The following is a 57,671-nucleotide window of genomic DNA, read 5'->3' on the forward strand; positions in this document are numbered from 1 at the left end:
TAGTTTTACAATCAGAAAAGGTGAAACTTTAGGATTGGTTGGAGAATCTGGATGTGGTAAAACAACCTGTGGAAGAACAGTTATGGGATTGTATGGTGCAACAGATGGAGAAGTTTTATTTGATGGATTTAATGTTCATAGTTTAAATAAAAAAGAAAAAAAAGAGTTTACAAGAAAAGCTCAAATAATATTTCAAGATCCATATGCATCATTAAATCCTAGAATGACAGTAGGAGATATTATAGGTGAAGGAATAGATATTCATAATCTATATTCAGGACAAGAAAGAACAAATAAAATTTATGAACTTCTAAGTCTTGTAGGATTAAATAAGGAACATGCTTCAAGATTCCCACATGAATTCTCAGGTGGACAAAGACAAAGAATAGGAATAGCAAGGGCTTTAGCTATAGAGCCAGAATTTATAGTTTGTGATGAACCAATATCAGCATTAGATGTTTCTATTCAAGCTCAAGTAGTTAACTTACTAATTAAATTGCAACAGGATTTTGGACTAACATATTTATTTATAGCCCATGACTTATCAATGGTTAAACATATTTCAGACAGAGTAGGGGTTATGTATGTTGGAAAAATGGTAGAACTTGCAGCTAGCAGTACATTGTATGAAGACCCATTACATCCATATACAAAAGCATTGTTATCAGCAATACCAGTTCCAGACCCTGATACAGAAAAGAAAAAGAATAGAATCAAATTAGAAGGTGAAGTTCCAAGTCCAATAAATCCTAAACCGGGATGTAGATTTGCAGGAAGATGTAAGTATGCAATGAAAGAATGTTTCGAGGTAACTCCAGAATTTAAGGAAGTTAAAAAAGATCATTTTGTAGCTTGTCATTTATATTAATTATAAATTAAGCACATTTAATGAATTGTTAAGGAATTATTTATTTAATACTTAACAATTCATTATTTATTTATGGCGAATAAAAAGTTAGTTCACAAAAGGTTATTAAGTATAAAAAGCTCCTTTCTAGTTAAAAATATAAATAAACACGAAACTAGGAGGGAGCAAAATGGGAAAAACACCACTTAAAAAAGTAATTAAAGCAAAACTAAAAGCACAGAAAGAATTAAGTGGAATGGAATTACTAAGAGAAAAAATGAAGTATGAAATAGCAGAAGAATTAGGGTTGAAAGATAAAGTTGATAAAGAGGGTTGGGCATCATTAACAGCTGAAGAAACAGGACGTATAGGAGGAATAATGACGAAAAAGAAAAGGAAATTAAAGTTACCTAAAAATGAGGATATACTTTAGGCTATTTACTTATAGTAAATAGCCTTTTAAATTTATATTAAAGTTAGAGGATAAGTTAAATAAATTATTTTATAATTTTAAGACTTGATATTTATAGTATAATTTATATAGAATATATTTATATAAAAATTTAAGGGAGTAGTTTATAATGGATAGTTATAGAGATTTATCATCTGTTTATGATGAACTTATAAATGAAGATGTAAATTATGAAGAATGGGCTAAATTTATTTTAGATAAATGTGATAAATATGAAGTATATAAAGATACATATTTAGATTTAGCTTGTGGGACTGGTAATTTGACTCAATTTGTAAGTCAAGATTTTAAAAAAACTTGGGCTGTGGATCTTTCGCCATATATGTTAAGTAAAGCTGAAGAAAAGTTAAGAGGAAAAAGAATTAAGTTTATTTGTCAAGATATTACACAATTGAATTTAAAGGATAAGTTTAATTTAGTAACTTGCTGTCTTGATGGTACAAACTATATTTTAGATTCAAAAGATATTTTAAAATTCTTTAAAAATGTGTATAATCATTTAAATGAAGATGGAATTTTTATATTTGATATAAATTCATATTATAAGCTTAAAGAAATATTAGGAAATAATATATTTAACTATGATGATGGTGAAATTGTTTACATATGGGAAAATGTTTATGAAGATAATATTGTAAATATGTATTTAACCTTTTTTATTAAAGATGGTGAAATGTATAATAGATTTGATGAAAGTCATAGAGAAAAAGCTTATACAAATGAAGAAATAGAAGGATTACTTTTAGAAGCTGGTTTTAAATTAAAAGAAAAGCTAGATAGTTATTCAAACTTAAAGGCTAGTGAAACTAGTGAAAGAATTGTGTTTATTGCACAAAAATAATTTGAAATTTTATAGGAGGTAAATATAAATGAGTGATAAATTAGTTAGAGGTACTGCGCATAATGGGGATATTAGAGTAATAGGGGCTATAACTACAGAACTTGTTAATGAGGCAGTGAAAATACATGGTACAACACCTACAGCTTCTGCGGCTTTAGGAAGACTTCTTACTGCAGGGTCTTTAATGGGGGCTATGTTAAAATCTGATAAAGATAAGTTAACATTAAAAATTGATGGTGGCGGAGAAGCTATGGGAGTAGTAGTAAATTCTTATGCAGATGCATCAGTTAAAGGATACATAGGTAATCCATTAGTGGATTTATCACCAAATGCTAAGGGAAAATTAGATGTTGGTGGTGCAATAGGCAAAGAAGGTGAATTATTAGTTATAAGGGATATGGGATTAAAAGAACCTTATGTTGGAAGAGTGCCTATTTACACAGGAGAGATTGGTGATGATATTGCATATTACTATACGGTATCAGAACAAGTACCTTCAGCAGTAGCAGTAGGCGTATTGGTAGATAAGGATTTAACAATTAAGGCAGCTGGTGGATTTATTATTCAAATGATGCCAGGAGCTGATGATATGTTAGCAGATATATTAACATATAGATTAGAGGAAATAGCACCTATAACAACACTTATAGCATCAGGAAAAGGGATAGATGAAATTCTACAGTACATATTTGAAGATATGGATCTTAAATTACTTCAATCAACTACACCTAAATATAATTGCGATTGTTCAAGAGAGAGAGTAGAAAGAGCATTGATTAGCATTGGAAAAGATGAATTATCTAAAATAGCAGAAGATAATAAAACAGAAGAAATAAGATGTCAATTCTGTGGAAAGAAATATTCTTTTACTCCAGAAGATGTTAATAAAATCTTAAAAGAAATTTAAATTAAAAATATATAAAAAACATGAACAAATTTAAGGGGTTTTTAATATATTATTATTAAGATATTGAAAACCCCTTAGTAATACTTATTAAAGTTAACACATAAAAGAAAAGTTAAGATATTGACACTTAAAAATACATTATGTATTATGTAAATATAAAAAATGCATGGCGCTATAGCCAAGTGGTAAGGCAGAGGTCTGCAAAACCTTTATCCCCAGTTCAAATCTGGGTGGCGCCTCCAAAGAACTTGTGAAAAAATTACAAGTTCTTTTATTTATGTTGTGAGACTTAAAATATAAATTTTATATAAAATTACATAAAATACTTCCTCTGTCTATAAGTTTTCCATTTCTTAAATATAAAGGTTCAACTTTATTTTCTTTTAAAAAGTTTAAAACTTCTTTTCCATATTTATAATAAGATAAATCACCATAAAAGGCTAAAACATTCTTTTCAATAAGTCCTGAACATCCTCCTATAAATCCATAGTCTAATCCTTCTAAAATAATATCACCTGGTGGTAATAATAGTACATTAAAGTTATTTGCTGTTAGATGTTTTGCTATATTAGTATCACTTGTTATAATTGAATTTTCATTTACTATACAAGTAGAACATTTAGTATATCCCTGTTTTACATTAATTAGTTTTTTATAATTATTTAACTTTAAAAGTATAGGATCAGTATAGATTAGGTTATGAATGAAATAATTTTTAAATGAAACAGCATTTAGAAAAATGTCATTAGGATATTTAGAGTCTAGTGAATAAGAACTTAAAGTTACATTAAAACTATTATTTTTAAGCAAAGTTATAAAATCTTTAGGTATATCTTTATGGACAATTATAGAATTCTTATCTTGTATATGTAAGAGTATATCAGGATGACCTTTAATTGCATTGTACAATTTATTACAAGAAGGAACCTTTATAATTTTATAATTTAAATTTTTTAAAATATTAAATTCTTCAATAGCTATTCTATTGTCTACAAACAAAGTTTTCATTTTCTTTCTCCTATTGATATTACTTACTTTAGATTATATTACGGAGTATTTACAAGTACAAGTATATATAGAAGTTGTCGATATTTGATGAACAAAAATTGAATACTGTTTTTGTTAAAACACATACTATGATTAAAGGAGTGAGAGCTATGTTATTACTGACAATAATATATGATAATAGTATGGAAGATTTTATTGATGAAATAAACGAAATAAAAAACTTATTTAAAGTAAAAGATATTCAATTGGGAATAAGTGAAGATTTAGAAAATGATACCCATATAATTAAAGTTTATTCTGCAGAGGAAAAGTGTGATAGCTCATTACAAAACACCTTTAATCTTTATATGAGTATGAGTTTATATAATATTATGGTTAAGAAATTTTATAATGAAAAATTAAAAAATTTTATAATAGATAAATATTTTTTCTTTAAAGATTCCGAAGTGAATTATTTAGTAAAAAAAGTCTATGAAACTCTAAATTCAGATAAAATAATTATGGAAAAAAATGGACTATATTTTATAAATAAAAAAAATGATATATTACAAGAGATAATAAATTGTATTAAAGAAGTTAATGAATTTAATGTAAATGGATTTATTAGATTTAGAACTACAAATATGGAAAAAAGTTTTTTTGAAATAACTGAAGAAGTTGTACAAAATTATATTAGTGAAAAGGAATATAAGGAGTTTATAAAATTATTAAAATATTTTGTTCAACTACAAGAAAGTAAAATAGATGAAGTTAATATTATTATAGGGGATAAAGGAAAATATTATATAAAAAATAAACAAGGAAAAGATATATTTAATGAACTTGTCAATGATTTAGAGGAAACTTCTTTTAGCGGAACAGTAAGTATAGAGGATATAATTATAAGCGGTTTAATAACAAATGTTCCTAAAAGAATAGTTATTCATAATTATGATAAATGTTCATATAATGAATTTATAAACACAATTAAAGATGTTTTCCTAGAAAGAGTAGCTTTTTGTACAGGATGTCCTTTTTGTAAAAAAAATAAAGATAGCATAAAACTATAAAACACTCTTGATATAAAAATATTTTTATGATAAACTAATTTTTATAAAATAAATATGTTAAATACAATGAAAAGGAAGAGTAAATAAATTACTATTCTCAGAGAGGAAGAATCTTTGGCTGAAAATTCTTCTGGATAAGTTTTATTGAAAACCACCTTGGAGTATGATATTGAAATTAAAGTAGATATTTACGTTTTTCAGCGTTAATGATAAATGAGATAATAGAAAAGTATAATAAAAGTAATTTTATATACTTTTATTAAAGTGTTTTTCTATTAAATTGGGTGGAATCACGACAACTCGTCCCATGTGTTTGGGATGAGTTTTTTTATATTCAAAATTAAATAAGGAGGATAAAAAAATGATTAAAGTAACTTTAAAAGATGGAAAAATAATTGAGGTTGAAAAAGGAACAAAAATTAGTGATGTAGCAATGAAAATAAGTCCAGCTTTGTATAAAAAAGCATTAGGTGCTTATTTAAATGGAGAAAAAGCAGATTTAATGCATGAAATAAATGAAGATAGTCAGTTAGAAATTTTAACTTTTGCTGATGAGGATGGACAAAAGACATTAAGACACACAGCTTCTCATATTTTAGCTCAAGCTGTAAAGAGATTATACCCAGAAGTTAAGCTTGCAATAGGACCAGCAATTGATAATGGATTCTATTATGATTTTGATGCTGATTTTTCATTTACTCCAGAAATATTAGAAAAAATAGAAAAAGAAATGGAGAAAATAGTTAAGGAAGATATAAAAATTGAAAGATTTGAACTTCCAAGAGAAGAAGCTATTGCATTAATGAAAGAAAAGAATGAAGATTATAAAGTTGAATTAATAGAAGACTTACCAGAAGATGAAGTTATTTCTTTTTATAAACAAGATGAATTTACTGATTTATGTGCAGGTCCTCATGTACCAAGTACAAAAATCGTTAAAGCTGTTAAACTTCTTTCAATAGCTGGTGCTTATTGGAGAGGCGATGAGAAGAATAAGATGCTTCAAAGAATATATGGTACAGCTTTTACTAAAAAAAGTGAGTTAGAAGCATACCTAAACTTATTAGAAGAAGCTAAAAAAAGAGATCATAGAAAATTAGGTAAAGAATTAGAGTTATTTGGAATGCTTGAAGAAGGTCCAGGATTCCCATTTTTCTATCCAAAGGGAATGGTTGTTAGAAATACTTTAGAAGAATTTTGGAGAGAAATGCATACTAAAGCTGGATATCAAGAAATAAAAACTCCAATAATATTAAATGAAGCTTTATGGCATAGATCAGGTCACTGGGATCACTATCAAGATAATATGTATTTTACAAAAATAGATAATGAAGATTATGCTATAAAACCGATGAATTGTCCAGGTGGAATTTTAGTTTATAAGAGTGGACTACACTCATATAAAGAGTTCCCATTAAGACTTGCAGAACTTGGTTTAGTTCATAGACATGAATTATCTGGTGCATTACATGGATTAATGAGAGTTAGATGTTTTACACAAGATGACGCACATATATTTATGACAAGAGATCAAATAAGAGAAGAAATTATAGGAGTTATGCAACTTGTAGATAAGTTCTATAATGTATTTGGATTTGAATATTTTGTTGAAGTATCAACAAGACCAGAAGATTCTATGGGAAGCGATGAAGATTGGGAAATAGCTACTCAAAGTTTAAGAGATGCTTTAGAAAGTATAGGAAAAGAATATAAGATCAATGAAGGTGATGGAGCATTCTATGGTCCTAAGATCGATATTCATCTTAAAGATTGCTTAGGAAGAACATGGCAATGTGCTACAATTCAGCTTGATTTCCAAATGCCAGAAAGATTTGATTTAACTTATATCGGAGCTGATGGTGAAAAACATAGACCAGTTATGGTTCATAGAGTTATATTTGGAAGTATTGAAAGATTTATAGGAATTTTAATAGAACACTATGCAGGAGCATTCCCAACATGGCTTGCACCAGTACAAGTTAAGATAATGAATATAACAGATGCTCAAAGTGATTATGCTAAAGAAATATACGATAGATTAAAATCTGAAGATATAAGAGTTGAACTAGATCTAAGAAATGAAAAAATTGGTTATAAAATTAGAGAAGCTCAATTAGCTAAAGTTCCTTATATGATTGTTTTAGGTAACAAAGAGATGGAAGAAAATAAAGTTGCTATAAGAAGTAGAAAAGAAGGCGATTTAGGAACTTTTGAAATAGAAGAATTTATTGCAAAGATTAAAGAAGAAATAAAAATAAAAGCAAAATAAATTTCTTGACAAAACAGATTCTTAGATATATAATATTTTTGTTGTTAAAATTAAATATAAATGAGGGTTAAAGAAGAAATTGTCGTTTCTCACCTAACAGCAATGCTAGTTAGGTTATAGTTTAAAAGAAATTTATTGTATAGGTTACTTGTATATAAAGAGACGGCATTTTACCGTCTCTTATTTTTATATAGAATTAATTTTTTTAGTGCCGTAGGAGGTGTCTAATATCAGTAAAAAAGAAGTGCTTTTAAACGAAGAAATAAAAGAAAAAGAAGTTAGAGTTGTTGCTGATGGTGGAGAGCAATTAGGAATAATGTCTTCACAGGAAGCTCTAAAAATTGCAGAAGAAAGAGAAGTAGATTTAGTTCTAATGTCTCCTGGTGCAAATCCACCAGTATGCAAAATAATGGATTATGGAAAGTTTGTTTACGAACAGGCTAAAAAAAATAAAGAAGCTAAGAAAAAACAAAAGGTTATTAATATTAAAGAGGTTAGACTTAGCCCAACAATAGAAGAACATGATATTTCAATAAAAGCTAACAATGCTAGAAAATTTTTACTAGATGGAAATAAAGTAAAAGTAACTGTTAGATTTAGGGGCAGAGAAGCAGACTATTCCCATATAGGACAAAAGATTCTTGATAAGTTCTATGAAAAGGTTGAAGAAGTTTGTGTAATTGAAAAACATGCTAAATTAGAAGGAAGAAACATGATTTTAATTATAGCTCCTAAAAAATAAAAAATGATAAGGAGGAACTTATTATGCCAAAAATGAAAACTCATAGAGGTGCTGCAAAGAGATTTAAGAAAACTGGAACTGGAAAGCTTAAGAGAGCTAAAGCTTACAAGGGACATTTATTAACATCTAAATCATCAAAAACTAAGAGAAACTTAAGAAAATCAACTTTAGTTTCTGATAGTCAAGAAAAAGTAATGAAGAAATTATTACCATATCTATAATTCGAATACTTAAGGAGGTAGTGAAATGGCAAGAGTTAAAAAGGCTGTAAATGCTCGTAAAAAACATAAAAAAGTATTAAAACTTGCAAAAGGTTATTATGGTTCAAGAAGTAAATTATTCAGAACAGCTAATGCTACAGTAATAAGAGCTTTAAATAATGCATTCATAGGAAGAAAGTTAAAGAAGAGAGATTTTAGAAAACTTTGGATAGCTAGAATAAATGCTGCTACAAGAATAAATGGTATGTCTTATTCTAGATTTATGAATGGAATAAAATTAGCTGGTATAGATATAAACAGAAAAATGCTTTCTGAAATAGCTATAAATGATCCAAAAGCTTTTGCTGAATTAGTAGAAGTTGCAAAAAAACAATTAGAATCTAAATAATAAATGCTTTAATGCAGCTGCGGCTGCATTTTTTTATTTCAATAAAATTATTTCAATATTTTTTAATCACATAATTGAAAATTAACATTGAAGTGATATACTATATTTATATTTTAATTAAATAAATTTTTCTAAGTAACAAATAATATAACTAAAGGAGTTGTAAAGGAAATAAACTGTTGGAGGTTTTAAGGAAATATGACTTTAAAGGGGAACGATATCAAATCAAGCAGTCCTAGCAGAAAACTAAGGCCAGCACAAATACTTGCTTTGGGATTTGCATGTGTTATATTAATAGGAGCAATTTTATTATCATTACCTATTTCATCAGCTAAAGGTGAAAGTACTAGTTTTATAGATTGTATTTTCACATCTACATCTGCAGTGTGTGTTACAGGATTAGTAACTAAGGATACTGGAACTTATTGGAGCACTTTTGGAAAAACGGTTATAATAACTTTAATTCAAATAGGTGGATTAGGATTTATGTCTTTTACCACTTTAGTATTTTTATTGTTAGGAAAAAAGATAACTTTAAAAGAGAGAATGGTTATGCAAGAGGCGATGAATTTTTTCTCTCTACAAGGATTGGTTAAGTTATCAAAATATGTACTATTATTTACCTTTTCTATTGAAGGAATAGGTGCACTTATATTATCTACTCAATTTATTCCACAGTTTGGAGTATTAAAAGGTATTTGTTATAGTTTATTTCATTCAATTTCAGGGTTTTGTAATGCTGGATTTGATCTCATAGGTAATTTTAGTAGTTTAACTTCGTATTCTAGTAATTCAGTAGTTATATTAACTATTTCTTTTTTAATAGTTACTGGAGGATTAGGATTCTTTGTTTGGAGTGAATTATATAATACTCATAAGAAAAGGAAATTTTCACTTCATACAAAGATTGCTATAGCAACCACAGCTATATTACTTATCGGAGGAACAATATTATTTTTTATATTTGAAATGAATAATCCTAATACCATGCAAAATATGAGTTTTAAAGATAAACTTTTAAATTCATTCTTTGCATCTGTATCACCTAGAACGGCGGGATTTAATTCTGTATCTACATCTGGAATGACTTTATCTAGTAAAATTTTGACTATAGTACTTATGTTTATAGGTGGTTCTCCAGGATCTACTGCTGGGGGAATTAAAACTACAACTATGGCTGTATTAATTTTTACTATATTATCACTTATTAAAGGAAGAGAAGATACAGAAATATGTAATAAGAGACTTTGTAAAGAAATAGTATATAAAGCTATAGTTATATTTATAATTAGTCTTATGTTAATAACAATAGTGACATTAGTATTATCATTTACTGATCCAGGATTTACATTAGAACAAATTTTATATGAAGTAGTATCAGCTTTTGGTACAGTTGGGGTAACTTTAGGAATTACTACTAAATTAAGTGCTTTGGGTAAAATAATAATTGCTATTTCTATGTATTTTGGTAGAGTTGGTCCACTTACTATAGTTCTTGCTTTAACAAATAAAGGTGGAAATAGAGTAAATATAAAATATCCAGAAGAGAAAATATTAGTAGGATAAAAGAGGTGTGATTATGAGTAAAAAACAATATGTTGTAATAGGACTTGGGAGATTTGGAACTTCTATAGCAGAAACATTATATAGTTTAGGAAATGATGTTTTAGTTATAGATATTGATGAAGAGAGAATACAAAATATAGCTAATAATGTAACTCATGCAATTCAGGCGGATGCTACAGATGAATTGTCATTAAGAGAAGTTGGTGTTAGAAATTTTGATGTAGCAATAGTTAGTATTGGGGCAGATATTCAAGCTAGTATTATGGCTACAATTTTATTAAAGGAATTAGGAATAAAACTTGTTGTTACAAAAGCTAATAATGCTATGCATGCTAAAGTTTTGAAAAAGTTAGGTGCGGATAAGGTTGTTTTCCCAGAAAAAGATATGGGAATAAGAGTAGCACATGGATTAGTATTTTCTAATATACTTGAGTATATTGAATTATCTCCAGACTATAGTTTAGCAGAATTTTTAACTCCAAGCGGATGGCATGGAAAAACTCTTAAAGAATTGAATGTAAGAAGTAATTATGGCATAAATGTAATGGCAATTAAGAGAGAGGATGGAGTAGATGTTTCTCCTCTAGCTAATGAAGTTATTAGAGAAGGAGATATTATAGTAGCTATTGGAAGCATAGAGGAATTAAATAAACTTGAAAATAATATAAAGTAATTAAGGAGTTATTTTAAGTGAATTTAGAATATATTCAAAGTAAAAACAATCCTTTAATAAAAGAATTAAAAAAATTAAAAGAAAAAAAATACAGAGAAGAAAAAAATCAATTTATTGTAGAAGGTCTTAGATTTACTGAGGAGGCGCTTAAATCATCATTTTCTATAGAATGTGTAGTTATAAATGAAGAATTCCTTCAAAGAGAGGAAAACGTTCTTTTTATAAATCAAATATCAAGCGATATAAGAGTATGTTCATTAAGTAAGGAAAGTTTTAAAGTTGTATGTGGAACAGAAAATTCTCAAGGAATTTTAGCCGTAGTAAATAATAAAATACTTAATACAGAAAAGAAAAATGGATTTTATATATTTGTTGACAGGGTACAAGATCCAGGAAACTTAGGAACTATAATTAGAACAGCACATGCATCAGGTGCTTTAGGAGTTATTTTAAGAAAAGGTACAGTTGATCTATATAATGAAAAAACTTTAAGATCTACCATGGGATCTATTTTTAAGGTACCCGTTGTTATGGATAAAGATTTAAGTTGTATATTAAGTCTTAAGGAAAAAGGTTTTAAGGTTATAAGTTCTTTTCTTCATACGGATAAAGATTTTTACGATTTAGATTTAAAAGAAAATGTTATAATAGTTGTAGGAAATGAAGGAAATGGTATTAGTGATGAGATCATAGAACTTAGTGATACATTAGTTAAATTACCTATGCCTGGGGATGCGGAATCTTTAAATGCATCTATAGCAGCTGCAATTATGATGTATGAAATTGTTCGACAGAATAGATTTAAATAATACTTGAAAACTTACTTTAAAACATTTATAATAAGTAGTAAAAGTTAAAAAATAAAAAAAGCAATGAAAGAGAGAGTAAACTATAGATACTTAAAGGGAGAGTATATCATAGACTGAAAGTATACTTAAGATAATCTTATGTTGAAGTTCACTCTGGAGCTCCAATGATGAAGTAACAGTAGTTATTGGCGGGATATTTCCGTTAGATATGTTAAGATAGTTTTATAAAATTTGTATTAATTTTATACTAATTTATAAAATTAATTAGGGTGGTACCGCGAGAAAGTTCGTCCCTTTGTGGATGGGCTTTATTTTTTTATAATTTTTTAAAAGGAGGATTAAGATGAAGGAAAAATTAGAATTAATAAAAAAGAGTGCTTTAGAGGAAATTGAAAAGGTTTCATCTAAAGAGAATTTAGAGAATATAAGAGTTAAGTTCTTAGGAAAAAAAGGAGAACTTACTCAAATATTAAGAGGAATGGGTGCATTATCTGCTGAAGAAAGACCAATAGTAGGTAAAGTTGCAAATGAAATAAGACAGGATATAGAAGGTAAAATAGAAATAGCTGTAAAAGCAATTAAAGAAAAAGAAAAGGAAGCTAAATTAAAAAATGAGGTTATAGATATTTCTATGCCAGGAGTTAAATGTAGCGTAGGAAAGAGACATCCACTAGAATTAACTTTAGAAAAAATTAAAAATATATTTATTTCTATGGGATTTTCAATAGAAGAAGGCCCAGAAGTTGAATATGATCACTATAATTTTGAGGCATTAAATATTCCTAAAGATCACCCAGCAAGAGGAGAACAAGATACTTTTTATATTAATGATAATATGGTATTAAGAACTCAAACATCTCCAGTACAAGTAAGAACAATGGAAAAACAAAAACCACCAATTAAAATGATATCTCCAGGTAAAGTTTATCGTTCTGACTCTGTAGATGCTACACATTCACCTATTTTCTACCAAGTAGAAGGATTGGTTGTAGATAAAAATATCACTTTTGCAGATTTAAAAGGAACATTAGAGTTATTTACTAAAAAGATGTTTGGTGACAAAATGGAAACTAAATTTAGACCACATCATTTCCCATTTACAGAGCCATCAGCAGAAATGGATGCTACATGTTTTGTATGTAAAGGAGAAGGATGTAGAGTATGTAAAGGTAGTGGATGGATAGAGTTATTAGGTTGTGGTATGGTTCATCCAGATGTTTTAAGAAATTGTGGTATAGATCCAGAAGTATATAGTGGATTTGCATTTGGTTTTGGACTTGATAGAATGGTTATGCTTGATTATGGCATAGATGATATTAGATTATTATATGAAAGTGATATGAGATTCTTAAATCAATTCTAATCTAAGTTAAAATTAAAATTTTTAGGAGGTTTAGTAATGAAAGTACCTTATAATTGGTTAAAAGATTATGTTAATATAGATATTTCACCAAAGGAGCTAGGTGATAGATTAACGCTAAGTGGTTCTAAAGTGGAAGAGGTTATTATTACAGGAGCAGAAATAGAAAATATAGTTACTTGTAAAATAGAACAAATAGAAAAACATCCAGAGGCAGATAGATTATCTATTTGTTCAGTTAATATAGGAAAAGAAGAAAATATTCAAATAGTAACTGCAGCTACAAATATGAAAGAAAATGATATAGTACCTGTAGCACTACATGGTGCAACTCTTTTTGATGGAACAAAAATTAAAAAGGGGAAATTAAGAGGTATCGTATCTAACGGAATGTTCTGTTCAGAGGAAGAAATAGGAGTGGCAGACGGAAAAGTTATAGAAGGCTTAATGATAATGCCAGAAGATACTCCAATAGGAAAAGATATTAAAGAGGTACTAGGTCTTGAAAGTGCTGTAATTGATTTCGAAATAACTTCTAATAGACCAGATTGTATGAGTGTACTTGGTATAGCTAGAGAAACAGCTGCCACTTTAGGCACAAGCTATAAAATGCCAGAGTTAACTTATACAGAAGATTCATCTTCAAATATACATAATGAGTTAAAAGTAGAAGTTAAAGATTCATTATGCAAAAGATATATGACAAAAGCTATTAAAAATGTAAAAATTGAACCATCGCCAAAATGGTTGCAAGATAGATTAATTGAATATGGAATAAAGCCAAAGAATAACATAGTAGATATAACGAACTTTGTTATGGTTGAATTAGGTCAACCAATGCATGCTTTTGATAGAAGAGAAATTAAAAATAATTTACTATGTATTGAAAGAGCATCAGAAGGAGAGAAGTTCACAACATTAGATGAGGTTGAAAGAACATTAGATGAAAATACTCTTTGCATAAAAGATGGAGATAGAACTGTTGCAATAGCAGGGGTTATGGGTGGACTAAATTCTGAAGTTAAAGATGATACAACAGAAATAATTTTAGAATGTGCAAGTTTTAATCCAGTTTCTATTAGAAAAACATCTGCAAAATTAGGATTAAGAACAGAGGCTTCTACAAAATTTGAAAAAGAATTAGATCCTAATAATGTGGAAACTGCAATGAATAGAGCTTGCAATTTAATAGAATCATTGGGTATTGGAAAAGTAGTAGAAGGAACAATTGATATATATAATGAAAAGAGAGAACCTCATACTTTAACAGTAGATTCTAAGTGGATAAATAAATTCTTAGGTATAGATATATCTAAAGAAGAAATGAAAAAAGTATTAGATAGTCTAGATTTAAATACTGAAGTAAAAGAAGATGATTTAGTTATATCGGTACCTACATTTAGATGTGATATGAACATAAAAGAAGATGTTGCAGAAGAAGTTGCAAGAATTTATGGATATAATAAGATACCAACTACAATTCCACATTGTGAAACACTTAAAGGTGGAAAATCAGAAAAACAATTATTAGAAGAAAAAGTAGTAGATACGTTAATTTCTTGTGGATTAAATCAATCTATTAGCTATTCATTTATAAGTCCTAAGGTTTTCGATAAATTACTTATAGCGGAAGATAGTTCATTAAGAAATGTTGTTAAAATAAAAAATCCTTTAGGAGAAGATTTCAGTGTAATGAGAACTACTTCTGTTGGATCTATGATGGATTCATTAGGAAGAAACTATGTAAGAAGTAATAGCTTTGCTAGATTATTTGAAATGGGTAAAGTTTACATTAAAAATGAAGATGAAAATAAAATACCAACTGAAAAAAATGTAGTTACTATTGGGATGTATGGTAATGTAGATTATTTAAACCTAAAAGGAATAGTAGAAGAATTATTAGAAACTTTAGGTGTTAAAAAAGTAAGTTTCAGAAGGGAAACAGAAAACAAATCTTTCCATCCTGGAAAAACTGCAGCATTATATATTAAAAATCAATATGTTGGTGTAGTAGGAGAGATTCATCCAGATGTTTGTGATAATTATGAAGTAGAAGATAGATGTTATATTGCAGAATTAGACTTAGATGTAATATTTAAAAATGCTAATATAGAAAAGAAATATATGCCACTTCCTAAGTATCCTGCAGTTACTAGAGATATAGCTATTTTAGTTGATGATGAAATTTTAGTACAAGAAATAGAAGAAACTATAGTTAAAGCTGGTGGAAATATTTTAGAAAGTATAGAGTTATTTGATGTGTATAAGGGTAAACAAATACCAGATGGTAAAAAGAGTGTAGCATATGCATTAATTTATAGAGTACCTGAAAAAACTTTAAAAGATGAAGAAGTTAATAAAGTTCACAATAAAATTTTAAGAGCTTTGGAACATAAGTTAGGTGCTGAATTAAGATAGTATAACTAAATAATAATTTTTAAGATGTAAGTTAAGGAGGAAAATCTCTAGGTTTATATATAAATTATAAGCTTAACTTACATCTTTGCTTTATAATTAAGGTTAATTTTAGATTAAATAGAATAAAACTCTTAAAGGGAGTTTAATAAGTGGAAATTTTATGTTAAAATATATCATAATAAGTGATATATGAGGTGTTTCTATGAACATTGTAATGGTAAAAATTAATGACTTAGAATACTCTTTAAAAGGTGTAGAGGAACCTGAATATATATCTAGTTTAGCTCAATATGTAAATGAAAAGGTTAAAAGTATAAAAAACAACAATCCTAAATTAGGAACTAGTGAGTTAGCTATTTTGTCTGCAGTAAATATAGTGGACGAACTTTTTAAACTTAACATAGACTATAAAAATCAGCAGCAACAACTAGAATCTATGGATGGTGAACTAAAAATAACCTTGGAAAAATACAATGAAGCTATAAAGAAAAATATGAAGGTTATTGAAGAGAGTACACAATTTAAAGAAGAATTAAAGAAATTAGAACAGGATTCGATAGAAGAAAATAAAAAATATAAAGAACAAATTGTTATATTAACAAATAAGTTGGAAGAAATAAATGATCAAGAAGAACAAAAAGTTAAAAAGTTAAAAAATGAACATCTAGAAGAAAAGAAAGCATTACAAAAGAAACTAGATGATTTACGTATTAATTTAGAAAATCAATGTAAAAATCTTCAGGCTAAGTTAAAAAATCAAGAAGATAAATATAGTAAGGAACAAATTGAGTTACAGGTTACAGTAAATTCTTTGAAACAGAATAATCATAAGGAATTATCAGAGCATAAGGAAATAATTAGACAACTTAAAGAACAGAATAGTAAAGATAAGATTCAATATACCAATGAAATTAATGAGTTAAAGGAAAAGCATAATAAAGAAATTACAAAATGCAAAGAAGAATTAACAGTATTACAACAACATTATAATAGTACAATTGAAAATAACAAAAAGAATATTAAAAATTTAGAAGAAAAATATAAAGAGATAATTTCTAAAAATGAAATTGAAATTAATATTTTAAAAGAAAATCGTAATAATCAGCTTGAAAACTATAAAAAAGAAATGAAAGTTCTTCAAGATAAAAATAATAATGAAGTTCAACAGTATTTAAATAAAATTTCACTTTTAGAACAAAAATATAGTACAGAAATAGAAGAGTATAAGAAGCAAATAGAGGAATTAGAGGACAAGTTAAATATTCAAGATACAGAGAATAATAAAAATATAGAGAAACATAAGGAAGAAATAAGTCTTTTAAAAGAAGGACATACTGAGGAAATGAAAGTATACAAAGATAAGCTTGATAATTTAGAACAGACGTATGAAAAAGAAAAAGATTCTTTTAAAGATGAAATACAATCCTTAAAGATTAAGAGTATAGAAGAAGAACAAAGTAAAGAAGAGATAAGAAAGTTAAAAGATAAACTTATAAAATTAAAAGAACAAAATAATTTCTTAGAGGAAAAAGGAAAACTATATATAAAGGAAATAAAAGCTCTTAGAAATCATAATAAAGAGACTAAATTTGATTTACAAACATATAAATATAAAGTTTTAGATTTAGAGAATAGGTTGCAAGAAAATCAAATTTTTCTTGCTAAAGAAAGATTAAAGAAAGAACCTTTAAGAAAAAAATAAAATATAAAAAATAAAAGTACAGCTTGGTCTGTACTTTTATTTTAGTACTTTGACATTTAGTGTATAATAAGAAGAGTTAATATTTTTATAAGTAGGAGAGAAATAAATATGAAGAAAATTGAATTATTAGCCCCGGCTGGAACTATGGAAAGTTTAAAGGCTGCAGTTCAAAGTGGTGCGGATGCCATATATTTAGGGGGTAGTAAGTTTTCTGCTAGAGCATATGCTACAAATTTTGATGATGATACCATGAAAGAGGCAATAGAATACTGTCATTTTTATGGGGTAAAGGTATATGTAACTATTAATACACTTTTAAAGGAAGAAGAACTTTTTGAAGCTTTAGAATATGCTAACCTTTTAAATAATATAGGAGTAGATGCTGTAATTATTCAAGATTTAGGATTAGCCAAATTGATAAAACAGCATATAAAAGATTTAGAAATTCATGCATCGACCCAAATGACTGTACATAATGGAGAGGGTGCATTATATTTAAAAAGTAAAGGTTTTGAAAGAATAGTTCTATCAAGAGAGCTTTCTTTAGAAGAAATAAAGTACATATCTAAAGATTTAAATATAGAAACTGAAATATTTATACATGGTGCATTGTGTATTTCTTATTCAGGACAATGTTTAATGAGTAGTATTATTGGTGGAAGAAGTGGAAATAGGGGAAGATGTGCACAACCTTGTAGATTACCATATAAGCTTATAAATAAGAAAAACAATGAAGAAAAACAAGGTTATATTATGAGCCCTAAGGATATATGTACTCTAGACAATATAGATAAAATTATAGAAAGTGGAACTTCTTCTTTGAAAATAGAGGGAAGAATGAAAAGACCGGAATATGTTGCAGGAGTAGTGAAGGCATATAGAAAAGCTATTGATAGTTATTATGAAAATAGAAAAATAGATTTAAAAGAAGATAAAAATATTGTAACTCAGTTATTTAATAGAGAAGGATTTTCAAAGGCATATTTTTTTGGAAATACGGGAAAAGATATGATGGCATATAATTTTCCTAAAAATACAGGGGTGTGTCTAGGTGAAGTTAATAAAGATAAAAGTATTACTTTAAAAGACAATCTTAGAATCAAAGATGGAGTTAGAATCAAAGATGAAGGGTTTATTGTAAATTCAATTTTAATTAATGGTAAAGAGGTACAAAATGCTTCAAAAGGAGATAAAGTTATAATTAAACCTTTAAAGTATAAAAAGGGTGATGTATTGTATAAAACATCGGACAATGATCTTCTAGAAAATCTAAGTTCGTATTATAAAGAAATTTATAGAAAATATGATCTAGATTTAAAGGTTAGATTTAAGGTTGGTGAGCCAATACAGATAAAGAGTTACTTCTATGATAAAGTTTTTGAAGTTGAAGGTGAAATAGTTCAAAAAGCTTTAAATAAACCTTTAGATAAAGAAAAAATTATTAAAAATCTTAGTAAATCAGGAAATACAAGATTCAATATAAATAAGGTCGAATTGCCATTTTTTGAGGAAGGATTTATGCCTGTATCTAGTTTGAATAATGTTAGAAGAGAATTACTAGATCAAATATTTTCTTATATAGAAGAAAGAAATAATGGAGTTAAAGATAATAAATTAAATTTAAAAGTAATTACAAATGAAAAAGTAGAGATAAACTCAATGCCTAAAACTTTAATATGTGTTAATACGGATGAGCAGTTAAAAGCTACTTTAGAAAGTGATATTGAATATATTGCTGTAAATCCATTTATAAAGAAAAATAATCTAGATATAAATAATATAAAAAATAAGAAAGTTTATTTGAAAGTACCTAATATAGTAAAAGATAAAGAGTGGAAATATGTATGTAATATAATAGATAAGTATATAGAGGATATTGAAGGAATTCTAACATCTAACTTAGGGATTATAGGAACATATAAAAATAGAACTAAAATATTAGTTGATTATAAGATTAATTTATTTAATTCTTATGCCTATGAATTTTTAAATGATGTCGAAGGAATATATATAAGTCCGGAACTAAATAAAAAGGATCTAAGAAAAACTTTAGATTCTATAGGTAAAAATAATAATTTAGGAATTTTAATTTATGGAAGATATGAACTTATGATAAGTGAATATTGTCCTATTGGGGCTTTTTATGGTAATAAAACAGAAAAAAAATCTTGTAACAATAGTTGTTTAAATGGAGAATACTATTTAAAGGATAGAATGGGAGAAGAATTTTTAATTATTACCGATAAATTCTGTAGAAGTTATGTTTTAAATAGTTCTATTACAAATTTAATATCTCAAAACGATGAACTTAAAAGTATGGGTATAAAGAATTATAGAATAGATTTTACAGATGAAAGTTATGAGATATGCAAGAGAGTTTTAGATGTTTTACAAGGTAATTCAAAAGAGATACCTGAACTTAAGTTTACTAAAGGTCACTATAAAAGAGGAGTGGAATAAACAATTATAAGAAGGTGAAAAGTTATGAATGAAAAAGGTTTAAGAGTTTTAGAATTTCTAAAGGTAAAAGAAGATATAAGAAAGTATATTCATACAGGGGCAGGAGCACAAATATTAGATGATTTAATTCCGTATGATAATATACACGAAGTTAGGGAACATTTAGAAGAAACAGATGAAGCTATAAGATTACTTATGAAAAAAGGTAATCCACCTATGGAAGGATTATTTGATATTAGAAGTGATATTGAAAGAGCAAGTAAAGGTGGAACACTAAGAACTGATGCATTGATTAAAATTGCTAATATGCTAAGAAGTTCAAGAAATTTTATGGAATATGTAAGCCATAAAGAAGAAGAAGAGGATTATAAGGTTTTAGAAGATATAGCATATTCTATAATACCTTTAAAAAGAATAGAAGATAAAATTTTTAATGCAATAGTTAATGAAGATGAACTAAGCGATAGAGCTAGTGAAAAATTATATAAGATTAGAAGAGCATTAAAAGAGAAAAATAATTCTGTAAAAGATAGAGTTAGTTCTATGGTTAGACAATATTCTAACTACCTGCAAGAGAGTCTTTATACTATAAGAGGAGATAGATATGTAATACCTGTTAAGTCTGAATATAAAGGTCAAGTTCAAGGATTAGTACATGACCAAAGTTCTACAGGAGCAACATTATTCATAGAACCTATGGGTCTTGTAAGTTTAAACAATGATATAAAAGAATTAAAGTTAAAAGAAAAAGCTGAGATAGATAGAATATTAGAAGAATTATCAAGAGAAATTTTTAATAATATAAAAGCAGTAAAAAACGATGCAAGTATTATGTGGGAATTAGATTTTATATTTGGTAAAGCTAAGTATGCATCTAGTATTAATGCTATTAAGCCAGTAGTAAATGAAGAAGGAATAATAGATATTATACAAGGAAGACATCCTTTAATTAATAAAGATGAAGTAGTGGCAAATGATATTTATTTAGGAAAAGATTTTACATCATTAATAATTACGGGACCTAACACAGGTGGTAAAACTGTTACTATTAAGACACTTGGTATCTTAGAAATTATGGCTTTAAGTGGACTTTTAATTCCTGCAAAGGAACAATCCATAGTAGGTTTCTTTAAAGAAATATACGCAGATATAGGAGATGAACAAAGTATAGAACAAAGTTTATCTACTTTCTCATCTCATATGACCAATATTGTAAAAATAATCGGAAGTGCGGATGAAAATTCTTTAGTTTTATTTGATGAGTTAGGTGCAGGAACAGATCCCACAGAGGGAGCGGCATTAGCGGTTTCTATTTTAGAAGAACTTAGAAAAAGAAAATGTAAGATTTTGGCTACAACCCACTATAGTGAAATTAAGGCATATGCATTAAAAACAGTTGGTGTTGAAAATGCCTCAGTTGAATTTGATGTGGAAACATTAAGGCCAACATATAAACTTTTAATTGGTGTGCCAGGTAAATCTAATGCATTTGAAATTTCTCATAGATTAGGGTTGCCAAAATATATTATAGATTTTGCTAGAAATAACATTTCAGAAGATAACTTGGAATTCGAAAGTTTAATTCAGAGTCTTCAAGAAAAAAATATTTTAGCAGAAAAATATGCTAGAGAAAGAGAAATCTTAAAAGAAGAAGTTAGACACTTAAAAGATAAGTATGAAGAAAAATTATTTAAACTTGAAAATACAAGGGAAAAAGTATTGCAGGAAGCTAAAGTAGAAGCTAAGAGGGTTGTAAAAGAAGCAAAATTAGAGGTTGATGGTGTATTAAAGGAAGTAAGAAAATTAGAGCAATCTGATAATTTTAAAGATGCTAGAAGAAAGTTAGAAGAGGAAAGAAATAAGGTTAAAAATAAATTACAGAATTTAGATGAATTAGTAAAAGAGGAAAAACAAGAAGGAGACTTGTCTGATGTAGAAATAGGGCAAGAGGTTATTCTTATAAGATTAAATCAAAAGGTAACTGTATTATCAAAGCCTGACAAAAAAGGAGAGGTACAAGTTCAAGCAGGTATAATGAAAATAAATGTTAAACTAAAGGAACTTAAATCTGTAGATGAAAGATTACTTAAAAAAGAGAAAAAACAGATAACAAAACGAGAAGTTAAGCTTAGAATGAGTACAGTTTCTAGTTCAGTAGATTTAAGAGGAATGGATTCTCAGGAGGCCATATATACCGTAGATAAGTATTTAGATGATGCTTATGTTGGTGGATTAGGTGAAGTTTCCATTATACATGGAAAAGGTACAGGAATTTTAAGAAAGTCCGTACAGGATTTATTAAAAAGACATCCACATGTAAAAAGTTATAGATTAGGTGAATATGGAGAAGGCGGAACAGGAGTTACTGTAGCAATTTTAAAATAAAGGGGAATTTTAATGATTTTAATAAGTGCTTGTTTATGCGGAATTAATTGTAAATATAATGGAGAAAATAATTTAAATGAGAATATCTTAGAACTTATAAAAAATGGGAAAGCAATTCCGGTTTGTCCAGAACAATTAGGAGGTTTATGTACTCCTAGAGTGGAAAGTGAAATTAAAAATGGAACAGGAAAAGAAGTTTTATATAGAACTGCTCAGGTAGTAGATAAAGATGGAAATGATGTAACAGAGAATTTTATAAGAGGTGCCAATGAAGCTTTAAAGATAGCCAAAAGTGTCAATGCAAAAATAGCTATTTTAAAATCAAATAGTCCTTCTTGTGGATTTGGAAAGATTTATGATGGAAGCTTTAAGGGTAATAAGATAGATGGAAATGGAGTTACTACGGCCTTACTACTTGAAAATGATATAAAAGTTTTTACAGAACATGATGTAGAAAAGTTTTTACTAGATATTAAAAGGTAACATTAACTAATAATGTTATAATAAAAGGAGATATTATGATACCATATTAAAATTATGGAGGGTTTTAAATGAATTATAAAGAAGTTTTAAGTAATGCAAGGGAAAATCTAAATGGAAGTTGCAAAGTTTGTAAAGTTTGTAATGGAGTAGCTTGTGAGGGTGAAGTTCCAGGAATGGGTGGACTTGGAACAGCAGCTTCGTTTAAAGAAAATGTTAAGAGTCTTGAAAATATAAAATTAAATATGAGAACTATACATGATGTCAAAGATCCTAATATGGAAGTTAAACTATTTGGAAGAAATATGAGTTTGCCTGTATTTGCAGCACCAGTATCAGGAACTACATTAAATATGGGTGGAAAGTTTAAAGAAGAGGAATATATTTCTTGGGTAATAGATGGCTGTCTACAATCTGGAATATATCCCATGGTTGGTGATACAGCGGTAGATTCATTTTTAATTACTAATTTAGAAGAATTGAAGAAACGAGAAGGAAGAGGTATTGCATTTATAAAACCTTGGGAAAATAGCAATGTCATAAAAAAAATAAAGATGGCTGAAGCTACAGGGATTTTTGCAGTAGGTATGGATATTGATGCTTGCGGACTTATTACTTTAGCATTGCATGGAAAACCTGTGATGCCTAAAACAGTGGAAGAAATAAGGGAAATTGTTAATAGCACTAAATTACCCTTCATTATTAAAGGAATAATGACACCAGATGAAGCAAAACTTGCTGTAAAAGCTGGGGCTAAGGCCATAGTGGTGTCAAATCATGGGGGAAGAGTTCTAGACCATACTCCTGGAGTGGCAGAGGTTCTTCCTGATATAGTCAAAGCCGTTAAAGGTAAGATTACAATATTAGCTGATGGGGGAATTAGAACTGGTGTTGATATATTAAAGATGATAGCACTAGGAGCTGATGCTGTATTAATAGGCAGACCTTTTGTAGGAGCATCTTTTGGAAATGAAGTAGAGGGAGTAAAAACTTATATAGAAAAATTAAAAAATGAGTTAAAATCTGCTATGATTCTTACTGGGTGTAAAAATATAGATGATATAGATGAAAGAATAATCTATAATAAAAAATAATTTATATAATAAATTGAGCGCTAACCTGGCGCTCAATTTTAATAATTAAGAAAATTTTAAAAATACTCTAAAATTCTTTAAAAATATTCTAAATTCTAGTATAATAAATTATAAAAAATAGGTAAAAGATCTTTATAGTAGGAGGAATGACATGGGATTTTATCAAGAGGTTTCTAAAGGGCTTCAAAAGGATTTAAAGCAATATATTAAATTTAATGAAAAAGCAAGAATGTCTTTTCCAATGGAAATTGAACAAACTGAATATAGAGAAATTGTTTTTAGTAAAAAGTTTTTATCTAGACTTTCAGGTGAAGTAATAGGTAATTTATTTTTAGATAAGCAATATAACCCCGTTACAGATAAAGAAATATTAAAAAGATTAGCTAGAATTTCATATTTTGGAGAAATACTATTTGATGAAGAAAGTAATATTTCCTTACATAGGGCATTTAAATTAGAAGGGGATTTAAAGAAAGAAGAAGAGCAATATACGGCTATAAAGAAAGGCTTATCAATTCTGCAAAAGGAAAAAGTTATTAAGGATGATGAAAAACTAAGAATACAAGAAATTATTGATAGGTTTTACAGTTTAAGAAAAAAAAATAATGAAACTATGAAAAGTGTAGTTGAAAAATCTAAAGAAATTATGAAAAACTATGAATTTCTAAGTGAAAGATTGATAGATGAGTTGTATTATGGATATGTACAAGTATTAAGTGAGAACTTTGATAAAATAAAATTCTTGAAGCAAGGTGAAGATGTATTCTATGATATTTTAGATAAGTTAAAGAAGGGTAAGAAAAAAATAAAAGTGAGATTAAGTGCAGAGAATAAGAATTATCTTAGCAAATTAGAGTATAGTTTAAATTATTATATAAAACTTTTAAGTACATATGAGTCAGTTATGCATATGAGTAGAACGCAATATGAAAAAGAATTAAAAAACATTGAGAAAAAAAATATAAATGAAAGATTTAAAACTATAAGAAATATTTAATGATTAAAAGGCTGTATTTGGATTTCCAAAACAGCCTTTGTTTTATTTGATAACTTTTATATTATTAACGTCAGGATCTTCAGTACCTTGTACATATAATCCTACTTTTTTTAATTCAAATACATAATCCACAATTTCCTTAGTTATGATTTCACCAGGACAAAGAATAGGAATTCCAGGTGGATATGCCATTAAAAATTCAGAACTTATCCTTCCTATGCTATCTTTAATTGAAACTGATTCAGATAAGTTATTAAAAGCTTCTCTTGGTTTTAGTATTTGTTTAGGTATAGAAGGAATATCTAAAAAGTCATGTTTTTTATTACCTTTACCATAGTATTCCACACTAATTTCTTTTAAAGCATTAATTAGTTTATCCATTCCTTCTCTAGTATCCCCAAATGAACCAACAGCAAGTGCATTATAAAGATCAGATAATTCCATCTGAATATGATATTTATCAGCTAAAATCATATCTAATTCATATCCTGTAATTCCAAGCTCTCTACAACTAATTGTAATTTTAGTAGGATCGAAACCATAAGCTCCCGGTTTATTTAATATTTCTTTACCAAAACAATAAAAACCAGGTATCTTGTTAATTTCTTCTCTAACATAATTACTTAATTCAATAGTTTTGTCTAAAAGTTCCTTGCCATGAAGAGCAATTTGTCTTCTAGAACAATCTAAAGAGGCCATTAATATATAAGAAGGTGATGTAGTCTGAAGTAAACTTAGAACCTGTTGTACTCTAGCTACATTAATCCTTTTAGATCTAACTTGTAGTAAAGATGCTTGAGTTAAGGCTCCAATTATTTTATGTGTAGATTGTGCACACATATCTGCACCAGCTTCCATGGCGCTAATTGGAAGTTTATCATTAAATTTTAAGTGGGGTCCATGTGCTTCATCAACAATAAGAGGAAGATCATAACTATGAACGATTTCAGCAATTTTTTCGATATCATTAGAAACTCCATAGTAGGTCGGATTTACAATTAAAACTGCTTTTGCATCAGAATGTTCTTCTAAGGTTTTCTTTACAGTTTCAGGTGTAATACCATGAGCTATTCCAAGAGTTTTATCTAATTCAGGTTGCATATAAACAGGAATAGCTCCACTTAAAATTATTCCTGCGGTTACTGATTTATGTATATTTCTAGGAATTATTATTTTATCGCCATCACTTACAACAGACATTACCATAGCTTGTATAGCACCTGATGTTCCATGAATAGAAAAAAATGCTGTATCTGCTCCATAAGCATCGGCAGCTAATTGTTGAGCTTTTTTTATTGGACCTGTAGGATGATGTAAGCTATCAACAAGTTTAAATACTGTAACATCAATTTTAAAAGGATTTTCACCCATAAAGTTTCTAAATTCTTCATCCATTCCTAACCCTTTTTTATGACCAGGTACATGGAAAGGAAGAGTATCTCTATTAACATATTCTTTTAAAGCATCAAATAATGGAGTTTCGTTTTGATCGAATTTATACAATAATAGCACCCACTTTCATTGAAATTTACCTTATATTGCTATAAATAACCAAAATAATTATAAAGTAATAATTTTGGAAAATCAATAATAATATAAAAAAGCATTTATAAAAAAGTACTTTTATATTTTATATTATTAAAGATGAAATTTTTTGTTAATATTTTTGAAAAACATATTTATTATACACTCTTTGGCGGTAAAATCAAGTTATTTTAAATTAAATTTCATTTCCTTTATATTTCTTTAAAATTCTTTGAATATAATCTAAATTTGAGATATTACGAAAAAATATTTAAATGAATTCAGTTAATAAATAATAAAAAATTAATAAAATTTAAATCAGTATAATTTGGATCTAATTAGTCAAAAAGGTATAAATTCTATTAATTAGGTAAAACTTTATATGACAATATAAATTTGTTTAGGAGGAATAGTTGTGAATAACTTGGTTATAAGTAAAAGAGAAAAAACATGTAATAAATTTGCTAAAAAAGAGAGAAAAAAAGGAATTATTCCTGGTATGTTATATGGAAAAAATAATAATAATTTCATGTTTGAAGTAGGAGAACTTGAATTAAATAAAAATTTAAAACTAAGTGGAGAACATGGAGTTTTAAATTTAGAATCAGGTGGAAAAACACAAAAAGCTCTTATAAAAGAAGTACAAAGAGAACCCGTAACCAATAAAATTTTACACGTAGATTTAGAGAGAGTTTCTAGTGATGATAAAATAGTTACAGAAGTACCACTTCAATTTACAGGTGAAGGTAAAATAAGTAGCAAAGGTGGAATTCTACAAAAAGAAAAAACTACAGTTAAAGTTCAATGTAAAGCAAATGAAATACCAAGTAATCTTCAAGTCGACTTAACAAAGTATGATGTTGGTGATATATTTAGATTACAAGATTTAGAAATAGGTGAAGACTTAACTTTTATAGAACCTTCAGATTCTATTATTGCACTAGTTACACATAATAATTCATCACCAGAAGAACAGGGCGAAGAAGAAATAGATGATTAAAAAATATATAACTATTTAGTCTAATAAGAATTCAGAGGTACATTTATTTTAAGTGATTTTAATAAATAGTACCTCAAAATTTTATATGTTTATGTAAAATATATGAATACAAGATAAAAATCATATGGTATTATATAGTATATAATACTCTTTAAAAAAAGTATTATATGTTTTATATTTTTAAAATTGTAATTATGCTTGTAAAATGTATTAAAAAGCAAATAAAATATAGAAATAATATGGAAAATTTAAACTGTTTAGCAAATACAATTTCATGATATGTATAGATATTATAAAAAAGATATGGTATCATATATTGTTGATTTAAGATAATAGAAATTATAATTTTAAAGGTATAAGATATTATATGTAAAAGTAAAGAACAATTAAAATAGGTATAGAAAGGGATAGCTATGGATATACAGAAAAAGTTTAACGAAAAACTTTCTAAATTGTTATTTTTAGAACTTAAAAAAGGACATAATTTAGGAGAATATGAAATAAAGGAAAATATTTATGTTCCAATAAAAGCAGAATCAATTGTGGACAGAGTTAATCATGGAGAAAAAGCTAAGGAAATTCCAATATCCTTTTTTATTGAGGGCATAATATTTGTATTAGGTGCGGATCCGCTTTTTAAGTATAAAAAAGAATATTTGAATATACTGAATAACATAAATAATAGTGTTGACTTTATAAAAAATAAAATTTTTAATGAAATAAAAGAGCATAGATATGAAGATGCATATATTTTTCTAAAAGGATTATTAAATTTAGAGTCTACAGAAGAAATTTTTGATAAATGTTTTTTATTGTTAGAAAATTTACGAAAATTAGATAAAGAATATTTAGATGAGGAATTAGAAATAATTGAAAAAGCTAAAAAATTACCTAATTTTGCTGAGCCTTATTTATACGATAGTATAGTTTCAAGAGATAAGGAAGAATTCTCAAAGGCGCTAGTAAGTATACATACTTATTTAGAGTTAGGTGGAAAAGAAACTAAGGAAATTTCAGAGTTTAAGGAAAATCTTATAAATATAAATCAATATAATAAAGGTAAAGAATTAGCTTTTTCAGAACCAGAAAATGCATTAAAACATTTACTACCCTTAATTGATTATTTCGGAGATAGTGCTAATATATATTATTATATAGCATTATGTTATAGGGTTTTAGGTAATTTCGAAAAAGCAATATATTATTTAAATGAGGCATCTGTTTTTGATGAAGCTTTATTGGAGGTAATGAATGAATATGGAATTAATTATGCCAGTTTAGGAGATTTCAAGAAAGCTACACTATATTTTGAAAAGGCTTTTGAAACATCTAAGTCAATAGAAATATGTACTAATATAGTTATGTGTTATTTAAATTTAAATGATTTAGAAAATGCTAAAAAATTTATGGAAGAAGCTATTAAAATAGATAAAGATGATGAAATAGTTAATGAATTAAAAGTTTATTTTAAAGATTTATAATGAGTAGACTAGAGAGTAGGGGGAAGTAAAAGAATGAAAGTTAAAAAAGCGATAATACCAGCAGCAGGTTTGGGAACTAGATTTTTACCAGCTACTAAAGCTCAACCAAAGGAAATGTTACCTATTGTAGATAAACCAACAATTCAATATATAATAGAGGAAGCAGTTAAATCAGGAATAGAACAAATACTTATAATTACAGGTAGAAATAAGAAATCTATAGAAGATCATTTTGATAAATCTTTTGAACTAGAAGCTCAACTAAAACAAAGCGGTAAAGATGAATTATTAGAGATGGTAAAAGAAATTTCTAATATGGTTGATATACATTACATAAGACAAAAGGAGCCTAAGGGGTTAGGGCATGCTATAAATTGTGCTAGAATATTTGTAGGAAATGAGCCTTTTGCAGTTCTTTTGGGTGATGATGTAGTAGATAGCAATAAGCCATGTTTAAAGCAATTGATGGAGTGTTATGAAGAATATAACACAAGCATATTGGGAGTACAAGAAGTACCAGAAAAAGATGTGTCTAAGTATGGAATAGTAAAAGGAATCCAATTAAAAGACAGGGTTTATAAAGTAGAAGACATGGTGGAAAAACCATCTATAGAAGAAGCGCCATCTAATGTGGCTATTTTAGGTAGATATATAATAACACCTCAAATATTTGATATCTTAGCAACTATTAAACCAGGTAAAAATAATGAAATTCAACTAACTGATGCCTTAAAGGTATTAATGAATAAAGAAGAGATGTATGCATATAATTTCGAAGGTAGAAGATATGATGTAGGAGATAAGTTAGGATTTTTACAGGCTACTGTAGAATTTGCATTAAAAAGAGATGGTTTAAAAGATGAGTTTATGAAATATTTGCAAACTCTAAAATACAGCCCAGACTTTATGGAACTTTATAATAAAATTAATAATAAATAAAAAAGTCCCTAAAAGGGACTTTTTTATATGAAATATAATAATATACAAGTATTTACACAAAATAAAGTCATAATATTAAATTTTTACAATTTTAAATAAATGTAGTATAATTTTTTTGATATATTACACATATACGAGTCATTTTATCTTTATTATATAATTAAAAGCTAAACTACGAGTTATAAGAGTAGACAATTAAATTATTATGTACAGTTTGAAAAATATAATAAAACATAAAAAAATGTTGAATATTTTTTTCATTTATGTAAAATAAGAAGGTAGAGGTTCTATACTAAAAGGAAGTGATTCTATGAAGAGAGATAAAAAACTTATTATTTTTGATATAATTTTAATAATTTTTTCATTGTATTTAGCTATACTATTGAGATTTGATTTTGGTGCTATATCAGATTTTAATAAATATATAGTGTTTTTTAAACTATCAATACTCCCAGTTATAGTTATTACAATATTTTTTAACAAGGTATTTAACTTATATAACAGTATATGGAAATATGCTTCTGTAGAGGAATTAATATCTATAATTTATTCCGTGTCTATTTCAAATATATTCTTTATAATTTATAGTTATTTTATTAATTATAAGTTATTTGAAAGCAATTATTATAGATTTCCGTTTACTGTACATATTATATTTTGGATACTATCAATTGTAAGTTTAGGTGGTACAAGATTCGTATATAGGATAATAGAAGATAAAAAAGCACAAAAGCTTAATAAAAAAGCGAGAAAAAATTTAATTATTATAGGGGCTGGTGATGCCGCTGCACTTATAATTAAAGAGATTGGAAGAAATACAGAATTAAACTATAAGATAATAGGATTAATTGATGATGATAGAGATAAAGTAGGTAAGCGTATAAACAGTATTCCTGTATTAGGAGGAAGAAACGATATATTATCTATAACACGTAAAAAGCATATAGATGAGATAATATTTGCAATTCCTTCTGTGGATGCATCAACTAAGAGTGAAATAATATCTATATGTAAAGAAACTAAGTGTAGATTAAGAACACTTCCAAGTATGGATGAAGTTATTGATGGTAAATTTAATATGAGTAAAATCAGAGATGTTAATATTGAGGACCTATTAGGTAGAGAAGAAATAAAGCTTGATAATAGTAATATTAGTAATTTTATAAAAGATAAAGTTGTTTTAGTTACAGGTGGTGGAGGATCTATAGGATCAGAATTATGTAGACAAATAGTTAAATTTTCGCCATCTAAGTTGTTGATTTTAGATATATACGAAAATAATGTTTACGATGTTCAAATGGAACTAAATTATACTTATCCTAATCTAAAAAAAGAAGTTATAATTGCATCTATAAGGGATAAAAAAAGATTAGAAGAAATTTTTGAAGAATACAAGCCAGCGGTAGTATTTCATGCTGCAGCTCATAAACATGTACCTTTAATGGAAGATAATCCAGCAGAGGCTATTAAAAATAATATTGTTGGTACACATAATCTAATAAAATGTGCAGATAAGTATAATGTAAAAAAATTTGTGCAAATAAGTACAGATAAAGCGGTAAATCCAACTAATGTTATGGGAGCTACAAAGAGATTTTGTGAAATAATGATACAGGCATATGACAAAGTAAGTAAAACTGAGTTTGTTGCAGTAAGGTTTGGAAATGTCCTTGGAAGTAATGGATCTGTAATTCCACTATTTAAAAAGCAAATAGCACATGGGGGGCCAGTTACAGTAACTCATCCAGAGATAAATAGATTTTTTATGACTATACCAGAAGCAGCTCAATTAGTAATACAGGCAGCAGCTATGGCTCAAGGTGGAGAAATCTTTGTTCTTGATATGGGAACACCAGTTAAAATAGCTGATCTAGCTAAAGATTTAATAGAGCTTTCTGGATTTAGACCAAATGAAGATATAAAAATTGAATATACTGGTTTAAGACCTGGTGAAAAACTTTATGAAGAATTATTGATGGATAAAAAGGCATTAAATTCAACTAAACATAGAAAAATATTTGTTGAAAAACCAATGGAACATGACTTGGAATTTGTAGAAAAATCTATAGAGGAATTTAGAAATGCATTTTATTATTCTGATGAAGAAATAATGAAATTAGTAGAAGAAAAAGTTCCTACGTACATGAGAAAAAAATAAAAAATATTTTAAATTGGAAATATATTAAAAGTTAAATTTTTAACTAAATTAATATAGAGTTTTATAGAAAATTAGTGATAAAATAGTTTTATTAATTAAATTATTGGTTAAATTATTAGGAGGTTTGACTATGTCAGAACTTAAAGAACAATTATTAAAAAAAATTGAGAACAAAACAGCGAAGTTAGGAGTAGTAGGATTAGGTTACGTAGGACTTCCTTTAGCAGTAGAAAAAGCTAAAGCTGGTTTTGAAGTAATTGGTTTTGATGTGCAAGAAGAAAAAGTAAATCTTGTTAATGAAGGCAAGAACTACATAGGAGATATAATTGATTCAGATTTAGCTAAATTAGTTAAAGAGGGAAAAATTAAAGCAACAACAGATTTTTCTTTCGTATCTGAAGTTGATGCTATAGCAATAGCTGTTCCAACACCATTAGATAAGTTTAAACAACCAGATGTATCTTATGTTAAAAAATCTACTGAAGATATTTCTAAATATCTACACAAAGGAATGTTAGTAGTTTTAGAAAGTACAACTTATCCAGGAACAACTGAAGAGATAGTAAAACCTATTCTTGAACAAAGTGGGTTAAAATGCGGAGAAGATTTCTTCCTAGCATTTTCACCAGAAAGAGTTGACCCAGGTAATAAACAATTTAAAACTAAAAATACTCCAAAGGTTGTTGGGGGATGTACTCCAGAATGTACAGAAATAGCTGCTACATTATATAGAAGCGTTTTAGAAGGGGATGTATTTACAGTATCATCACCAGCAGTAGCAGAAATGGAAAAAATTCTTGAAAACACATTTAGACATATAAATATTGGTCTTGTAAATGAAATGGCTGTTTTATGTGGAAAAATGGGTATAGATATTTGGGAAGTTATAGAAGCTGCTAAAACTAAACCTTATGGATTTATGCCATTCTATCCAGGTCCAGGCTTAGGAGGACACTGTATACCATTAGATCCATTCTATTTAACTTATAAGGCTAGAGAGTATGATTATCATACAAGATTAATCGAAACAGCTGGTGAAATTAATGATATGATGCCAGAATTCGTAGTTGATAACGCTATGAAACTTTTAAATACTCAAAAGAAATCATTAAACGGAGCAAAAGTTTTACTTTTAGGTGTAGCTTATAAAAAGGATATTGACGATATGAGAGAATCACCAGCACTAAAAGTAATAGAGCATTTAGAAAAAGCAGGTGCTGAAGTTTTAATTAATGATCCATATGTCCCAACTTTTAAACATTGTGGAAAAACATATACTTCTATTGATTACAAAGAAGGCATAAATGTTGCGGATATGGTAATAATAACTACAGATCATAGTGATTATGATTACGATTATGTTGTAGAAAAAGCAAACTTAGTATATGATACAAGAAATGCTACTAAGAATGTAAAAACTAATAGAGAAAAAATCAATAAGCTTTAATATAAAAGTAGTATAATCTTGAGCAAAGGATATCAATTTTAAATTGGTATTCTTTGCAATAATATTAAATGAGGATATTTAAGGTGAGTCAATATAAAAAAAATATATTAAATAATTTTATGGCAAACATATTTAATATGGTTTTAGCGTTTGTTATTAGTATTTTAATTGCTAGAAAATTAGGACCAACAGGTAGAGGTTATCTAGCTTTTTTTATGTTAATAGCGGATTTAGTAGCTAGTTATGGACATTTAGGAATAATAAATGCTACTAATTATTTTGAAACAAGAATGGGTTTTAAAAAAGAAAAGATATACAATATAAACTTAACGTATAATATATTGATATGCATAATAATGGCAGTAGTTTTTAGTGTACTTTATACAAATGGGATTGCATTTAAAAATTATGATGTTCCATTATTTAGTGCTTTTATAGCATATACGATTCTCATATTATTGAGATCTTTTTTAAATACTATATATATTGGTGATGAAAGAATCAAATCCATGAATATGTTTACTGTAGTAACTGCCACAATATCATCAGTTATAGTACTTTTAAACATTACACATTTAACACTTTTTATGTATGTGGGTATAAAAGTTATTGAGGTAGGGATAAATGTACTACTATTATTATTTAATTCAAAATATAAATATAAACCAGATTTAGATTTAAAAATAATAAAAGAAGAAATTAAATATGGAATTAATCCATTGCTTGCTAGTTTATCAATTTATTTGAATTATAAAATAGATAAATTTTTAATTAAATTTTTAAATGGTATTACTGAATTAGGATTATATTCAAATGCAGTAACTTTATCTGAATTGGTTTTAATAATACCTCAAGCTATAGCTAATCCTATAACAGCAAAATTATATAACCTTTCATTGGAGTCTGAGGAAAGAAAAGAAACAATTTTAAAGACTTTAAGGTATGGTTTTACAGCTTGTGTAATGTTGACAGTAATTGGAATGTGTTGTATTCCTTTAATTCCAGTGGTATATGGAACCAAATATATACCTTCTAAGCTTATGACTTTTATATTGTTTTTAAGTATACCTTTTGTTTCTATTGGTAAAATCACAACTCCATATTTTTATTCTAGTGGAAATGTAAAAATCATAACCAAGTTTTCCGTAATATCTTTAATAGTTAACACTGTACTAAACTTCATACTTATTCCTAGAATGGGTGGGAATGGGGCTGCTATAGCATCTACTATTTCTTATACTATATATGGAGTTCAGTATATTAGATATTTTAAAAAGGAATTCAATGTTAAAACAAAAGAACTATTATTTATTAATAAAAGTGAAATGTTGGTATTAATTGAACAAATTAAGAACAAAATAAAAAGATTTACTTAGGCTAGAAGAACTCACAATTAAAAAAATTGTATTTTAAAGTAAGACATAAAAATATTATTTTTATGTCTTATTAATAAGATACAATATATACACAAATATTTTATTTAATGTAGATGTTTACTATATAAAAAGGTAAAAATAATAAGAATAAACTTATAAAAATTTATAGAATTTTTATAATAAAATTTAACTTAAGGGCTATAATGTTAATATAAATTTATAAATTTGACATTAAATAGTATGATATAATATTAACTTAAGTTAAGAAAATTTAATAATATGGACAAGTGTTTTACATTATTTTATTTAAATAAAAAATCATAATAAAAAAGAGAAGGAAGTGTTCTTATGTTAAAACTTGCAATAATAGGATGCGGAAGAATATCATATAAACATGTAGAGGCTATAATTAGTAATAAAGATGAAGCTGTATTAGTAGCAGTGTGTGATGTTGTTAAAGAAAAGGCAGAAGAGAAAAAAAATGGCTATTTAGAAAAAATGGGCAATGAATATAAAGTAAATGTGTATACTGATTATAAAGAAATGTTAGAAAAAGAAGATATAGATGTAGTAACTATAGCTACAGAAAGTGGATATCATCCAGAAATTGCAATAAACTGTATGAATAAGAAAAAGCACGTTATTGTTGAAAAACCAATGGCATTATCTATAGAGGATGCAGATAAAATGATAGAGACTGCAAAAAATAATAATGTAAAATTATGTGTAAGCCATCAAAATAGATTTAATAAACCTATTCAACAATTAAGAAAAGCTATAGAATCAGATAGATTTGGTAGACTTGTAAATGGTACAGCTAGAATTCTTTGGAATAGAAATATGGGATACTACAATCAAGCTCCATGGAGAGGAACATGGGCACAAGATGGTGGTACATTAATGAATCAATGTATACATAATATAGATTTACTTCAATGGATGATGGGCGGAGAAATTGACACAGTTTATGCACAATGTGATACTTTCCTAAGAGATATTCAAGCAGAAGATTTTGGCGCTATAGTTATAAGATTTAAAAATGGATCAATAGGAATAATAGAAGGAAGCGCATGTGTATACCCTAAAAATTTAGAAGAAACTTTAAGTATATTCGGTGAAAAAGGAACAGTATGCATAGGTGGTCTTGCCGTTAATAAAATAGAAACTTGGAGATTTGAAGACGAAAAAGAAAATGAAGAAGCAGATATATTAGCAGCTCAAGCAGGGGATCCAGATACAGTATATGGTTTTGGTCATACTCCTTTATTTAAGGATATGATAGATGCTATAAATGAAGATAGACAGCCATTAGTAAGTGGAGAAGAAGGTAAAAAAGGTATGACTATAATTTTGGCTGCATATAAGTCAAGATTAACAGGAGAACCAGTTAAATTCCCATTAGAGCATTTCGCGTCAACAGATATGGCTAATGTAAAGAAGTTACATTAATAAAAATAGGAGAATTAGAGATGAAAATGAATTATATTTCAGAGAAAGCTACATTGGGCAAAGAAGTTAAGTTAGGAAGATTTTCTATAATAGAAGATGATGTAGTTATAGGAGAAAATTGCATTATAGGTAATAATGTTGTAATTCATAAAGGGAGTATCATAGGTAATAATGTTAGAATAGATGATAATGCTATAATAGGAAAAGAGCCTATGAGAGCCGTAAATAGTATTTTTAAAAATGATAAAAAATTCTCACCTTGTAAAATAAATGATGAATGTTTAATCGGTGCTAGTGTAATTATTTATGTAGGTTGTGAAATAGGTAAAAAAACTTTAGTTGCAGATTTAGCTGTAGTTAGAGAAGATGTAACTATTGGAGAAAAGAATATAATTGGTAAAGGTGCTACTATAGAGAACTTCTGTAAGGTAGGATCAAATTGTAAAATTCAAACTAATGTATATTTAACAGCTTATTCAGAAGTAGAAGATAATGTATTTATAGCACCATGTGTTGTTACTTCAAATGATAATTATGCTGCTAGATCAAAAGAGAGATTTGGAAAATTTAAAGGCGTAACTGTTAAAAAAGGTGGTAGAATAGGAGCTGGAGCCGTAATTTTACCAGGTAAGTTTATAAAAGAAGATGGATTAGTTGCTGCAGGATCTGTGGTGACTAAAGATGTTGAAAATGAGACAATAGTAGCAGGAAATCCAGCAAAATATTTTAGAAATGTTCCAGAGGATCAATTACTTAAGAACCAAGAATAGTGGTTGGTTGCATTTAGGAGTGAAATATTAATGAATAATAAGGGGAAAAGACTCTTAATAGATATGTTTTTATATGCTATAGGAGATTTTGGGTCTAAGATAATAAGCTTTTTATTGGTACCATTTTATACAAGGTATCTTAGTACTGGTGAGTATGGGTCACTAGACTTAGTAAACACTACACAATCACTAATAATTCCTATTATTTCACTTCAATTAACCAGTGGTATCTTTAGATATCTTTTAGATGATAAATATGATTCTAAAGATGTTGTTTCCACCGGGGTTAATTTCACGTTAATATCATCCTTTATTAGTGCTATAGTGTTTATGATCATATATAAGGTATTTGATTTACAAATACCTTATATTGGTGTTATAGTGGTTTTCTTTTTATTTAGTATGGTTAATAATATGTTCAGACAAATATTAAGAGGACTAGATAATATAAAAGTTTATTCTATAACAGGAATTTTATCTACATTGTTTTTTTGTTTGCTTAATATTTGGTTTATTGGCGGACTAGGCATGAGCTATGAGGGAATGATTTATGCAAATGTAATAACTCTATTTCTAGTAACAATAATAATAATATTTTGGGGAAAATTATTTAAGTATTATGATATCAAGATGTTTAATAAAGACTTATTTAAGGAACTTTTAACATATTCTATCCCGTTAATACCAAATACAATTAATTGGTGGATAATGAATGTTTCTGATAGATATTTATTAAATGTGTATATAGGGTTAAGTGCTGTAGGTATTTATTCTATAGCAAATAAATTTGCTTCTTTTTTATTTATGTTTAATAGTATTTTTGATAGAGCTTGGCAAACAAGTGCTATAGAAAATTATCATTCTGAAAATAGAGATGCTTTTTTTACAAGTGTTTTTAATAAATTATTAAAGTTTCAAGTTCTTATGGTGCTAGGATGTATTATTGCACTTAAGCCATGTATGACATTTTTAGTAGGACCTGAATATAGAGAGGCATGGAAATATGCAAACATATTATTTATAGCTAATATGTTTTTAAGTTTTGGATTGTTTTATGGTGTAGCGTATAATTGTGCTAAAAAAACTAAGGATGCTTTTACTACTACAGTATACAGTGCTATACTAAATTTCTTAATAAATTTTTTACTAATAAAGTATATAGGGATTTATGCAGCAGCTATATCAACGTTGTTAGCATATCTTGCATTATGGATAAGTAGGATATTTACTATAAAAAAATATTTTAAAGTAAAAATAGATTATAAGGAATTGGTAAAGGGATTAGCGTTAATTAGCATAGTTAATGCTATTAATTTTATGTTTAGTGGTGTAAAATTGATTTTAGTAGATGTAGTTTTAATAATCATTATTATGTTTGTATATAAAAAAACTATATTTATAATTTTCAATACATGTAAAACTTATATAAAATCAGCTAAAAATAAGGTGAAACAAATGAAAACAAATTAAAATACAAAATGGGGTGTGTTGTATATGATAGCTGTATTAGGTGCTGGAAATGGTGGAATTGCCTTATCTACTTACTTAGAAGAAAAAAATATAAAAACTGTTGTATGGAATAGAAGCGAAGAAAGAATTAAAAGTATTTTAAAATATAAAAATGTTATAGAAATTCATAACATGAAAAAAAATACAGTTAAAAATATACAAATAGAAGATGTAACATTAAATGTTGAACAAGCTCTATTAAATGCAAAGTATGTTTTTATAGTTACACCTGGAAATGCACATAAAGAAATAGCTAAAACCATAGCCCCATTTGTAAGAAAAGATCAAATAATTATTTTAATGCCGGGAAGAACTTATGGAAGTATAGTTTTTTCTGATGAAATTAAAAAGATAAGAGGTTTTTATCCTAAGTGTATAGAAACTCAAACTATTTTACATGCCTGTAGAATAAATGAAAACAAATTATATATACACGGATTAAAATCTAAAGTATTATATTCGTCTTTTGAAGAAATATCACAAGATGATATAAAATATATAAATAATATAATACCTGAATTTATATATGAAAAGGACTATTATAAGATAACATTAAATAATATAGGGGCTCTATTACATCCAATTCCAACTTTACTTAATGCTGCAAGAATAGAGAGTAATAGTAGATTTAAGTATTATACAGAGGGATTAACACCAACTGTGGTAAAGTATATTGAAAATGTAGATAAAGAACGTAAAATGGTTTGTGATGAAATAGGTTGCGAATATATTTCTCTTCTAGAATGGTTAAATAAAGAGTATGATTCTCATGGAAATAGTGTTTATGAAAGTATAAATAAAATTGAAGCTTATAAGAATATAGGGTGCCCTAATACTTTGAATCATAGATATATTTATGATGATATAAATACGGGACTTGTACCTATATATTATACAGGAAAAGCTTTTGGAATAGAATTGAAATATATAAAAACTTTTATAGACTTTGCATCATTATTAATGGGATATGATTTTATGAATTCAGGTAGAGGTTTTAGCAAGGAGATGCTGAGAAAATGAAATTTATTCCGGTGATTTTTGGAGGATATGTTAATGCATACAGCATTGCAAGAACATTTTATAATGAATATAAGATGAAATCAGTTGTATGCGATTCGGTACAAAATATTTGTTATTATTCAAATTTATGTGATCAAAAAATGGTATCTGATCCAAAGGTGGATGAAAAAAGTTTTATTGAACAGATGATAAAATTGGGACAAGATTTTAAGGAACAAAAAGTTAAACCAATCATTATTACAACGAAGGATGAATGGTTAATTTCTTTAGATAGACATAGGGATCAGTTGGAGGAATATTTTATTTATTCTTTTCCACATTGGGATGTAATAGAAAAATTAACTATAAAAAAATATTTATATGCCTATTGTGATGAAATAGGGATAATGTACCCTAAAACTTTCATATGTGATAGGGATAATTTTAAACAATCTGAAATAGAATTAAAAATGCCTATTTTAATTAAGCCATCTGAGGTTGTAGAATTTATATCTTTATTTCCTAGTGAAAAAAGAAATATAGTATTTGAAGATATGGGGCAATTAAAACAATATTTACAAGAAAAATTCAATAAGGGATATAAGGGTAATTTTGTATTGCAAGAGTATATTCCAGGAGGAATTGAGAATTTATATACTATAACAACTTATAGTGATAAAAATAGTTTTAATCTAAAGGGTGTATCAATAGGACATAAGTTAACTCAATATCCAAAGGAAGCGGGAACTATTACTTCAGGAATGATATGTTATGAAGAAAGGTTGATAGAACCTACAAATAAATTATTGAATTTATGTAGCTATTATGGCATAACTAATGTGGAATATAAGTATGACCATAGAGATGATAGTTACAAATTAATAGAGGTAAATCCTAGACCAGGAATGTGGAATTATTCTTCTTACCTAAGTGGAGTAAACTTATTTAAAATGATGGTAGATGATTTAATTTATAATAGGCAATTAGATTATACAGAAGGTAAGAAAGACCTTCTATGGACTGTAATCCCCGTAAAAGAGGTATTAAAGGATCTAGATAATAAAGACAAAAAGAAATATGTCAAAAAGTTAATAGAACAAAATCAAGTTATCGATCCTAGAAAAAATAGTGAAGATTGCTTTGCATTTAAATTTAATATTTGTAAAAATAATTTAAGAAGTAAAGTTTCTAAATTAATAAAGGGGTGATTTAAGTGAAAAAGTTGATAACAGCTGCAATAGGAAGTTGTGTTCATGTAGCAGGTGTATTTAAATTCACTCAAATGGCAGAACAAGAAGGATATAATACTACGTATATGGGAGCGGCTGTTCCTTTAGAAAGATTGATAGATGCAATTAAAGAAATTCAACCTAATATAGTATCTATTGGATATAGGTTAAGCAAAGAGTCTACTGAAAAACTATTAACAGATTTTGAGAATATGTTAATAGAAAATAATTTATTAGATGGAATAACTTATTCATTCGGAGGAACTATTGAAACAGCCCAAATAGCCCGCAAATTTAATTTTATAAAAAAGGTTTTTGATGGGTCAGAGGAACCAGAGGAAAGTATTTTATTTTTAAGAAATCATTCCTCTTTTGATAATTCACAGGGTATACCACCACAAAAATTAAGGGATAGAATTAAATATAAAAACCCATATCCATTATTTAGACATCATATAGGATTAGGCACACTAGAGGAAACAGAAGAAGGAATAAGAACTTTGGCAGAATCTAATTTATTAGATATCATTTCTTTAGCTCCAGATCAAAATTGTCAACAATATTTTTTCGAACAAGAAAAGATGGATCAAAGACAAAGTGGTGCAGGGGGAGCTCCTATTAGAACGAGGGAAGATCTAATACGTATGTATGAAGCTACTAGGAGTGGTAATTATCCATTGTTAAGATGTTACTCTGGAACTCAAGGATTGTTGCAATTTTCAAAGATTTTAAAGGAAACTATTAATAATGCTTGGGCTGCAATACCATTGACATGGTATTCTGAGTTAGATAGAAGATCTAATAGAAAGTTAGAAAATGCTATAAGAGAAAACCAAGCTTCTATAAAGTGGAATGCAGAAAATGGAATTCCTGTAGAAATAAATGAATCTCATCAATGGGCTTTAAGATTTGCACATGATGCACTAGAGGTTGCTATGGCATATATAGTTGCTTACAATGCAAAAGAATTAGGTGTTAAAGATTTTATAATGCAATATATGTTATGCAATCCACCAACAATATCACCTAAAATGGATATTGCAAAAATGATGGCTAAAGTTGAACTATTACAGGAATTAGAATCAGAAGAGTTTAATATAATTAGAATGATTCGCCCAGGACTATTATCTTATCCAGCAGATATGGACGCAGCTAAAGGTCAACTTGCCAATTCAATATTCTATGGTTCTTATTTAAAGCCACATATTATACATGTTGTTTCTTATTGCGAGGCCGTAGATAGAGCAACGCCTAAAGAAATTATAGAATCTGTCAAAATAGCCAAAAGATCATATTTAAATGCTCAGCAAGGCATACCGGATTTTATGGCAGATAAGTCTGTGTATGATAGAAAAGAAGTATTAAAAGAAGAGGCTATGGAAATTGTTAATAGCATTATAAAAATTGGTCAAGGTTATGAAAAACCTTTAATGGAGCCAAAAGTAATTTCTGATGCTGTTAAGGTAGGCATAATTGATGCACCATGTCTAAAAGGATTTGGAGATTGTAGGGGAGAAGTGAAAGTTAAAATTAAAGATGGGTATCATGTATTAGTTGATGAAAATGACAAAATTCTAACAGAAAAAGAAAGAATACGTAAATTAATAAATAATGTGTTATAATTAAAAAATTTGTTGAGGAGAAGGCTATGATATATATATATATCCAAAACAAAAAATATTTAAAAAAAATACAATATGTATTTGACAATGTATTTTTTAATTTAGGTTTAGAATACAAATATATATATGACGAAGTAATAGATATCAATGATGAAGATATCTTAGTTACATATAGTTTTAATGATGATGAAATTGAGTTTTATGATTTATTCAAGAATCATATAGACATAAAAGATAGTTTAAAATTATTTAATGATGATTATTATATGAAATATAATGTTCTTACCAACATAGAGATAAAAAAAGTGAGATTATATGATAAATATGATTTAATATCTTTATTTTCAAAGGAAAAAGAAGTTTATCTAAATATATTAGAAGATAATGAGAATACTATTTATAAGGTAAATTTTGATGTTATTTCAGATATATTTTTTATGCTTACAAGATATGAAGAAATAATAAATTATGAAGTTGTAAAAAATGAAGTGCATAACAGATTCCCTGCAGTGGAATCAATCGCATTTAAAAATAATTTTTTACATAGGCCTATAGTAAATGAAGATATAGACTTTTTATGGGATTTGATAGATAATTTTAAATTAGGATTAGAAAGAAAAGAATGGTGGGGGAAAGAAAAATTTGCAGTTTGTTTAACCCATGATGTAGATATGGTTTTTAAATACTTAAAATTTAAAAAAGAGATCAGAAATTCAGCAAGATATTTATTAAAGGAAGGTTCTTTAAATAAGAGTATAAAGAATTTTATATTGTTTTTTAAAAGTAAGTTAAACTATAAAAATGATCCTTACTGGAATATAGAAGATATATTAAAATTAGAAAAAGATAAGGGCTTTAAATCTAGTTTTTATTTTATGAGTGGGGGAACTTCAAAAGTGGATAATTATTATGATATTGAAGATCCCAGGATTCAGAATTTAATTAAGTTTGTTGAAGATAATGGATTTGAAGCAGGATACCATGCAAGTTTTAACAGTTACAATAATTTTAAGCTTATGAAATCTGAAAAAGAGAAGTTAGATACAATAATTTCTTCAAAACAATATGGATGCAGACAACATTATTTAAGATTTTCACCAAATAAAACTTGGAAACAACATGAACAATTAAAATTAAAATACGATGCGTCTTTGGGGTATGCTGATAGGCAAGGATTTAGATGTGGATATTGTTTTCCATTTAAACCGTATGATATAGTTAGAGATGAAGTATTAGATGTATGGGAAATACCGTTAATTGTCATGGATGTTACATTAGCAGGAAGTAATTATAGCAATTTAACTGTAGAAGAAGGAGTTAATGAAATAAAACAATATATAAATACAATTGAGAAACATAGAGGAGTATTTAATATATTATGGCATAATTCTTCTTTTGATATATTAAATATTTTATGGAAATTATGGGTAGATGTTTATGGTGAGGTTCTCGAATATGTTTCTTGTAAAGATGCATTGGTGACATCAGGTCAGAAAATTATAGAGAATGTAGAAAGTAAACAGTCAGCAGAAATTAAGGTTAAAGATCTTGTGTAAAAATAATGTACTATAACATAGTATGGAATTTTAATTGAAAGTATAAATACTAAAGAGTTGATTTTAATAGTTGGAGGTAATTATGAAAGAACTTTTTAATAAAATAAAGAATTTGGCTTTAAATAAAAAAACTATTTTCTTTATTTGTTTTTTAGTTGTATTAGGTGTAGGAGTTTTTGTGATAAATATGGTAGAGAGAAAATCTAGTAATGATAATGATTTAGTGCTAAATAATCAAGAGATTAAATTTAAAGATCATGATTTAGAGATAGCGGTTAGAGAAGAAATAAAAAAACCTATAGGTAAAATACATAAAAAAGATATTATGTATGTAAAGAAATTAGATGCCTCTAAAAGAGAAATAAAAAGTTTAGATGGTATAGAAAATTTATTTAACTTAAATGTACTTGATGTTCAATTTAATAAAATTACGGATATTTCTCAGATAGCAAAGTTAAAAGGACTAGATGAGTTATATTTAAATAATAATAACATAGATGATATAAGTCCTTTAAAACAGTGTAAACAATTAAAAATATTACATTTAAACAATAATCATATAACAAACGTTGAGAATGTAAAATATTTAAATTCCTTAGTTACATTAAAAGTAGGAAGTAATCACTTAGAATCTTTAAAACCATTACTAGGTTTAAAAAATTTAAAGGAATTAGATATATCAAAAAATATTTTTTCAGATATATCGGATATATATGTATTAGACGGACTTACAGTATTAAATGCAAATAACAATAATATTCAATGTTTATCAGGACTAGAAAAAATGAAAAATTTAACAGAACTTTATCTTGAAGGAAATGGTTTAGAAAATATAGAGTCTGTAGGAAAGATGAAAGCACTTATTAAGTTAAATATAAGCAAAAATAGAATTAGAAAAATAGATATTTTAGGAAATTTAAAAGAGTTAGAAGAATTAAATATGGATACTAATTTTGTGAAAGATATAAGTATAGTTAAAAAGTTCTCTAATTTAAGAATTGCAGATTTAAGAAGAAATTATATAACTGATTTAAGACCTTTGGCTAATAATGATAAAATAGAAGAAATTTACTTAGATGAAAAAAACAATATAGAACCAATAAAGAAATATAGAAACCAAATTAAGAGTGCTGATGTGTATACTAAATCAAAGTTATTAAACGAAGAAATTTTTAGGTAATTGGGTGATGAATTTGTATTTAAGATTTGCTTTAGTGACAATTGTGTTTTTTTTAAGTTTATATCTATTTTATAAAGCCAGTGGAACTTTAAATTTACAAAAATTCAATATAATATCCTATTTATTTTATTTGTTTTTGATACATAATTTTATAGGATCTAGTTTAGTTTATTTAGGATTTACGGATCATTATTTAATAAGAAAGGTTACAAACATAAGTACTATAGATAGAACGTATTATGTTATTTGTTTTGTAGCCATAGCATTACCTTTAACCATGATGTTAATGGCAAAACTATTAAAGGTGGATGTAAGAAAACAATATGATAAATATTTAAATTCAGAGATGAATTTACAAAATGAAAGTTATGTATTTTTGATAACTGTTGTATTTAGTTGTATTTGTATATTCTTTGCTTTATTAATGTTTTTCAGAATGAAAACTATACCTTTATTAGGTCTGATATTTAATAGGCATGTTTCAAATGCAGGAGTACAAAGAATTCATATTTCAAATACTAATTTTATTAATCCATATATTAGAAATATATTGGTATTAGGTTTTACACCTTTACTTTCATATTTAGCTTATATATATTATAAATGTACTAAAAAGAAAAGCTGGGCAATATTATTTTATGTGTTATTTGTATTTTCATTATTTATAAAAACATATAATTATGCTAAATCTCCAATAATAAATTATCTTTTCGTATTCCTTTTAATTAACATTGTAATTAAAGGTAAAATTAAGAGAAAAACTTTAGTTATATTTACAGTTTTTAGTGCATGTGCTTTTGTGATTATTTACCTAAAGTTAGGATATATTAATACTAAATTAATGGATATATATAATGGTCCTTTAGGAAGAATAATATTTACTCAAATAGCTACTTTATTTTTACATGTGGATTTATTTCCTATGTATATACCATTTTTACAAGGTAGAAGTTTTGCACCTACGATTTTAAATATTTTTTCTCCGGGAGCTACATATATTAGATCAGGAAGGGCGGTTATGAAATTTTATAGTCCTGAAAAAGTAGTAGGTGGTACTGCTGGAGTTATGAATACATTATTTATAGGAGAGGCATATGCAAATTTTGGCATGCCAGGCGTGATATTTGGAACTCTATATGTAGGAATATTATTTGAACTTGTATATCTTTTCTTTATCAAAAGAGAAAAGACACCTATTAATATAGTTATGTATATATTCCTAACATCTACTTTAGTATCTTCTTCACAAGGAGGATTTGTTGATTATATCTATAGTTTTAGCACTATAAGTTCAATAGTATTACTTGTACTTATACTTTTATCATCTAAAATTTTATTAGAAAGGGGATATTTTCAAAATATAGTAGATAAACTAGAAAAATTTAATTCTAAGTAGTAAAAATAATTAAATTAAAGGACTGATTAATTTGGAATGTAAAAGATGCATTTTTCATGTTCCATACAAAATTAATAAAGAAGTAACTTCTGGGACTAATATTAGACCTATTAAAATGATAGATGGATTTAAATTAAATGGATATAAGGTTGATATTATAGAGGGATATGGTGAAAAAAGAAAGAATGCTATAGAAGAAATTAAGAATAATATAAAACAAGGTATTAAGTATGATTTTGTATATAGTGAAAGTTCTACTATGCCTACTCAATTAACTGAAAAAAACCATATACCTAAATATCCATTTTTAGATTTTGGATTTTTAAAGTTTTGTAAGGATAACCTTATTCCAATAGGATTATTTTATCGAGATATACATTGGAAATTTCCACAATATAAAAATTCAGTAAACATAGTAAAACAATTAGTGTCTAAAGTTTTTTATGAATATGATTTAAAAAAATATAGACAATTAATAGATGTATTATATTTACCATCTAATAAAATGTTTAAGTATTTGGATATAGATTTTAATGGACAAATTTATGATCTTCCACCAGGAACTGAACAAATAGATCTAACTTTTTATGGGTGTAAAAATGAAGATGCTTCTAAATTAATTAAGCTCTTTTATGTAGGTGGAATTAATGAGGAATTATATAATCTCAAATTATTATTTAAAGCTGTCAAAGAAAATAAAAATTTATTTTTAACACTATGTTGTAGAGAAAATGAATGGGAAAATAATAAACAGGAATATGAAGAGTATTTAAATGATAGAATAAATATTATTCATAAAAAGGGAGAAGAACTTATCTCAATAGCTAGAAATTCCGATATTATGAACTTATATATAAAGCCTACAGCCTATTGGGAATTTGCTATGCCTGTTAAGTTATTTACTTACTTATCTTATGAGAAACCTATGTTAGGAGTAAAGAATACTTCAGCAGGAGATTTCATTGAGAAAAATAATATAGGATGGAGTATTGAATATAACTTTGAGTCTATAAACGAATTTTTTAAAGGTTTATCTAGAGAGCATATAAAAGAAAAGGAAGGGAATCTTCCTTTAATTTGTGAAAATAACACTTGGAAAAGTAGAGCTAAAAAAGTTATAGAAGATTTGAATAACTTTTCTCGTAATGGAGGAGTATAAATGAAAATATGTTATTTATCAGATGCAAGTAGCATACATACTAAAAAATTCTGTTATTTTTTTAAGGAAAAGGGGTATGATGTTCATGTAATTTCTTTAAATTATGGAGAAATTGAAGGAGTAGAAGTTCATACTTTTAATGTTAACAAGGATAAGATGCAAACAGGAAGTAATGCATCTAAGTTAGAATATATAAAGTATTTTAATAAAGTTAAAAAACTTGTTAAGGAAATTGAACCTGATATTTTACATGCACACTATGCTACTAGTTATGGACTTTTAGGTAGCCTATGTAATTTTCATCCTTATGTAGTATCTGTTTGGGGTAGTGATGTTTTTGATTTTCCTAAAGGTAGTACAATAAAGAGAAAACTATTAGAATATAACTTAAAAAAGGCAGATGTTATAATGTCTACTAGCAAAGTAATGGCTAGAGAAACTAAGTTATATACTAATAAAACAATTGAAATTACACCTTTTGGTGTTGATATCGATATGTTTAAACCAAATGATAAGCGATATGATAAAAAAGAGTATATTACGGTAGGTACAGTAAAAACTTTAGAAGCTAAGTATGGAATAGAGTATTTAATTAAAGCCTTTTCAAAAGTAAGTGAAAAATACAATAACTTAAAGTTAGAGATTGCTGGAGACGGTAGTCAAAAGGAATATTTACTTGAACTATGTAAGAAATTAAATATTTATGATAATGTTAAATTTTTGGGATTTATAAATAGAGAACAAGTTGTAGAGGCATTTAATAGATTTGATATTACTGTATTTCCATCTACTTTAGATAGTGAAAGTTTTGGAGTGGCAGCAGTAGAGGCAGAGGCTTGTGGAAGTGCAACAATAGTTTCTAATGTTGGAGGATTGCCGGAAGCAACTAATCCTGATGTTAGTAGTATAGTAGTTCCAAAAGAAGATGAAGAGGAACTAGCTAAAGCATTAGAAAAGTTAATTGTAGATGAAAATTTGAGAATTGAAATGGGCAAGCAAGGAAGAATTTTTGCAGAAAAAAATTATAATATTAAAGATAATTTTAATAAAGTAGATAAAATTTATAAGACCCTATGTTAGGAGTGAGATATATGAAAATAATAACGGTTGTTGGCGCTCGTCCACAGTTTATTAAAGCTGCGGCAGTATCTAATGTTATTAGAAAAGAACATGAAGAAATTCTTATACATACAGGACAACATTATGATGAAAATATGTCTAAGATTTTTTTTGAAGAGTTAGGAATACCTAAGCCAGATTATAACCTATGTGTAGGTTCAGGTGGTCATGGTAATCAAACAGGAAAGATGTTAATAGAGCTTGAAAAAATATATTTAGAAGAAAAACCGGATTTAGTTTTGGTTTATGGTGATACTAATTCCACTTTAGCAGGAGCTCTATGTGCCAGTAAGTTATTAATACCAGTAGCACATGTAGAGGCTGGTCTAAGAAGCTTCAATATGAATATGCCAGAAGAGCAAAATAGAATTTTAACAGATCATATTTCTAAATATCTTTTTGTTCCTACAAAAACGGCTGAAGAAAATCTTAGTAATGAGGGAATTATTAAGGGTGTACATAATGTAGGAGATGTAATGTTTGATGCGGTTTTACATTTTAAAAAACTTGCAGAAGAAAAATCAAATATTTTAAAAGATCTTAGTATAGAAAAAGGAAGTTATATTTTAACTACAATTCATAGAGCGGAAAATACTAATGATATTAATAGACTTAAAAATATCATTGAAGCTTTAAATGAAAGTGGTAAAAAAATAATATTACCATTGCATCCTAGAACAAGAAAATATATGCTTGATTATGGATTAAAATTCAATGAAAATATTAAGGTTATAGATCCAGTTGGATATTTAGATATGATAACATTGGAAATGCATTCACAAAAGATAGTTACAGATAGTGGCGGAGTTCAAAAGGAAGCATTCTTTATGAACAAACCATGTGTTACTATGAGAGATGAAACAGAATGGGTTGAAACCGTTCAAAATGGATGGAATATAATTGTAGGAACTAATAAAGAAAAGATATTAGATGCCATAGTAAATTTTGTTCCAAGGGAAGAGCAAAAAGATATATTTGGAGACGGGCACGCTGCAGATAAAATACTTAATTTAATTAATAGTTAGTATAAAGAAGGTGACAAAATGAAAATCTTATTTTTAACTCAATATTGTCCTCCAGAGGTTGGGGCGCCCCAAAATAGAATATTTGAGTTTGCAAAACAATTAAAAAAATTTGGACATGAGGTTACTATATTAACAGCAATGCCTAATTATCCTAAAGGCGAAATTTTTGAAGAATACAGAGGTAAGAAATTAGTTAAAGAAGAAATAGATGGCATTAAAATTGTAAGAACAAGTATATATGCTACAAAATCAAAATCTTTTACTAAGAGATTACGAAACTATCTTTCTTTTACATTTTCTTCCGTATTAACAGGTTGTAAGCATATAGAAGAACAGGATGTAGTTATTACAGAATCACCACCATTATTTTTAGGATGGTCAGGATATGTAATTGCTAAACGAAAAAAAGCAAAGTTCATATTTAATGTTTCTGATTTATGGCCAGAATCAGCAGTAAAATTGGATGTATTACATAATAAGGCACTTATAAAAGCTTCAACATGGCTTGAAGAGTTTTGCTATAAAAAGGCTGCAGCAGTAACAGGGCAAACACAAGGAATAGTAGATAACATAGTTGGAAGAGGATTTGAAAAAGAAAAAGTTCATCTAATAACTAATGGGGTAGATACTGAATTTTTTAAACCAGAGAATAGGGATGAAGAATTTAGAAAAAAAATAGGTATAGAAAATAAATTTGCCTTATGCTATGCAGGAATTCATGGGTTGGCACAAGGACTAGAAGTAATAGTGAATGCAGCTGAAATTTTAAAAGATAAAAAGGATATACAGTTTGTATTTATCGGTGACGGACCTGAAAAACAAAAACTTATAGATATGACTAAAGAAAAAGGATTAAATAATATAACATTTTTACCAGTACAACTTAAACCTAATATGCCAAGAATAATAGCATCAATGGACGGAACTATTATTCCATTAAAGAAACTTGATATTTTTAAAGGTGCACTTCCTTCAAAAATGTTTGAAGCACTATCTTCTGAATTACCTATTGTTTTAGCAGTAGAAGGAGAAGCAGAAAAACTTATAAATAATGCTAAGGCAGGTATTGTTGTGGAACCTGAGAATTCTCAAGAAATAGCTGATGCAGTTTTAAAGTTATATGAAGATAAAAAACTAAGAAAAGAATTAGGTGCAAATGGTAGAAAATATGTTAAAGAAAATTATTCTAGAGAAAGTATCACTAGAAAATTAGAAAATATATTATTAAATCTTAAGTAGTTTGGGTATTTTAACTAATAGGGGTTGAAATTTTCAACCTCTTTTTCAATATTAGTTAAAATTTAATTGTAAAAAAATAATATTTTTGCTATATTAAAAGGGTATAAATTGAAAAAATATAGGAGGAAATTATGGAAAAGAACTTGCCGAGTATAGACATTATAAATGATATTAAAAAGAAGAAGGTTCAATTTATTATAAAAAGAATTTTAGATTTTCTACTATCTCTTATAGGTATAGTTATATTAATACCTTTATACCTTATATTATATGTTGCTATAAAAGTTGATTCTAAAGGACCAGCAATATTTAAACAAATTAGGGTAGGAAAAGATGGAAAAAACTTTACTATATATAAATTTAGAACAATGATTGTTAATGCAGACAAAAAATCAGAACTTAAAATAAATCCAGAGGACTTAGGTAATTTTGTATTCCAAAGCAAGTCTGATAATAGAATTACAAAAGTAGGAAGTTTTTTAAGAAAAACTAGTTTAGATGAACTTCCTCAACTTTTTAATGTTTTAATAGGTAACATGAGTCTTGTAGGACCAAGACCTGAAATACCTGACGTAGTTAAATATTATCCCAAAGAGTATGCTCAAAGACTTTTAGTAGTACCAGGTATAACTGGACTTGCACAAGTTAGTGGAAGAGGAGAAATTGAACTTGGGAAAACAGTGTTTTATGATTTAACATACATAAAAAATTTTTCAGTATTCTATGATATAAAAATTTTATTTAAAACTGTAACTTCTGTATTAAAAAAAGAAGGAGCATTTTAAAAAATTAGATATAATAAATCTTTAAAAGAGAGCTTACCTGCATTAAGTTGGTAAGCTTATTTATAATTTGAAGGGGTTATTAAATAAAAGGTTAGAGAAGGTATGTGGTATGAAAAAAATTTCTTGTTATATTATAAATTTATTATTAATGGTATATTTAATTGTGTATCCCTTAGTTCCATTAGATAATAAAATAGGGAAATTTAAGTTTAATCCTGATTATGTATTAATTTTGTTAATTGGTATTATTTTATTAGCTATAATATTTTGTAAAGAATTTAGAAAAAAAATTTTTTATGGATTAAAAGATTTTTTTACATCTGCTTTAGGGATTACATTGATAATCTTTAATTTGTTAATGTATATGTCTACTTTGTATGCTATTGATAAAAGAATTACAGTAACTCAAAGCATAAGATTTACATTATATATAGTTATCTTTTTTATTATTTCATATGTAATTAGTGAAAAAATGATTACTATAGGTGTAACAAAATTAGGTTTTTTAATTTCTATTATAATTAGTTTAAAAGGTATAGTACAATATATAAATTTAAAATTTTTAAATAAAATTCCTAGGGAAATAAGAGTAGGATCATTTCTTGAAAATCCAAATAACTTAGGCGTATATTTAATATTTTTTATGTTTATTTCTATTACTTTTATATTTGTTAATCAAGATATTAAAAAAAGAATAATGTACACTATAATTTCTTTTATTTTATTACTAGGAATTATAGTTTGTGGATCAAGAAATGCATTGTTAGCATTGTTACTAGGAACTTTCTTGTTAATTTTAACGTACAATAAAAAATATATAATTTTTGGAATAATATTAACGTTAGTTTTATTTATAGCACCAGTAAGTAGGAATAGAATGATAGAAGTATTTGATGCAGGTCAAAATTCATCAAGAATAAAGATCTGGAAATCAGCTTCATATGTAATTAGGGACAATAAAACTTTAGGTGTTGGATATGATAATTTTATGATTGTATATCCTGATTATGTGAAGAAATATCCTAAAGAGTTAGAGACTCGTCGTTGGTACCATGCCCAACATCCCCATAATATATTTTTAAAGGTACAATCTGAACTAGGTATTTTAGGAACTATATCTTTTTTAGCAATGATAATATCTTCATTGTTTACGGTTAAATTAGCAATTAAAAATAGTAAAGATAATACAGAAAAATATTTATTAAAAGTTTTAGGTGTAACTTTTATAGTATTTCAGATTATGAATTTAATTGATTGCTATTATAATATACCTAAAATCATGATAACTATGTTTATTATGTTAGGAATTATTAATTTTTATAAAAGGAAGAGAATAAATGAATAATAACTTTACTAAAATTTTAGGATTTGATGTATATAATAAGAGCTTTGATGAGGTTATAGATGAAATTTCTAAATATAAAAAGGTAAATATTATTTCAGGAAATCCTGAAGTGTTATATTTAGGATTAAAAAATGAAGATATACATAAAAGTTTTATAAGTGAAAATGCTTTAATTATTCCAGATGGGGTAGGAACCATAATGGCATCCAAATTGGTTAAACCAGTTATAAAAGAAAAAATTGCTGGAATAGATCTTATGAAGACACTTTTACGTAAATGTGAAAAGGAAGAAAAAAGTGTATATTTATTAGGAACATCACAGGAAACTTTAGATGCATGTATAGTAAATATAAAAAAGAAACATCCTAATTTAAATATTGTAGGAAGTCAAAATGGTTTTTTTGATTTAGATAATGCTGAAGATATTGTGGAAGATATAATAAAGGCAAAACCTTATGCATTATTTGTTGCTATGGGATGTCCAAGACAAGAAACGTTTATATTGCAATATATAGAAAAAATTCCAGCCACTATATTTATGGGGGTAGGAGGAAGTTTTGATGTTATAGCCGGTAAAGTAAAAAGAGCTCCTAAATGGATGATTAGTTTAGGGTTAGAATGGCTTTACAGAGTATTTAAAGAACCATATAGAATTAAAAGATTAGGAAGTATACCTAAATTTCTTTGGTTGGTAATTAGAAAGAATAAGGTGAAATAATGAAAAGTTCAAAGGTAATTAAGTCTGCCATTATAGTTATGATAGTTACGTTAATTAGCAAGGTTTTAGGTCTTGGTAGAGATATGTTGGTTGCATACAATTTTGGAGCCGGTGCTTTAAATGATGCTTATAATGTAGCTGTAACTATTCCTGACACAGTATTTACCCTTATAGGTCTTGCTATATCTACTACCTTTATACCTATGTTAAGTCAAGTTAAGGTAAAAGAAGGCAAAAAATCAATGTTTAAATTTTCTAACAACATAATCACCATATTAACAATTATAGCTATGGTACTTTTTATATTAGGAATAATTTTTACAGAAGATATTGTTAAAATTTTTGCTAGCGGATTTGATGATGAAAGAATGAAACTAGCTATTTCATTAACACGAATAAGCTTAATTAACATATTATTTTTAAGTGTAAATGCATGTTATACTGCAATGCTTCAGGTATGTGAAGATTTTATTATACCATCAATATTAGGGTTGTTTTTTAATTTACCAATAATATTATATTTAATGTTGTTTAAAAATACCAATGTTTTAGGTCTTACTATAGCAAATGTTATTGGAAATGCACTAAGAGTTATAGCACAATTACCTTCCTTATTTAAACATGGGTATAGGATTCAACCATTTATTAATTTAAAAGATAAAAGAGTAAAGAGAATTTTGATATTAGTATTACCTGTTATTATAGGAGCAGGTGCAAATTCGTTAAATATGATAGTTGATAAAAAAATAGCTTCTTACTTAGGTGCAGGAACTATTTCAGCCTTAGATTATGCTCAAAAATTGATTATATTTGCTAATACTGCAATTACTACTTCTATAGTTACAGTTATGTATCCATTAATGGCAAATAAAATAAATGAAGATGATAAAGAGGGATTTACGAAGTACCTTTTCAAATCTATTGTAATGATTTGTGTATTTTTAATTCCAATAATGATGGCATTTATTTTATTAAAACAAAATATTATATCTTTAGTTTATGGAAGAGGAAAATTTGATGAAGGAGCCGTAGTATTAACTTCATTAGCATTTTTAGGATATAGTTTCCAATTACCCTTTTATGGAGTTAGAGATATACTGAATTCTTCCTTATTTTCTATGCAGAAAACTAGGGAAACTACAATAAATGGTGTAATAGGAGTTATGACTAATATTTTATTAAGTTTGGCATTATTTAGGGTTTTAGGAATTACAGGTATAGCATTAGCCTCTTCTATAGCAGCTGCTGTAACTTCAATATTGTTATTAAGAACAATTAAAAATGTTATAGGAAATTATGATATAGTTCCTACCATGAAGAAAATTTTAAAGATAATAGTGGCAACTATAATTATGAGTGTAATATTAATATTTATAAAAAATGTTATACTATATAAATTTAGTAATCAGCTAGTAATTCTAATTATTAATTTTATTATTGGTGTATTAGTATTTGGTTTTAGTTGTGTACTTTTAAAAGTAGAAGAATTTTATGAAGTTATTAAAATGATAAAGAAAAAAATTAAGAAAGCTTAATTTAATTAGGAGGTAAATATGAAAATATTATATATAGCTTGTTATTCTCCTTATATAAGTAATTCAGCAGGAATTGGATGTTTAAATTATTTAAATAATTTAGTTAAAATAGAAGGAAATGAGGTTCACTTATTAACTGTAGATTTCCCTAAAGATTCTATTTATTATGACGGGTACAATTTAAGCATGTTGGATAAGAGGGTAAAAGTTCATGCGATTTCTGGAGGTGCACTGTTTAATAAAGTAATGCCTAAGAAGAAAAAAGTTATTTCTCAATCAAATGAGGTAAAGCAAAATAAAACTAAACCTTCAAATCTAAATAAATTATTAAAGAAAATTAAATCTGTAGTAATTACACCAGATATGTATTTTAATTGGGCTTCTAGAGCTGCAAATTATGCTATAGAACTAATGAACAAAGAAAGCTTTGATGTCATGTATTCTATGCATGAGCCACCATCAAGTCATGTTTGCGCATACAAGATAAAAGAAAAATTTCCTAAGTTGCAATGGGTAGCCTATTGGAGTGATCCATGGGTTCGAGACCCTATTAGAGCTAATATGCCTTATATTAGAAAAAAATATGAAACAGCTTTAGAAAAAAAGATTGTTAATAAGGCCGATAAATATGTTTTTGTTACTGATGCAAATAGAAGAGATTATATAAAATATTATGGTATTCCAGAAGAAAAGACTTATTTAATAAATAGAGGTTTTGATAAAGAAAAATATGAAGAAATATTAGAGGAAGCAAGTCCTAAATATATTATGAAAGACAAAATAAACTTAGTATATGCAGGAGAAATATTTAGTAAATTAAGAGATGTAAGACCTTTAATAGCTGTTTTAGATAGACTAGAAAAAGAAAATCAAAAATTATATAATAAATTAAATATACTATTTTTCGGAAATATTGATAACCAAGAAATAAAGGAAAAACTATCAAATGTAAAAGCTGTATCAGTATGGGGAAGAATACCATACAAAGAAGCTTTAAGTTATATGTTACATAGTGATATTTTAATATTATATGGAAATAAAAATTCTAATCAAATTCCTGCTAAAATATATGATTATTTTGGAACTAAGAGTTTTATATATGTTATTTTAGGGGATGAAAATGATCCTATAAAATACTTAGTTGAAAATAATGAAAAATGTACAGTAGTAGATAATAACGAAGAAGATTTGATGGATGGTTTATATAAAATATTACAAAAGGTAGAAGATAAAAAGGTTTCTGCACCTATTATGGAGTATGAATGGAGTAACATTGGTAATAGATTATATAATATTTTAAAGGAGTAAATGAAAATGCATGTAATGTTTATACCTTCATGGTATTCTAATTCTAGAAATAAAGTACATGGCAGCTTTTTTAAGGAACAAGCACTAGCTTTAAGTGAAAGTGGAGTAAAAATTTCTATAGCCTTTAATGAGATATGGCCATTAACACTTATGGGAAAGGTGCAGGAGAAGAAGGGATTAAATATTGAAATAGAAGATGGGCTAAAAACATATAGATATAGGAATTATAATTATCTACCTAAAAATCCATTAATGTTTAAAATTTTTAATAAACGTATGGATTTATTATATAAAAATATAGTAAAAAATGAAGGAAAAGTTGATTTAATTCATGCACATTCGTCATTTTGGGGGGGAATAAGTGCAGCGTATATTAGTAAAAAATACAATATACCTTTAGTAATTACAGAACATTCTTCTTTGAAAAAAGCAAAATATGTAAAGGAAAGTTATAGAAAATATATATTAAATGCTTATCAAAATGCAAGTAAATTAATTGCTGTTGGAGAAGGATTAAAAAAGGAGTTAGAAGAATTTACTGGTAGAGATGATATAATATTTATTCCTAATATGCTGGATTTTAATATGTTTAAGCCTGAAAAAGTACATAAGAATGAGGAATTTACCTTTTTTTCTTTAGCTTTTCTTGAAGGCGAAAAAGGAATGGATATACTTATAAAAACTTTTGCTAAAACTTTTAAAGACAAAAAGGCTAAATTAGTTATAGGTGGAGATGGAAGTCAAAAGCAAGAATTAGAAAAGCTAAGTGAAGATTTACAGGTAAAGGATAAAGTTGAATTTTTAGGTGCATTGTCTAGAGAAGAGGTAGTAACATGTATGAATAAATGTGATTCCTTTGTTTTAGCATCAAGACATGAAACCTTTGGGATAGTATATATAGAAGCTTTAGCTTGTGGAAAACCTGTGATTGGAACTTATAATGGTGGAGCAGAAGGTATTATAAATTCCCATAATGGATTAATAGTTCCCATTGATGATGAATGCAAATTAGGAAACGCAATGAAAAATATTATAAAAAATTATAATGAATATAATGCGATGGATATTATTGAACAATGCAAAGCAAGATATTCAAAAGAAAATATAGTAAATGA

Annotated in this window: 47 protein-coding genes, 1 tRNA gene and 2 other annotated features (1 of these 50 running past the window's edge); of the genes, 46 read left to right on the plus strand and 2 right to left on the minus strand. The window is 27.0% G+C overall.

Translation table 11 applies throughout. From position 1 onward, the window contains the following. The 5 genes from QOZ93_RS06680 to QOZ93_RS06700 form a co-directional block, all read left to right on the plus strand. The coding region (locus QOZ93_RS06680; RefSeq protein ID WP_307355610.1) for an ABC transporter ATP-binding protein at positions 1–868 on the plus strand (868 nt) is incomplete at its 5' end. A 169-nt stretch (positions 869–1,037) separates the two neighbouring features. Beyond that, the gene (locus QOZ93_RS06685) at positions 1,038–1,280 is read left to right on the plus strand and encodes an alpha/beta-type small acid-soluble spore protein (RefSeq protein WP_111943626.1); all 243 of its coding nucleotides are present in this window, start codon (positions 1,038–1,040) and stop codon (positions 1,278–1,280) included. Between the two features lie 148 nt (positions 1,281–1,428). Further along, positions 1,429–2,160, plus strand: a complete 732-nt coding sequence (locus tag QOZ93_RS06690; RefSeq protein WP_307355611.1) for a class I SAM-dependent DNA methyltransferase — start codon at positions 1,429–1,431, stop codon at positions 2,158–2,160. 28 nt (positions 2,161–2,188) lie between these two features. Next, on the plus strand, positions 2,189–3,067 hold the full coding sequence (gene hslO / locus QOZ93_RS06695; RefSeq protein WP_111943622.1) for an Hsp33 family molecular chaperone HslO: 879 nt from the start codon (positions 2,189–2,191) through the stop codon (positions 3,065–3,067). A gap of 168 nt (positions 3,068–3,235) precedes the next feature. Next, a tRNA-Cys gene (locus QOZ93_RS06700) sits at positions 3,236–3,309 on the plus strand. Between the two features lie 61 nt (positions 3,310–3,370). On the opposite strand, the gene QOZ93_RS06705 is transcribed toward QOZ93_RS06700, so the two are convergent. Then, positions 3,371–4,075 carry a DUF6873 family GME fold protein gene (locus tag QOZ93_RS06705; RefSeq protein WP_307355612.1) on the minus strand — a complete coding sequence of 235 codons (705 nt, stop codon included), beginning with the start codon at positions 4,073–4,075 and terminating at the stop codon, positions 3,371–3,373. 149 nt (positions 4,076–4,224) lie between these two features. On the opposite strand from QOZ93_RS06705, the gene ytxC reads away from it, so the two are divergent. The 16 genes from ytxC (at position 4,225) to QOZ93_RS06785 (ending at position 24,688) form a co-directional block, all read left to right on the plus strand. After that, positions 4,225–5,124: a putative sporulation protein YtxC gene (gene ytxC, locus QOZ93_RS06710; RefSeq protein ID WP_162630409.1), complete on the plus strand. Its 900-nt coding sequence runs from the start codon at positions 4,225–4,227 to the stop codon at positions 5,122–5,124. A gap of 57 nt (positions 5,125–5,181) precedes the next feature. After that, positions 5,182–5,435 (plus strand) — a binding site (T-box leader). A gap of 50 nt (positions 5,436–5,485) precedes the next feature. Continuing rightward, a complete protein-coding gene (gene thrS, locus QOZ93_RS06715) occupies positions 5,486–7,393 on the plus strand; it encodes a threonine--tRNA ligase (protein WP_307355613.1) in 1,908 nt (635 codons plus the stop codon). A 220-nt stretch (positions 7,394–7,613) separates the two neighbouring features. Continuing rightward, complete coding sequence (gene infC, locus QOZ93_RS06720) at positions 7,614–8,135, plus strand: translation initiation factor IF-3 (protein WP_307355614.1); 522 nt, start codon at positions 7,614–7,616, stop codon at positions 8,133–8,135. A 23-nt stretch (positions 8,136–8,158) separates the two neighbouring features. Then, positions 8,159–8,356 carry a 50S ribosomal protein L35 gene (gene rpmI / locus QOZ93_RS06725; RefSeq protein ID WP_111943612.1) on the plus strand — a complete coding sequence of 66 codons (198 nt, stop codon included), beginning with the start codon at positions 8,159–8,161 and terminating at the stop codon, positions 8,354–8,356. A gap of 25 nt (positions 8,357–8,381) precedes the next feature. Continuing rightward, positions 8,382–8,744 carry a 50S ribosomal protein L20 gene (gene rplT, locus QOZ93_RS06730; RefSeq protein ID WP_307355615.1) on the plus strand — a complete coding sequence of 121 codons (363 nt, stop codon included), beginning with the start codon at positions 8,382–8,384 and terminating at the stop codon, positions 8,742–8,744. 198 nt (positions 8,745–8,942) lie between these two features. After that, on the plus strand, positions 8,943–10,310 hold the full coding sequence (locus QOZ93_RS06735) for a TrkH family potassium uptake protein (protein ID WP_307355616.1): 1,368 nt from the start codon (positions 8,943–8,945) through the stop codon (positions 10,308–10,310). Positions 10,311–10,323: 13 nt separating this feature from the next. Next, positions 10,324–10,983: a potassium channel family protein gene (locus QOZ93_RS06740; protein ID WP_111943606.1), complete on the plus strand. Its 660-nt coding sequence runs from the start codon at positions 10,324–10,326 to the stop codon at positions 10,981–10,983. A gap of 17 nt (positions 10,984–11,000) precedes the next feature. Beyond that, positions 11,001–11,792: a TrmH family RNA methyltransferase gene (locus QOZ93_RS06745; RefSeq protein ID WP_111943604.1), complete on the plus strand. Its 792-nt coding sequence runs from the start codon at positions 11,001–11,003 to the stop codon at positions 11,790–11,792. 54 nt (positions 11,793–11,846) lie between these two features. Beyond that, positions 11,847–12,090: a binding site (T-box leader), on the plus strand. A 45-nt stretch (positions 12,091–12,135) separates the two neighbouring features. Further along, a complete protein-coding gene (pheS, locus tag QOZ93_RS06750) occupies positions 12,136–13,155 on the plus strand; it encodes a phenylalanine--tRNA ligase subunit alpha (protein ID WP_307355618.1) in 1,020 nt (339 codons plus the stop codon). Positions 13,156–13,191: 36 nt separating this feature from the next. Continuing rightward, complete coding sequence (gene pheT, locus QOZ93_RS06755; protein WP_111943600.1) at positions 13,192–15,570, plus strand: phenylalanine--tRNA ligase subunit beta; 2,379 nt, start codon at positions 13,192–13,194, stop codon at positions 15,568–15,570. 202 nt (positions 15,571–15,772) lie between these two features. Beyond that, positions 15,773–17,272 carry a cell division protein ZapA gene (locus QOZ93_RS06760; RefSeq protein ID WP_307355620.1) on the plus strand — a complete coding sequence of 500 codons (1,500 nt, stop codon included), beginning with the start codon at positions 15,773–15,775 and terminating at the stop codon, positions 17,270–17,272. A gap of 108 nt (positions 17,273–17,380) precedes the next feature. After that, a complete protein-coding gene (locus tag QOZ93_RS06765) occupies positions 17,381–19,732 on the plus strand; it encodes a U32 family peptidase (RefSeq protein ID WP_307355621.1) in 2,352 nt (783 codons plus the stop codon). Positions 19,733–19,756: 24 nt separating this feature from the next. Further along, a complete protein-coding gene (locus QOZ93_RS06770) occupies positions 19,757–22,117 on the plus strand; it encodes an endonuclease MutS2 (RefSeq protein ID WP_307355622.1) in 2,361 nt (786 codons plus the stop codon). A gap of 12 nt (positions 22,118–22,129) precedes the next feature. After that, positions 22,130–22,600, plus strand: coding sequence for a 2-thiouracil desulfurase family protein (locus QOZ93_RS06775; RefSeq protein ID WP_307355624.1), 471 nt, complete (start codon positions 22,130–22,132; stop codon positions 22,598–22,600). A gap of 68 nt (positions 22,601–22,668) precedes the next feature. Then, positions 22,669–23,691: an alpha-hydroxy-acid oxidizing protein gene (locus QOZ93_RS06780; protein ID WP_307355626.1), complete on the plus strand. Its 1,023-nt coding sequence runs from the start codon at positions 22,669–22,671 to the stop codon at positions 23,689–23,691. Between the two features lie 151 nt (positions 23,692–23,842). Continuing rightward, the gene (locus QOZ93_RS06785; RefSeq protein WP_307355627.1) at positions 23,843–24,688 is read left to right on the plus strand and encodes a hypothetical protein; all 846 of its coding nucleotides are present in this window, start codon (positions 23,843–23,845) and stop codon (positions 24,686–24,688) included. 42 nt (positions 24,689–24,730) lie between these two features. Here QOZ93_RS06785 and QOZ93_RS06790 read toward each other — a convergent pair whose 3' ends face one another. Beyond that, the gene (locus tag QOZ93_RS06790; protein ID WP_307355628.1) at positions 24,731–26,191 is read right to left on the minus strand and encodes an aminotransferase class I/II-fold pyridoxal phosphate-dependent enzyme; all 1,461 of its coding nucleotides are present in this window, start codon (positions 26,189–26,191) and stop codon (positions 24,731–24,733) included. A gap of 436 nt (positions 26,192–26,627) precedes the next feature. On the opposite strand from QOZ93_RS06790, the gene QOZ93_RS06795 reads away from it, so the two are divergent. The 25 genes from QOZ93_RS06795 to QOZ93_RS06915 form a co-directional block, all read left to right on the plus strand. Continuing rightward, a complete protein-coding gene (locus QOZ93_RS06795; RefSeq protein ID WP_162630408.1) occupies positions 26,628–27,212 on the plus strand; it encodes a 50S ribosomal protein L25 in 585 nt (194 codons plus the stop codon). Positions 27,213–27,625: 413 nt separating this feature from the next. Beyond that, positions 27,626–28,693 carry a tetratricopeptide repeat protein gene (locus QOZ93_RS06800; protein WP_307355630.1) on the plus strand — a complete coding sequence of 356 codons (1,068 nt, stop codon included), beginning with the start codon at positions 27,626–27,628 and terminating at the stop codon, positions 28,691–28,693. A 33-nt stretch (positions 28,694–28,726) separates the two neighbouring features. Next, complete coding sequence (gene galU / locus QOZ93_RS06805; RefSeq protein WP_111943582.1) at positions 28,727–29,632, plus strand: UTP--glucose-1-phosphate uridylyltransferase GalU; 906 nt, start codon at positions 28,727–28,729, stop codon at positions 29,630–29,632. Between the two features lie 310 nt (positions 29,633–29,942). After that, on the plus strand, positions 29,943–31,790 hold the full coding sequence (locus tag QOZ93_RS06810) for a polysaccharide biosynthesis protein (RefSeq protein ID WP_111943580.1): 1,848 nt from the start codon (positions 29,943–29,945) through the stop codon (positions 31,788–31,790). A 130-nt stretch (positions 31,791–31,920) separates the two neighbouring features. Next, a complete protein-coding gene (locus QOZ93_RS06815) occupies positions 31,921–33,237 on the plus strand; it encodes a nucleotide sugar dehydrogenase (protein WP_307355631.1) in 1,317 nt (438 codons plus the stop codon). Positions 33,238–33,305: 68 nt separating this feature from the next. Beyond that, entirely contained in the window at positions 33,306–34,613 is a 1,308-nt protein-coding gene (locus QOZ93_RS06820; protein ID WP_307355632.1) for a flippase, read from the plus strand. A 348-nt stretch (positions 34,614–34,961) separates the two neighbouring features. Beyond that, positions 34,962–36,062 (plus strand): Gfo/Idh/MocA family protein, encoded by a 1,101-nt coding sequence (locus QOZ93_RS06825; RefSeq protein WP_307355633.1) that lies wholly within the window; start codon positions 34,962–34,964, stop codon positions 36,060–36,062. 20 nt (positions 36,063–36,082) lie between these two features. Next, positions 36,083–36,832, plus strand: coding sequence for an N-acetyltransferase (locus QOZ93_RS06830; RefSeq protein WP_307355634.1), 750 nt, complete (start codon positions 36,083–36,085; stop codon positions 36,830–36,832). A gap of 30 nt (positions 36,833–36,862) precedes the next feature. Continuing rightward, positions 36,863–38,302: a lipopolysaccharide biosynthesis protein gene (locus QOZ93_RS06835; RefSeq protein WP_307355635.1), complete on the plus strand. Its 1,440-nt coding sequence runs from the start codon at positions 36,863–36,865 to the stop codon at positions 38,300–38,302. A 24-nt stretch (positions 38,303–38,326) separates the two neighbouring features. After that, positions 38,327–39,361: an NAD/NADP octopine/nopaline dehydrogenase family protein gene (locus QOZ93_RS06840; RefSeq protein ID WP_307355636.1), complete on the plus strand. Its 1,035-nt coding sequence runs from the start codon at positions 38,327–38,329 to the stop codon at positions 39,359–39,361. After that, entirely contained in the window at positions 39,358–40,548 is a 1,191-nt protein-coding gene (locus QOZ93_RS06845; RefSeq protein ID WP_307355637.1) for a carboxylate--amine ligase, read from the plus strand. The genes QOZ93_RS06840 and QOZ93_RS06845 overlap by 4 nt, the downstream gene beginning before the upstream one ends. 5 nt (positions 40,549–40,553) lie before the next feature. Further along, positions 40,554–42,191: a methionine synthase gene (locus tag QOZ93_RS06850; protein ID WP_307355638.1), complete on the plus strand. Its 1,638-nt coding sequence runs from the start codon at positions 40,554–40,556 to the stop codon at positions 42,189–42,191. Positions 42,192–42,217: 26 nt separating this feature from the next. Next, positions 42,218–43,747: a polysaccharide deacetylase family protein gene (locus QOZ93_RS06855; protein ID WP_307355639.1), complete on the plus strand. Its 1,530-nt coding sequence runs from the start codon at positions 42,218–42,220 to the stop codon at positions 43,745–43,747. 82 nt (positions 43,748–43,829) lie between these two features. Beyond that, the gene (locus QOZ93_RS06860) at positions 43,830–44,927 is read left to right on the plus strand and encodes a leucine-rich repeat domain-containing protein (protein WP_307355640.1); all 1,098 of its coding nucleotides are present in this window, start codon (positions 43,830–43,832) and stop codon (positions 44,925–44,927) included. A gap of 7 nt (positions 44,928–44,934) precedes the next feature. Further along, positions 44,935–46,323 (plus strand): O-antigen polymerase, encoded by a 1,389-nt coding sequence (locus QOZ93_RS06865; RefSeq protein ID WP_307355641.1) that lies wholly within the window; start codon positions 44,935–44,937, stop codon positions 46,321–46,323. 31 nt (positions 46,324–46,354) lie between these two features. Continuing rightward, entirely contained in the window at positions 46,355–47,482 is a 1,128-nt protein-coding gene (locus tag QOZ93_RS06870) for a glycosyltransferase family protein (RefSeq protein WP_307355642.1), read from the plus strand. Beyond that, positions 47,483–48,562: a glycosyltransferase gene (locus QOZ93_RS06875; RefSeq protein ID WP_111943561.1), complete on the plus strand. Its 1,080-nt coding sequence runs from the start codon at positions 47,483–47,485 to the stop codon at positions 48,560–48,562. 11 nt (positions 48,563–48,573) lie between these two features. After that, on the plus strand, positions 48,574–49,626 hold the full coding sequence (wecB, locus tag QOZ93_RS06880) for a non-hydrolyzing UDP-N-acetylglucosamine 2-epimerase (protein WP_307355643.1): 1,053 nt from the start codon (positions 48,574–48,576) through the stop codon (positions 49,624–49,626). Positions 49,627–49,644: 18 nt separating this feature from the next. Continuing rightward, the gene (locus QOZ93_RS06885; protein ID WP_307355644.1) at positions 49,645–50,865 is read left to right on the plus strand and encodes a glycosyltransferase family 4 protein; all 1,221 of its coding nucleotides are present in this window, start codon (positions 49,645–49,647) and stop codon (positions 50,863–50,865) included. 131 nt (positions 50,866–50,996) lie between these two features. Beyond that, positions 50,997–51,650, plus strand: coding sequence for a sugar transferase (locus QOZ93_RS06890; RefSeq protein ID WP_111943555.1), 654 nt, complete (start codon positions 50,997–50,999; stop codon positions 51,648–51,650). 109 nt (positions 51,651–51,759) lie between these two features. Then, a complete protein-coding gene (locus QOZ93_RS06895) occupies positions 51,760–52,995 on the plus strand; it encodes an O-antigen ligase family protein (RefSeq protein WP_307355645.1) in 1,236 nt (411 codons plus the stop codon). After that, complete coding sequence (locus QOZ93_RS06900; protein WP_307355646.1) at positions 52,988–53,713, plus strand: WecB/TagA/CpsF family glycosyltransferase; 726 nt, start codon at positions 52,988–52,990, stop codon at positions 53,711–53,713. The genes QOZ93_RS06895 and QOZ93_RS06900 overlap by 8 nt, the downstream gene beginning before the upstream one ends. Next, complete coding sequence (gene murJ / locus QOZ93_RS06905) at positions 53,713–55,248, plus strand: murein biosynthesis integral membrane protein MurJ (protein WP_307355647.1); 1,536 nt, start codon at positions 53,713–53,715, stop codon at positions 55,246–55,248. Before QOZ93_RS06900 ends, murJ begins: the two co-directional genes overlap by 1 nt. An 18-nt stretch (positions 55,249–55,266) precedes the next feature. Next, the gene (locus tag QOZ93_RS06910) at positions 55,267–56,556 is read left to right on the plus strand and encodes a glycosyltransferase (protein ID WP_111943547.1); all 1,290 of its coding nucleotides are present in this window, start codon (positions 55,267–55,269) and stop codon (positions 56,554–56,556) included. A 6-nt stretch (positions 56,557–56,562) separates the two neighbouring features. Beyond that, positions 56,563–57,671 carry the 5' portion of a glycosyltransferase gene (locus QOZ93_RS06915; RefSeq protein WP_307355648.1) on the plus strand. It continues 31 nt past the right edge of the window, so 1,109 of the gene's 1,140 nt are visible here — the first part of the coding sequence; its start codon is at positions 56,563–56,565; the stop codon falls past the right edge of the window.

The organism is Hathewaya limosa (assembly GCF_030815255.1).
GTDB classification, from domain to species: Bacteria; Bacillota; Clostridia; order Clostridiales; family Clostridiaceae; genus Hathewaya; species Hathewaya limosa.

Coding starts and splice junctions, on each gene's coding strand:
- QOZ93_RS06690 (WP_307355611.1), top strand. CDS start 1,429: ATGGATAGTTATAGAGATTTATCATCTGTTTATGATGAACTTATAAAT.
- QOZ93_RS06735 (WP_307355616.1), top strand. CDS start 8,943: ATGACTTTAAAGGGGAACGATATCAAATCAAGCAGTCCTAGCAGAAAA.
- QOZ93_RS06890 (WP_111943555.1), top strand. CDS start 50,997: ATGGAAAAGAACTTGCCGAGTATAGACATTATAAATGATATTAAAAAG.
- QOZ93_RS06825 (WP_307355633.1), top strand. CDS start 34,962: ATGTTAAAACTTGCAATAATAGGATGCGGAAGAATATCATATAAACAT.
- murJ (WP_307355647.1), top strand. CDS start 53,713: ATGAAAAGTTCAAAGGTAATTAAGTCTGCCATTATAGTTATGATAGTT.
- QOZ93_RS06800 (WP_307355630.1), top strand. CDS start 27,626: ATGGATATACAGAAAAAGTTTAACGAAAAACTTTCTAAATTGTTATTT.
- QOZ93_RS06785 (WP_307355627.1), top strand. CDS start 23,843: ATGGGATTTTATCAAGAGGTTTCTAAAGGGCTTCAAAAGGATTTAAAG.
- QOZ93_RS06860 (WP_307355640.1), top strand. CDS start 43,830: ATGAAAGAACTTTTTAATAAAATAAAGAATTTGGCTTTAAATAAAAAA.
- QOZ93_RS06855 (WP_307355639.1), top strand. CDS start 42,218: ATGATATATATATATATCCAAAACAAAAAATATTTAAAAAAAATACAA.
- QOZ93_RS06820 (WP_307355632.1), top strand. CDS start 33,306: ATGAGGATATTTAAGGTGAGTCAATATAAAAAAAATATATTAAATAAT.
- QOZ93_RS06780 (WP_307355626.1), top strand. CDS start 22,669: ATGAATTATAAAGAAGTTTTAAGTAATGCAAGGGAAAATCTAAATGGA.
- thrS (WP_307355613.1), top strand. CDS start 5,486: ATGATTAAAGTAACTTTAAAAGATGGAAAAATAATTGAGGTTGAAAAA.
- QOZ93_RS06760 (WP_307355620.1), top strand. CDS start 15,773: ATGAACATTGTAATGGTAAAAATTAATGACTTAGAATACTCTTTAAAA.
- hslO (WP_111943622.1), top strand. CDS start 2,189: ATGAGTGATAAATTAGTTAGAGGTACTGCGCATAATGGGGATATTAGA.
- QOZ93_RS06875 (WP_111943561.1), top strand. CDS start 47,483: ATGAAAATATGTTATTTATCAGATGCAAGTAGCATACATACTAAAAAA.
- ytxC (WP_162630409.1), top strand. CDS start 4,225: ATGTTATTACTGACAATAATATATGATAATAGTATGGAAGATTTTATT.
- QOZ93_RS06740 (WP_111943606.1), top strand. CDS start 10,324: ATGAGTAAAAAACAATATGTTGTAATAGGACTTGGGAGATTTGGAACT.
- QOZ93_RS06835 (WP_307355635.1), top strand. CDS start 36,863: ATGAATAATAAGGGGAAAAGACTCTTAATAGATATGTTTTTATATGCT.
- QOZ93_RS06830 (WP_307355634.1), top strand. CDS start 36,083: ATGAAAATGAATTATATTTCAGAGAAAGCTACATTGGGCAAAGAAGTT.
- QOZ93_RS06685 (WP_111943626.1), top strand. CDS start 1,038: ATGGGAAAAACACCACTTAAAAAAGTAATTAAAGCAAAACTAAAAGCA.
- QOZ93_RS06815 (WP_307355631.1), top strand. CDS start 31,921: ATGTCAGAACTTAAAGAACAATTATTAAAAAAAATTGAGAACAAAACA.
- QOZ93_RS06810 (WP_111943580.1), top strand. CDS start 29,943: ATGAAGAGAGATAAAAAACTTATTATTTTTGATATAATTTTAATAATT.
- QOZ93_RS06910 (WP_111943547.1), top strand. CDS start 55,267: ATGAAAATATTATATATAGCTTGTTATTCTCCTTATATAAGTAATTCA.
- QOZ93_RS06865 (WP_307355641.1), top strand. CDS start 44,935: ATGAATTTGTATTTAAGATTTGCTTTAGTGACAATTGTGTTTTTTTTA.
- rplT (WP_307355615.1), top strand. CDS start 8,382: ATGGCAAGAGTTAAAAAGGCTGTAAATGCTCGTAAAAAACATAAAAAA.
- galU (WP_111943582.1), top strand. CDS start 28,727: ATGAAAGTTAAAAAAGCGATAATACCAGCAGCAGGTTTGGGAACTAGA.
- QOZ93_RS06900 (WP_307355646.1), top strand. CDS start 52,988: ATGAATAATAACTTTACTAAAATTTTAGGATTTGATGTATATAATAAG.
- QOZ93_RS06845 (WP_307355637.1), top strand. CDS start 39,358: ATGAAATTTATTCCGGTGATTTTTGGAGGATATGTTAATGCATACAGC.
- QOZ93_RS06765 (WP_307355621.1), top strand. CDS start 17,381: ATGAAGAAAATTGAATTATTAGCCCCGGCTGGAACTATGGAAAGTTTA.
- rpmI (WP_111943612.1), top strand. CDS start 8,159: ATGCCAAAAATGAAAACTCATAGAGGTGCTGCAAAGAGATTTAAGAAA.
- QOZ93_RS06885 (WP_307355644.1), top strand. CDS start 49,645: ATGAAAATCTTATTTTTAACTCAATATTGTCCTCCAGAGGTTGGGGCG.
- QOZ93_RS06840 (WP_307355636.1), top strand. CDS start 38,327: ATGATAGCTGTATTAGGTGCTGGAAATGGTGGAATTGCCTTATCTACT.
- pheT (WP_111943600.1), top strand. CDS start 13,192: ATGAAAGTACCTTATAATTGGTTAAAAGATTATGTTAATATAGATATT.
- QOZ93_RS06705 (WP_307355612.1), bottom strand. CDS start 4,075: ATGAAAACTTTGTTTGTAGACAATAGAATAGCTATTGAAGAATTTAAT.
- QOZ93_RS06775 (WP_307355624.1), top strand. CDS start 22,130: ATGATTTTAATAAGTGCTTGTTTATGCGGAATTAATTGTAAATATAAT.
- wecB (WP_307355643.1), top strand. CDS start 48,574: ATGAAAATAATAACGGTTGTTGGCGCTCGTCCACAGTTTATTAAAGCT.
- QOZ93_RS06770 (WP_307355622.1), top strand. CDS start 19,757: ATGAATGAAAAAGGTTTAAGAGTTTTAGAATTTCTAAAGGTAAAAGAA.
- pheS (WP_307355618.1), top strand. CDS start 12,136: ATGAAGGAAAAATTAGAATTAATAAAAAAGAGTGCTTTAGAGGAAATT.
- QOZ93_RS06895 (WP_307355645.1), top strand. CDS start 51,760: ATGAAAAAAATTTCTTGTTATATTATAAATTTATTATTAATGGTATAT.